General features: G+C 67.2%; 57 protein-coding genes and 1 tRNA gene (1 of these 58 cut by a window edge). 37 read left to right on the top strand and 21 right to left on the bottom strand.

The features are described from left to right. The 7 genes from NYP18_RS12270 to NYP18_RS12240 form a co-directional block, all read left to right on the top strand. Positions 1 to 15 carry the end of a type B 50S ribosomal protein L31 gene (locus NYP18_RS12270; RefSeq protein ID WP_126121965.1) on the top strand. The gene continues 252 nt to the left of window position 1, outside the view, so 15 of the gene's 267 nt are visible here — the last part of the coding sequence; the start codon falls outside the window, past its left edge; the stop codon is at positions 13 to 15. Between the two features lie 15 nt (positions 16 to 30). Beyond that, complete coding sequence (gene rpmF, locus NYP18_RS12265) at positions 31 to 204, top strand: 50S ribosomal protein L32 (protein WP_126121964.1); 174 nt, start codon at positions 31 to 33, stop codon at positions 202 to 204. A 104-nt stretch (positions 205 to 308) separates the two neighbouring features. Continuing rightward, positions 309 to 1,004, top strand: coding sequence for a response regulator transcription factor (locus tag NYP18_RS12260; protein ID WP_259428494.1), 696 nt, complete (start codon positions 309 to 311; stop codon positions 1,002 to 1,004). Then, positions 1,004 to 2,446 carry a HAMP domain-containing sensor histidine kinase gene (locus NYP18_RS12255; protein ID WP_259428493.1) on the top strand — a complete coding sequence of 481 codons (1,443 nt, stop codon included), beginning with the start codon at positions 1,004 to 1,006 and terminating at the stop codon, positions 2,444 to 2,446. The genes NYP18_RS12260 and NYP18_RS12255 overlap by 1 nt, the downstream gene beginning before the upstream one ends. A gap of 83 nt (positions 2,447 to 2,529) precedes the next feature. Then, the gene (locus tag NYP18_RS12250) at positions 2,530 to 3,687 is read left to right on the top strand and encodes a S1C family serine protease (protein ID WP_259428492.1); all 1,158 of its coding nucleotides are present in this window, start codon (positions 2,530 to 2,532) and stop codon (positions 3,685 to 3,687) included. A gap of 39 nt (positions 3,688 to 3,726) precedes the next feature. Continuing rightward, positions 3,727 to 4,314, top strand: coding sequence for a MogA/MoaB family molybdenum cofactor biosynthesis protein (locus NYP18_RS12245; protein WP_259428550.1), 588 nt, complete (start codon positions 3,727 to 3,729; stop codon positions 4,312 to 4,314). A gap of 25 nt (positions 4,315 to 4,339) precedes the next feature. Then, positions 4,340 to 4,516: a hypothetical protein gene (locus NYP18_RS12240; RefSeq protein WP_259428491.1), complete on the top strand. Its 177-nt coding sequence runs from the start codon at positions 4,340 to 4,342 to the stop codon at positions 4,514 to 4,516. A gap of 5 nt (positions 4,517 to 4,521) precedes the next feature. Here NYP18_RS12240 and mscL read toward each other — a convergent pair whose 3' ends face one another. The 3 genes from mscL to NYP18_RS12225 are packed head-to-tail and all read right to left on the bottom strand — an operon-like array spanning position 4,522 to position 6,241. Then, the gene (mscL, locus tag NYP18_RS12235) at positions 4,522 to 4,935 is read right to left on the bottom strand and encodes a large conductance mechanosensitive channel protein MscL (RefSeq protein WP_259428490.1); all 414 of its coding nucleotides are present in this window, start codon (positions 4,933 to 4,935) and stop codon (positions 4,522 to 4,524) included. Between the two features lie 25 nt (positions 4,936 to 4,960). After that, complete coding sequence (locus NYP18_RS12230; protein WP_259428489.1) at positions 4,961 to 5,608, bottom strand: SAF domain-containing protein; 648 nt, start codon at positions 5,606 to 5,608, stop codon at positions 4,961 to 4,963. A gap of 39 nt (positions 5,609 to 5,647) precedes the next feature. Then, the gene (locus tag NYP18_RS12225; protein ID WP_259428488.1) at positions 5,648 to 6,241 is read right to left on the bottom strand and encodes a 5-formyltetrahydrofolate cyclo-ligase; all 594 of its coding nucleotides are present in this window, start codon (positions 6,239 to 6,241) and stop codon (positions 5,648 to 5,650) included. A 37-nt stretch (positions 6,242 to 6,278) separates the two neighbouring features. Between NYP18_RS12225 and NYP18_RS12220 the strand changes: the two genes are divergently transcribed. From NYP18_RS12220 to NYP18_RS12200, 5 genes are all read left to right on the top strand, one after another. After that, a complete protein-coding gene (locus NYP18_RS12220) occupies positions 6,279 to 7,238 on the top strand; it encodes a UTP--glucose-1-phosphate uridylyltransferase (RefSeq protein WP_259428487.1) in 960 nt (319 codons plus the stop codon). Between the two features lie 25 nt (positions 7,239 to 7,263). Then, the gene (gene glp, locus NYP18_RS12215) at positions 7,264 to 8,538 is read left to right on the top strand and encodes a molybdotransferase-like divisome protein Glp (RefSeq protein WP_259428486.1); all 1,275 of its coding nucleotides are present in this window, start codon (positions 7,264 to 7,266) and stop codon (positions 8,536 to 8,538) included. A gap of 7 nt (positions 8,539 to 8,545) precedes the next feature. Beyond that, positions 8,546 to 9,238 (top strand): GNAT family N-acetyltransferase, encoded by a 693-nt coding sequence (locus tag NYP18_RS12210; RefSeq protein ID WP_259428485.1) that lies wholly within the window; start codon positions 8,546 to 8,548, stop codon positions 9,236 to 9,238. 100 nt (positions 9,239 to 9,338) lie between these two features. Then, positions 9,339 to 10,442, top strand: coding sequence for a divisome protein SepX/GlpR (gene sepX / locus NYP18_RS12205; RefSeq protein ID WP_259428484.1), 1,104 nt, complete (start codon positions 9,339 to 9,341; stop codon positions 10,440 to 10,442). A gap of 49 nt (positions 10,443 to 10,491) precedes the next feature. Beyond that, positions 10,492 to 10,564 (top strand) — tRNA-Ala (locus NYP18_RS12200). Here the strand turns inward: NYP18_RS12200 and NYP18_RS12195 are convergent. Beyond that, positions 10,556 to 11,161, bottom strand: a complete 606-nt coding sequence (locus NYP18_RS12195; RefSeq protein WP_259428483.1) for a DNA-3-methyladenine glycosylase I — start codon at positions 11,159 to 11,161, stop codon at positions 10,556 to 10,558. The two genes, NYP18_RS12200 and NYP18_RS12195, sit on opposite strands and share 9 nt — an antisense overlap. A gap of 24 nt (positions 11,162 to 11,185) precedes the next feature. Continuing rightward, positions 11,186 to 11,632, bottom strand: a complete 447-nt coding sequence (locus NYP18_RS12190) for a methylated-DNA--[protein]-cysteine S-methyltransferase (RefSeq protein WP_439648097.1) — start codon at positions 11,630 to 11,632, stop codon at positions 11,186 to 11,188. A gap of 49 nt (positions 11,633 to 11,681) precedes the next feature. Between NYP18_RS12190 and NYP18_RS12185 the strand changes: the two genes are divergently transcribed. After that, complete coding sequence (locus tag NYP18_RS12185) at positions 11,682 to 12,089, top strand: DoxX family protein (protein ID WP_259428481.1); 408 nt, start codon at positions 11,682 to 11,684, stop codon at positions 12,087 to 12,089. Next, entirely contained in the window at positions 12,082 to 12,780 is a 699-nt protein-coding gene (locus NYP18_RS12180) for a zf-HC2 domain-containing protein (protein WP_259428480.1), read from the top strand. The genes NYP18_RS12185 and NYP18_RS12180 overlap by 8 nt, the downstream gene beginning before the upstream one ends. On the opposite strand, the gene pmt is transcribed toward NYP18_RS12180, so the two are convergent. Further along, positions 12,777 to 14,348 (bottom strand): protein O-mannosyltransferase, encoded by a 1,572-nt coding sequence (gene pmt / locus NYP18_RS12175; protein ID WP_439648096.1) that lies wholly within the window; start codon positions 14,346 to 14,348, stop codon positions 12,777 to 12,779. The genes NYP18_RS12180 and pmt overlap by 4 nt on opposite strands. Positions 14,349 to 14,392: 44 nt before the next feature. On the opposite strand from pmt, the gene rsmI reads away from it, so the two are divergent. The 5 genes from rsmI (at position 14,393) to NYP18_RS12150 (ending at position 22,358) form a co-directional block, all read left to right on the top strand. After that, a complete protein-coding gene (gene rsmI, locus NYP18_RS12170) occupies positions 14,393 to 15,241 on the top strand; it encodes a 16S rRNA (cytidine(1402)-2'-O)-methyltransferase (RefSeq protein ID WP_259428479.1) in 849 nt (282 codons plus the stop codon). 168 nt (positions 15,242 to 15,409) lie between these two features. Continuing rightward, a complete protein-coding gene (locus tag NYP18_RS12165) occupies positions 15,410 to 17,179 on the top strand; it encodes a BCCT family transporter (RefSeq protein ID WP_259428478.1) in 1,770 nt (589 codons plus the stop codon). A gap of 10 nt (positions 17,180 to 17,189) precedes the next feature. Beyond that, the gene (gene metG, locus NYP18_RS12160; protein WP_259428477.1) at positions 17,190 to 19,019 is read left to right on the top strand and encodes a methionine--tRNA ligase; all 1,830 of its coding nucleotides are present in this window, start codon (positions 17,190 to 17,192) and stop codon (positions 19,017 to 19,019) included. Between the two features lie 46 nt (positions 19,020 to 19,065). Then, on the top strand, positions 19,066 to 20,262 hold the full coding sequence (locus NYP18_RS12155) for an MFS transporter (protein ID WP_259428476.1): 1,197 nt from the start codon (positions 19,066 to 19,068) through the stop codon (positions 20,260 to 20,262). Between the two features lie 29 nt (positions 20,263 to 20,291). Next, positions 20,292 to 22,358, top strand: coding sequence for a RecQ family ATP-dependent DNA helicase (locus NYP18_RS12150; RefSeq protein ID WP_259428475.1), 2,067 nt, complete (start codon positions 20,292 to 20,294; stop codon positions 22,356 to 22,358). On the opposite strand, the gene NYP18_RS12145 is transcribed toward NYP18_RS12150, so the two are convergent. Next, complete coding sequence (locus NYP18_RS12145) at positions 22,355 to 22,999, bottom strand: cyclase family protein (protein WP_259428474.1); 645 nt, start codon at positions 22,997 to 22,999, stop codon at positions 22,355 to 22,357. The two genes, NYP18_RS12150 and NYP18_RS12145, sit on opposite strands and share 4 nt — an antisense overlap. Positions 23,000 to 23,016: 17 nt before the next feature. On the opposite strand from NYP18_RS12145, the gene NYP18_RS12140 reads away from it, so the two are divergent. The 5 genes from NYP18_RS12140 to NYP18_RS12120 all read left to right on the top strand — a co-directional run bounded on the left by NYP18_RS12140 (position 23,017) and on the right by NYP18_RS12120 (position 27,659). After that, entirely contained in the window at positions 23,017 to 23,859 is an 843-nt protein-coding gene (locus tag NYP18_RS12140) for a TatD family hydrolase (RefSeq protein WP_259428473.1), read from the top strand. 204 nt (positions 23,860 to 24,063) lie between these two features. Further along, positions 24,064 to 25,194 (top strand): resuscitation-promoting factor, encoded by a 1,131-nt coding sequence (locus NYP18_RS12135; protein ID WP_259428471.1) that lies wholly within the window; start codon positions 24,064 to 24,066, stop codon positions 25,192 to 25,194. Positions 25,195 to 25,262: 68 nt separating this feature from the next. Further along, a complete protein-coding gene (locus tag NYP18_RS12130; RefSeq protein WP_259428470.1) occupies positions 25,263 to 25,796 on the top strand; it encodes a type 1 glutamine amidotransferase domain-containing protein in 534 nt (177 codons plus the stop codon). Positions 25,797 to 25,830: 34 nt separating this feature from the next. Beyond that, the gene (gene rsmA / locus NYP18_RS12125; protein WP_259428469.1) at positions 25,831 to 26,706 is read left to right on the top strand and encodes a 16S rRNA (adenine(1518)-N(6)/adenine(1519)-N(6))-dimethyltransferase RsmA; all 876 of its coding nucleotides are present in this window, start codon (positions 25,831 to 25,833) and stop codon (positions 26,704 to 26,706) included. Then, positions 26,703 to 27,659, top strand: coding sequence for a 4-(cytidine 5'-diphospho)-2-C-methyl-D-erythritol kinase (locus NYP18_RS12120; protein ID WP_259428468.1), 957 nt, complete (start codon positions 26,703 to 26,705; stop codon positions 27,657 to 27,659). The genes rsmA and NYP18_RS12120 overlap by 4 nt, the downstream gene beginning before the upstream one ends. 31 nt (positions 27,660 to 27,690) lie before the next feature. On the opposite strand, the gene NYP18_RS12115 is transcribed toward NYP18_RS12120, so the two are convergent. Continuing rightward, positions 27,691 to 29,022: an HNH endonuclease signature motif containing protein gene (locus NYP18_RS12115; protein WP_259428467.1), complete on the bottom strand. Its 1,332-nt coding sequence runs from the start codon at positions 29,020 to 29,022 to the stop codon at positions 27,691 to 27,693. A gap of 156 nt (positions 29,023 to 29,178) precedes the next feature. Here NYP18_RS12115 and NYP18_RS12110 point away from each other — a divergent pair, with 156 nt between their 5' ends. Then, complete coding sequence (locus tag NYP18_RS12110; RefSeq protein ID WP_259428466.1) at positions 29,179 to 30,987, top strand: ABC-F family ATP-binding cassette domain-containing protein; 1,809 nt, start codon at positions 29,179 to 29,181, stop codon at positions 30,985 to 30,987. Here NYP18_RS12110 and NYP18_RS12105 read toward each other — a convergent pair. Next, positions 30,984 to 31,445, bottom strand: a complete 462-nt coding sequence (locus NYP18_RS12105) for a TlpA disulfide reductase family protein (protein ID WP_259428465.1) — start codon at positions 31,443 to 31,445, stop codon at positions 30,984 to 30,986. The genes NYP18_RS12110 and NYP18_RS12105 overlap by 4 nt on opposite strands. A 9-nt stretch (positions 31,446 to 31,454) precedes the next feature. Then, entirely contained in the window at positions 31,455 to 31,793 is a 339-nt protein-coding gene (locus tag NYP18_RS12100) for a hypothetical protein (protein ID WP_259428463.1), read from the bottom strand. A 23-nt stretch (positions 31,794 to 31,816) separates the two neighbouring features. Between NYP18_RS12100 and NYP18_RS12095 the strand changes: the two genes are divergently transcribed. Both NYP18_RS12095 and ppk2 read left to right on the top strand, forming a co-directional pair. After that, a complete protein-coding gene (locus NYP18_RS12095) occupies positions 31,817 to 32,140 on the top strand; it encodes a putative quinol monooxygenase (protein WP_259428462.1) in 324 nt (107 codons plus the stop codon). A gap of 16 nt (positions 32,141 to 32,156) precedes the next feature. After that, positions 32,157 to 33,020, top strand: coding sequence for a polyphosphate kinase 2 (gene ppk2 / locus NYP18_RS12090; protein ID WP_259428461.1), 864 nt, complete (start codon positions 32,157 to 32,159; stop codon positions 33,018 to 33,020). A gap of 1 nt (position 33,021) precedes the next feature. Here ppk2 and NYP18_RS12085 read toward each other — a convergent pair whose 3' ends face one another. Beyond that, on the bottom strand, positions 33,022 to 33,813 hold the full coding sequence (locus tag NYP18_RS12085; protein WP_259428460.1) for an HAD family hydrolase: 792 nt from the start codon (positions 33,811 to 33,813) through the stop codon (positions 33,022 to 33,024). Between the two features lie 33 nt (positions 33,814 to 33,846). Here NYP18_RS12085 and NYP18_RS12080 point away from each other — a divergent pair, with 33 nt between their 5' ends. Further along, positions 33,847 to 34,863 (top strand): 3-hydroxyisobutyryl-CoA hydrolase, encoded by a 1,017-nt coding sequence (locus NYP18_RS12080; protein WP_259428459.1) that lies wholly within the window; start codon positions 33,847 to 33,849, stop codon positions 34,861 to 34,863. Beyond that, positions 34,860 to 35,513 carry a DUF1648 domain-containing protein gene (locus NYP18_RS12075; RefSeq protein WP_259428458.1) on the top strand — a complete coding sequence of 218 codons (654 nt, stop codon included), beginning with the start codon at positions 34,860 to 34,862 and terminating at the stop codon, positions 35,511 to 35,513. The genes NYP18_RS12080 and NYP18_RS12075 overlap by 4 nt, the downstream gene beginning before the upstream one ends. On the opposite strand, the gene NYP18_RS12070 is transcribed toward NYP18_RS12075, so the two are convergent. Both NYP18_RS12070 and glcB read right to left on the bottom strand, forming a co-directional pair. Beyond that, positions 35,510 to 36,598, bottom strand: a complete 1,089-nt coding sequence (locus NYP18_RS12070; protein ID WP_259428457.1) for a DUF6882 domain-containing protein — start codon at positions 36,596 to 36,598, stop codon at positions 35,510 to 35,512. The two genes, NYP18_RS12075 and NYP18_RS12070, sit on opposite strands and share 4 nt — an antisense overlap. Positions 36,599 to 36,626: 28 nt before the next feature. Further along, positions 36,627 to 38,825, bottom strand: coding sequence for a malate synthase G (gene glcB, locus NYP18_RS12065; protein WP_259428456.1), 2,199 nt, complete (start codon positions 38,823 to 38,825; stop codon positions 36,627 to 36,629). A gap of 476 nt (positions 38,826 to 39,301) precedes the next feature. Here glcB and aceA point away from each other — a divergent pair, with 476 nt between their 5' ends. From aceA to NYP18_RS12050, 3 genes are all read left to right on the top strand, one after another. After that, positions 39,302 to 40,597 (top strand): isocitrate lyase, encoded by a 1,296-nt coding sequence (gene aceA / locus NYP18_RS12060; protein ID WP_259428454.1) that lies wholly within the window; start codon positions 39,302 to 39,304, stop codon positions 40,595 to 40,597. Positions 40,598 to 40,712: 115 nt separating this feature from the next. Further along, positions 40,713 to 41,210 carry a ribonuclease E activity regulator RraA gene (rraA, locus tag NYP18_RS12055; protein ID WP_259428453.1) on the top strand — a complete coding sequence of 166 codons (498 nt, stop codon included), beginning with the start codon at positions 40,713 to 40,715 and terminating at the stop codon, positions 41,208 to 41,210. Between the two features lie 50 nt (positions 41,211 to 41,260). After that, positions 41,261 to 41,923 carry a GAP family protein gene (locus tag NYP18_RS12050; RefSeq protein ID WP_259428452.1) on the top strand — a complete coding sequence of 221 codons (663 nt, stop codon included), beginning with the start codon at positions 41,261 to 41,263 and terminating at the stop codon, positions 41,921 to 41,923. Positions 41,924 to 41,925: 2 nt separating this feature from the next. On the opposite strand, the gene NYP18_RS12045 is transcribed toward NYP18_RS12050, so the two are convergent. The 3 genes from NYP18_RS12045 to pth (NYP18_RS12035) form a co-directional block, all read right to left on the bottom strand. Then, complete coding sequence (locus NYP18_RS12045; RefSeq protein WP_259428451.1) at positions 41,926 to 42,279, bottom strand: hypothetical protein; 354 nt, start codon at positions 42,277 to 42,279, stop codon at positions 41,926 to 41,928. Between the two features lies 1 nt (position 42,280). Next, entirely contained in the window at positions 42,281 to 43,915 is a 1,635-nt protein-coding gene (locus NYP18_RS12040) for a peptide chain release factor 3 (RefSeq protein WP_259428450.1), read from the bottom strand. 252 nt (positions 43,916 to 44,167) lie between these two features. Continuing rightward, positions 44,168 to 44,827 (bottom strand): aminoacyl-tRNA hydrolase, encoded by a 660-nt coding sequence (gene pth / locus NYP18_RS12035; RefSeq protein ID WP_439648095.1) that lies wholly within the window; start codon positions 44,825 to 44,827, stop codon positions 44,168 to 44,170. On the opposite strand from pth (NYP18_RS12035), the gene NYP18_RS12030 reads away from it, so the two are divergent. From NYP18_RS12030 to NYP18_RS12020, 3 genes are all read left to right on the top strand, one after another. Continuing rightward, positions 44,826 to 45,740 (top strand): nitronate monooxygenase, encoded by a 915-nt coding sequence (locus NYP18_RS12030; protein WP_259428449.1) that lies wholly within the window; start codon positions 44,826 to 44,828, stop codon positions 45,738 to 45,740. The two genes, pth (NYP18_RS12035) and NYP18_RS12030, sit on opposite strands and share 2 nt — an antisense overlap. Positions 45,741 to 45,803: 63 nt before the next feature. Then, positions 45,804 to 47,267, top strand: coding sequence for a glyceraldehyde-3-phosphate dehydrogenase (locus NYP18_RS12025; protein ID WP_259428448.1), 1,464 nt, complete (start codon positions 45,804 to 45,806; stop codon positions 47,265 to 47,267). A 71-nt stretch (positions 47,268 to 47,338) separates the two neighbouring features. Then, positions 47,339 to 47,557: a hypothetical protein gene (locus NYP18_RS12020; RefSeq protein WP_259428447.1), complete on the top strand. Its 219-nt coding sequence runs from the start codon at positions 47,339 to 47,341 to the stop codon at positions 47,555 to 47,557. Positions 47,558 to 47,620: 63 nt separating this feature from the next. Here NYP18_RS12020 and NYP18_RS12015 read toward each other — a convergent pair whose 3' ends face one another. From NYP18_RS12015 to NYP18_RS12000, 4 genes are all read right to left on the bottom strand, one after another. Next, complete coding sequence (locus NYP18_RS12015) at positions 47,621 to 48,346, bottom strand: maleylpyruvate isomerase family mycothiol-dependent enzyme (protein ID WP_259428446.1); 726 nt, start codon at positions 48,344 to 48,346, stop codon at positions 47,621 to 47,623. After that, positions 48,346 to 49,173, bottom strand: coding sequence for a fumarylacetoacetate hydrolase family protein (locus NYP18_RS12010; protein ID WP_259428445.1), 828 nt, complete (start codon positions 49,171 to 49,173; stop codon positions 48,346 to 48,348). The genes NYP18_RS12015 and NYP18_RS12010 overlap by 1 nt, the downstream gene beginning before the upstream one ends. Before the next feature lie 6 nt (positions 49,174 to 49,179). After that, complete coding sequence (locus tag NYP18_RS12005) at positions 49,180 to 50,301, bottom strand: cupin domain-containing protein (protein ID WP_259428444.1); 1,122 nt, start codon at positions 50,299 to 50,301, stop codon at positions 49,180 to 49,182. Between the two features lie 138 nt (positions 50,302 to 50,439). Then, positions 50,440 to 51,243 carry an IclR family transcriptional regulator gene (locus NYP18_RS12000; RefSeq protein WP_259428443.1) on the bottom strand — a complete coding sequence of 268 codons (804 nt, stop codon included), beginning with the start codon at positions 51,241 to 51,243 and terminating at the stop codon, positions 50,440 to 50,442. Between the two features lie 121 nt (positions 51,244 to 51,364). Between NYP18_RS12000 and NYP18_RS11995 the strand changes: the two genes are divergently transcribed. Together NYP18_RS11995 and NYP18_RS11990 are read left to right on the top strand one after the other, a co-directional pair. Continuing rightward, complete coding sequence (locus NYP18_RS11995; RefSeq protein WP_259428442.1) at positions 51,365 to 52,645, top strand: MFS transporter; 1,281 nt, start codon at positions 51,365 to 51,367, stop codon at positions 52,643 to 52,645. A 36-nt stretch (positions 52,646 to 52,681) separates the two neighbouring features. Then, complete coding sequence (locus tag NYP18_RS11990) at positions 52,682 to 54,061, top strand: FAD-dependent monooxygenase (RefSeq protein ID WP_259428441.1); 1,380 nt, start codon at positions 52,682 to 52,684, stop codon at positions 54,059 to 54,061. Between the two features lie 54 nt (positions 54,062 to 54,115). On the opposite strand, the gene pth (NYP18_RS11985) is transcribed toward NYP18_RS11990, so the two are convergent. Further along, positions 54,116 to 54,661: an aminoacyl-tRNA hydrolase gene (gene pth, locus NYP18_RS11985; RefSeq protein WP_259428440.1), complete on the bottom strand. Its 546-nt coding sequence runs from the start codon at positions 54,659 to 54,661 to the stop codon at positions 54,116 to 54,118. Positions 54,662 to 54,715: the final 54 nt, after the last annotated feature.

Here is a 54,715-nt window from a genome sequence, read left to right as displayed (position 1 = left end):
AAGAAGAAGGCCTAAGGAGGGTTATCAACCATGGCAGTTCAGAAGTTCAAGAAGTCCCGCGCGAACACCCGCTCGCGTCGTAGCCAGTGGAAGGCCGACAATGTCGCCCTCCAGGAGGTCAAGGTCGACGGCCAGACCGTCCGCATCCCGCGTCGTCTGGTCAAGGCCGCGCAGCTCGGTCTCGTTGAGGTTGAGCAGTTCTAGTACCTCCCCCGCGGATGTACCTTCACCGGCCGCCCACCACGTTTGTGGTGGGCGGCCGGTGTTTTAGTACCTGTCGGCGTGCATAATCAGGCCATAATGGATATATGAAAATACTCATAGTGGATGACGAGCAGGCGGTCCGCGAATCACTCAGGCGTTCCCTGATCTTCAACGGCTACGACATCGTGCTCGCGGAGGACGGTCTGGAGGCGGTTGAGGCGATCAGCCGCACCAGACCTGACCTCATCATCCTGGACGTGATGATGCCCAAGATGGACGGGCTCGAGGTCTGCCGGACGCTGCGCAGCTCCGGGTATGACCGGCCCATCCTCATGCTGACCGCCCGCGACGGGGTCAGTGACCGGGTGGCCGGTCTCGATGCGGGCGCCGACGACTACCTGCCCAAGCCCTTCGCGCTCGAGGAGCTGCTGGCCCGGGTGCGTTCCCTGCTGCGCCGTGCCGCGGTGGACAACCCGGCCTCGCAGGAGGACATGACGGAGCTGATCTTCGAGGATCTCCGGCTCAACCCGGACACCCGTGACGTGTACCGCGGTGAACGGCCCATCAGTCTGACCCGCACGGAGTTCTCCCTGCTGCAGCTGCTGATGCGCAATCCCCGCCGCGTTCTGTCGCGGGCGACGATCCTGGAGGAGGTCTGGGGTTATGACTTCCCGACCTCCGGCAATGCCCTGGAGGTCTACATCGGCTACCTGCGGCGTAAGACGGAGGCCGATGGTGAGAGCCGTCTGATCCACACCGTCCGCAGCGTCGGTTACGTCCTGCGGGAGACCGCCCCGTGATGCTGCGCCGTCCAGCCACAGGTGGGGACACCTCCTCCCCGTATGTGGCGGTCGGCGCCCACGAATCCTGGTCGGCGCGTACCCCGCTGCCGTGGCTCCTGGCGCTGCTCACCTTCGCCGTGGTCGCCTTCGCCGTTGGCGCGGTCACCTTCCTGGCCTACTGGTCGGTGTCGTTGAGCATCAACGCCCGCGTGGACCGGGAGCTGGACCGTAAGGCCAACGCCGTCCTGGAGAACCTGGTGGATCCCCTCTACCTGATCAATCTCGAGTGGGAGATCCAGCACTTCAAGGAGTACAGTCCCGGGACCCGTCTGGCGGTGTCCCCGCCGGGCTGGAGTTTTGTCCGGGGGGATGCGATCGCCCTGGACGGCACCTTCCGGGAGACCGCGGAGGGGGTGTCCACCGTGGTCCACGCCGTGGGCGGGGAGCGCGTCCTGGTCAAGTCCGACGGTGTCGGCGGGATGGTCATTCTCGCGCAGGACATGAGTGGCGCGCACGAGCAGATCGCATCGCTGGGTGCGGTGCTGCTGGTCATCGCACTCCTGGGGATTCTGCTGGCGGTCGCCTCGGGGCTGGTGGTGGCCACTGCCGGCCTCAAACCGCTGCAGCGGCTGCAACGGGCGGTGGACCATGTCGCCGACACCGATGAGCTGCGCCCCATCGCTGTCTACGGCAATGACACCCTCGCGCAGCTGACCCGTTCCTTCAACGCGATGCTCGCGACCCTGCAGGAGTCCCGCCGCCGGCAGACAGAGCTGGTGGCGGATGCCGGCCACGAGCTCAAGACCCCGCTGACCTCCATGCGCACCAACATTGAGCTGCTCATGATGCTCAACCGTGAGGGTGCCGCCGGGCGGATCACGGAGCAGGACCACCGTGACCTGGAGCGCGACGTGCTTGCCCAGATGACGGAGATGTCCACGCTGATCGGTGATCTGGTGGAGCTGGCGCGGGAGGACACCCCCGATACCGTGCGGGAAACGGTGGAGCTGGGGGAGGTGATCTGTTCTTCCCTGGAGCGGGTGCGCCGACGCCGCTCCGACGTTGATTTCGAGGTCACGCTGCTTCCCTGGGAGCTCAGCGGAGAGCAGTTCGCACTCAACCGGGCGGTGGTCAACCTGCTCGACAATGCCGCCAAGTGGTCCCCACCCGAGGGGGTGGTGCGGGTGGCGATGAGGCAGCTTGCCGACGACCGCGTCGAACTCACCGTCGCTGATTCCGGTCCGGGTATCCGCCCGGAGGACCGGGAGCGCGTATTCGAGCGTTTCTACCGCTCCCCGGAGACCCGTTCCCAACCGGGTTCAGGGCTGGGGCTCGCGATCGTCAAGCAGACCCTGGAACGCCACGGCGGGGCCATCCGCGTGAGTGAATCGGATGACGGAGGCACAAGGATGGTCGTGGAGCTTCCCGGGCGGCGTTCCACCGGGCATCCGGCGGAGTAGCCTGAAATGGAAGGTCATGCCATCCAGGCAACGTACAGAATTGCGTCAGGCACGGTTCAGAGGGGAAGAGCACAATGGGACCAATGAACGACGACACAACTCCGCAGGCCCCGCAGGGCGGTGGTTACCAGCCGGTGACCTCACCTTATGGGGTACAGGAACCGGAACCGGCGCAGGAGAAACGCCGCGTCGGCCTGGGCACCGCCCTGGCGCTCATGCTCATCGGATCGGTGATCTCCGGGTCCATCGTCGGCATGGTGGTCGCCAACACTGCCGGCGGTTCCGGCGAGATCATCAATTCCCTGCAGCAGCCCAGCGCCCCCGCCCCGGATGCCCCCGACAACGGGGTGGAGCAGGTTGCCGCAGCGGTGCTGCCGACGGTCGTGTCGATCCAGGTGGCCAACCGCGCCGGCGCGGGGGAAGGCTCGGGGTCGATCATCTCCTCCGACGGTTATGTGCTCACCAACCACCATGTCGCCGCGGGGGGAGGCAATGCCTTCATGCAGGTCACTCTCAACGACGGCCGCACCCTGCCTGCCGATTACGTGGCCTCCGATGCGGCGACGGACATCGCGGTGGTGAAGATCCGGGACGTCTCCGGTCTGCCCGTCATCAACTTCGGCAACTCCGGCCAGCTGCAGGTGGGTCAGGAGGTCGTGGCCATCGGTTCCCCCCTCGGTCTGAGCTCCACTGTCACCTACGGCATCGTCTCCGCGCTCAACCGCCCGGTGCGGGCCTCCGACGGGGGTGGGGAGTCCTCCCTCATCGACGCCATCCAGACCGACGCGGCCATCAACCCCGGCAACTCGGGCGGTCCGCTGGTGGACATGAACGGCAACCTCGTGGGAATGAACTCCGTCATCGCCTCGATGAGCTCGGGCGGGGAGGCCGGTTCGATCGGCCTGGGCTTCGCCATTCCATCGAACTTCGCCAAGCGCGTTGCCGACCAGCTCATCGCCACCGGTGAGGCCACTCATCCGATGCTGGGCGTCCAGGTCGCCGCCCGCCGTGACGTCGACGGTGCACTCATCGCCTCCGTGGAGCCGGACAGCCCGGCTGCGGAGGCGGGGCTCAACACCGGGGACGTGGTCACGCGTGTCGACGACCGCATCATCGACCACTCCGACGCACTCGTCGCCGCGATCCGCTCCCAGGACTTCGGTCAGACCGTGACGCTGGAGGTCCGGCAGCAGGATACCGGGCAGAGCAGACAGGTAGAGGTTACGCTGACCTCCGAGTAGATTGGCACATAACAGTCCATGAATATCCCGTACAGCAGGATGGAGACCACTGTGAACACCGCCCCCGAGCCGCGAACATCCGCGCTTCTGGATGTCGTGGAACCCGACGAGGCGTTCCTCATCGCCACTGAGCAGGAGGAGGCCCCCCAGGCCCGTCGTCGGGCACTGGTGGTGCTCATCTCAGACCACGCCCTGGACGCAGGAGAGGACACTGACCGACTGGTCACCGAACTGCTCATCGAGGCCGGTTTCTCGGTCGATGCCGTCGTGTCCGTGCGTTCAAAGAAGTCGCAGATCCGCCAGGCGATCGAGACCGCCGTCGTCGGGGGCGTGGACCTGGTCCTTACCGTCGGCGGCACCGGGGTCGGCCCGCGTGACCGCACCCCGGAGGCAACCCGGGGTGTGCTGGATCAGCTGGTCCCGGGCATCGCCCAGGCGCTGCGCTCCTCGGGCCAGGCCTGCGGCGCGGTGGACGCCTGCACGTCGCGCGGCATCTCCGGGGTGTCGGGTTCCACCGTGGTGGTCAACCTCGCCCCGTCCCGCACCGCGGTACGCGACGGCATGGCCACGCTCACGCCGCTGGTCCACCACCTGATCGACCAGCTGCAGAAGCACACCGTTGAGTAGCGCGCCGCGACAGTCCCGCCGAAGGGTGGTCCGGCCGTCCGACGCCCCGGACATCGACCGGGAGGCGGACCGCGCCGGGGCCGGCTTCTGGAATGCGGGATCGGCCGACGGTGACCGGGAGGTTCTCCTGGACCCGGAGGCTGAGGAGACGGTTCCGCGGGAGGAGTTCCTGCGCCAGGAACGTCCCCCGCACTATTCCTAGGATGGCTACTTCTCCGGCAGGGTCGAGGACCTGAGCAGGTCGCGGATCTCGGTGAGCAGCTCCACATCGGTCGGTGCCGGCTCCTCCTCGTCCTCCTTGACTCCGAGGCGGGCGGACATCAGTTCATTGAGCTTGTTCATCGGGGTGATGATGACGAAGTAGATCACCGCCGCGATGATCAAGAAGTTGATGGCGGCGGTTATCACGGCACCGAAGTCCAGGAAAGTGGAGTCGTTGCCGGGGATGATGGCGAAGCCGAGACCGCTGACATCACTTCCGCCGAGGGCGGCGATGAGTGGGTTGATCAGGTGGTCGGAGAAGGCAGTGACGATGGCGGTGAATGCGCCGCCGATGACCACGGCCACAGCCAGGTCCACGACGTTGCCGCGCATGATGAATTCCTTGAATCCCTGCAGCATGGGAGATCCTTTCAGATCAGTGAAGTTACCCTTCGGATTTTAGGGTGTCGGAGCCATTTTCGTGCGCTGCGGGAGTGAGAACTACGGCCAGGGGAGTGGCGAGTGAGGCGGCCGCCACAGCCCGGGCATCCTCCTCGGGAAAACCGATGAGCAGTGTGCCGGGTGCTTCCCGGCTGTCGGCGAGCACCACCCGGCCGCCGGTGGCGATGACCTCCGTCCCGATCCCGTCTCCACCATGGGTGATGATGCTGACCGTGTCCCCGTGGTGGAGCAGGCCGATGACCTCGGGTTCCGCGGGCCGCACGGGGATGAATGTGCCGATGTCCCCGGGGAAGGCAGCGGCGAGTTCCGGACCGACCAGGCGGCGGGCCGTCACCACCTCCCCCTGCTCCGCGGGGACGGCGAGGACCTGCCCATCGATCTCGGCAGGGTCGACGAGCGCGGTGGCCGGCAGGAGGTGATCGGGGACGGGGACCGGTGAGACGTTGTCAGGTGAGAGCGTTTCCCCGGCTGCCACCGGGCGCGTGAAGACGAGGGCCCGGTCGTCAGTGGCGCCGGCCTGTCGTAGGGCCAGCAGCAGGGCAGCGAGCAGGAGAAGGAAAGCCAGGCAGCGGCGCAGAAGTACGGTACGGCGCCATCCCGGGGTGGTCAGGGTGTTGCGGAGCTGGTTCATACCTCAATTGGACTGCGCGCCGGCCCCGGCGGTTCCCGGTCAGGTGAAGCGACGGATCCCGGTGGGGGTGATGGCCAGATCAACCGGCATGTCATGCTCCTCGACGGGGATGTCCTCGCGGATCTCCCCGTTGTAGAGAAGGACCGCGGTCAGCGGCGGATTTTCGGCGTCGGCGAACTGCGCGAGCGCACGGTCATAGAAACCACCGCCCTTGCCTATCCGGATGCCCTCCGGGTTGACCCCCAACGCCGGCACGACGATGAGGCGGCAGGAGTGCAGGGCGTCCGGACCCAGGCGCTCACCCGTGGGTTCCGCGATACCCATGACCCCCGGTGTGAGGGCCAGCCGTCCCTCGTAGAGTGCCCAGGCGAGCTGCCCGTCGGGCAGGGAGATCGGCAGGAGGAGGGAGGATGCCTCCCCGTGGAGGGCGTCGAGAAGCAGCTTGCCGCCCGGCTCCCCGGCCAGAGGGGAATAAGCGGCGACAGAAGTCTCCGAGGGGGCCAGTGAACGCAGTAGCGCGGCCGCATGCGAGATGATCGCGGCATCCTCGCTTCTGATCGTCTCAGGCGACATGTCTGCGCGGGCCTGCATCATCCGGGCCCGCAGTATCGTCTTCCTATCCCGGATGTCCATGCCCTCAGCCTAACCGCGCGGGGTAGGGTATTGCGTTATGAGCTTGTCATCCTCCGCCCATCCGCATGGTGTGAAGACCGTGATTGTGCCTGCCGCCGGCATGGGTACCCGTTTCCTGCCGGCCACCAAGACCGTGCCCAAAGAGCTGCTCCCGGTCGTGGACACCCCCGGCATCGAGCTGATCGCCGAGGAGGCCAACGCCTTAGGTGCCACCCGTCTGGCGGTGATCGTGGCCCCCAACAAGCAGGAGGTCATGCGGCATTTCGAGCAGTTCCCCAACCTGGTGGAGACCCTGACCGAACGCGGCAAACACGCACAGGTGGAGAAGGTCCAGCGTGCCGGTAAGCTGATGACCCCGGTGGCGGTGGAACAGGCCCAGCCCCTGGGCCTGGGCCATGCGGTGGGACTGGCGGAATCGGTGCTGGATGATGACGAGGACGTCGTGGCGGTGATGCTGCCGGATGATCTGGTGCTGCCGATGGGGGTGGTGGAGAAGATGGCCGCGGTGCGCGCGCAGTTGGGGGGTTCGGTGTTGTGCGCGGTGGAAGTACCCCGGGAGGAGGTCTTCAACTACGGGGTGTTCGACATCAAGGAGATCCCGGCGGACTGTGGGCTGCCGGCGGAGCGGGTGAAGCGTGTGGTGGGGATGGTGGAAAAACCGGATCCGGCGGATGCGCCGTCCACCCTGGTGGCCACGGGCCGGTATCTGCTGGACCGGGGGATTTTTGATGCGTTGCGCCGGATTGAACCGGGTAAGGGTGGGGAGATCCAGCTCACGGATGCGATTGAGTTGATGATCCGGGAGGGGCATCCGGTGCATATCGTGGTGCATGAGGGTAAGCGTCATGATCTGGGTAATCCGGCGGGTTATATTCCGGCGTGTGTGGATTTCGGTTTGTCGCATCCGACGTATGGTCCGGGGTTGAAACGGGCGATCACCGCCATCCTCGCCGAGCATGATGCCGCTGAGGCCGCAGCAGAGCCCGCCAAGAACTGACTTTCCTCACCAGAAGGAGTGCGCAGTGCGTTCCGTTGAACAACAGCTCGCGCTTGTCACCGACGCGGCGGTCACGCCCGAGCCGGTGCGCATCGCCATCGCCGACGCCCTCGGCCTGATGTGCGCCGAAGAGGTGCAGGCCACCCGCGCCCTGCCGGGTTTTCCCCAGGCCGCGATCGACGGTTATGCCGTGCGGGCTGTGGACGTCGGCGGTGAGAAGAGACTCGGCGCCCCGGTCCTCGACCCGGACGCGCCTGTCGAAGTGCTGGAACGTTCACTGCCCGTTGTCGGTGAGGTCGCCGCCGGATCGCAGCAGCCCCTGCGCCTCCAGCCGAAACAGGCCGTGCGGGTTCACACCGGCGCCCCGCTGCCCACCCTCGCTGATGCAGTCCTCCCCCTGGAGTGGACCGACCGGGGACGCCGGCGGGTCACCGCTCACCGGGCCGTACGATCCGGTGAGTTTGTCCGCCGCACAGGTGATGACATCCAGCCCGGGGACGTTGCCGTCACCGCGGGAGCCGTCCTCGGCCCCGCCCAGATCGGGCTGCTGGCCGCAGTGGGCCGCTCCAAGGTGCTGGTCTACCCCCGCCCCCGGATGTCCGTGATCTCCGTAGGCAGGGAACTCGTTGACATCGACCGGGAGCCCGGCCTCGGCCAGGTCTACGACGTCAACTCCTACGCACTGGCCGCCGCCGGTCGGGAGGCGGGGGCCGACGTCCACCGGGTCGGCATCGCGGGTGGGGAACCACGCCGTCTGAAGGAGATCCTCGAGGCGCAGATCCAGCGCAGCGAACTCATCGTCATCTCCGGTGCCGTGGGCGGTTCGGGTTCGGAGATGTTCCGGAAGGTCATCGAGGAACTCGGGGAGATCGACACCTCCCGCGTCGCAGTGCACCCCGGTTCCGTCCAGGGTTTCGGCCTGCTGGGGGAGGAGCGCATTCCCGTGTTCCTCCTGCCGGGCAACCCGGTCTCCGCGCTGGTTACCTTCGAGGTGTTCATCCGCCCGCTCATCCGTATCTCCCTGGGCAAACGCAACATTGCCCGACGGATGGTACGTGCACGCGCACTCAACCACATCGCCTCCCGGGAGGGCCGCCTCGGTTTCATCCGTGCCCGCCTCATGCGGGACGCAGAGACCAGTGACTACCTCGTCGAGGGCATCGGCGCTGCCACGGGTGCGCCCGCCCATCTGCTGGCAGGACTGGCTGAGGCCAACGCCCTGATCCGGGTGCCGGAGGAGGTCACCGAGATCCGGCCCGGTGACATCGTCGACGTCATGTTCCTGGCGCAGGGCAGCTGACGGCGACGTGTTGGACCCCTTCGGTACCGCAGCCCGCTCCTTCCGGGAACCTGTCCGTGGCCCCCGCGACCTGAACCATCCCGGCTGGCCGGAATCCACGCCGACCGTACGTCTCCCGGACGGCGGCAGGCTCCGCCTGCGCCCGCTGACCTCCCGGGATTCGCGTCCCTGGCGGGAACAGCGGCTCCTCGACGAAGCCTTTCTCCGCCCCGTCGAACCCACCGTGCCGGGCGGTTGGGAGGCGGCCCATTCCTCCGCCGCCTGGTGGAACTACTTCACCAGCATGCGGGAGGCCTCCCGCGACGGGCAGGTCATCCCCCTCATCATCGAGTTGGACGGGCGTTTCGCCGGCCAGGTCACCCTGGGCAGCATCCAGCACGGCAGCCTCTCGGACTGCTGGATCGGCTACTGGGTCCACTCCGCCCACATGGGGCGGGGGGTGGCCACCGTCGCGTGCGGGCTGGGCACTGACCATGCCTTCCGGCGCATCGGCCTGCACCGGGTCACCGCCACCTACCTGCCCGATAACCCGGCCTCCGGCAGGGTACTGGCGCTCAACGGTTTCCGTACGGAAGGGTACCTGCGGGCGAACCTGCACATTGACGGCCGGTGGCGTGACCATCATTTCGTTGCCCAGAACGTGGAGGACCATCCCGACACCTGCGTCGATCGACTCCGTCGCATCGGGAGACTCAAGTGACTCAGGCGACTTTTCCCGGCGTGGCAGGAGTGGTTGCTGAAACAGCGCGGATAACCTTGGGGGAAGTTCCCGTCCCCTCCCGGAGGAAGAGGTACACAACGTGTCCGGAAGCCTGATCATCGTTCTGATCATCGTGGTGTGGCTGTTTGTGCTCGCACCTCTTCTTCTGCGTGGCCAGAAGCCGATCCGCAAGGCCGGGGAGGCCTTCGACGACACCCGCGTCATCCACCAGGGTGGCTCCGGGGATCTGTCTGCCCGCCGCCGTCCCCGCCTGGCCGCCACGGATGTCCGCCCGGCCCCCGCCGACGAGGAGGACGAGACCCTCGACTACGAGCTTGTCGACGCCGACGAGGTGCTGCTCGACGACGACCTGCCCACCCGCTCCAGCAAGGGCCTGTTCACCCGTACCGGGGAGCCGGCCGAGATTGTCGACGGGGGAGTGGTCCATGAACTGGCCCCCATCGCGCAGGTGACCGAGATCGAGGAGCAGAAGGCGGTGGCGGCCGCGGAGGAATCCGGTACCACCGTCACCGCGGACTGGGACGAGTGGGACGAGGAGGAGACGACCTACGCCTACGACGACTCCTACACCTCCCCGTCTGATTTCCTCTACCCCGATTCCGCTGAGGCAGGGGAGACGACGGCTGAGGACGTCGAGGATGAGGTGGAGAAGGACGAGCAGCTGAGCGCTGACCTCTCCGACGATGAGCTCTCCGAGGACGAGATCGAATTCGCCGAGCACCGTGCCGCCCGCGGCGGCTGGGACCCGGTCGCCGACGCCGAGTACTCGCTCACCCGCTACCAGCGCCGCCAGCGGACCCTCATCGGTCTGGCCGCGGCTGTCGTGATCACCGCGATCATCGCCTTCGTCATCGGCAGCTGGAGCTGGAGCTGGCTGCTCCCTGCGCTGGCAGTGGTGGTCACCGCTGTGTACCTGACCGCCCTGCGCAGCCAGGTCCGTGAGGAGCAGGCCCTGCGCATGCGCCGCATCCGCCAGCTGCGCCGCGCACGCCTGGGGGTCCGCAGTGCCAACGACGACGAGCTGGATCTTCCGCGGCGTCTGCGCCGGCCGGGTGCCGTCGTCCTCGAGCGTGACGACGAATCCCCCGACTTCGAGCACCTGCCGGTTGCCGACACCCGGGTCGCCCAGCTCCCCGATCGCCAGCGCCACCACGATGACCGCTACAGCCGCCGCGTAGGCTGATTTTTCTGCTCAGGTAACCGGGGAGTAATCTGGGCTGCAGCACCTTCAAGGGGCTATAGCTCAGTTGGTAGAGCGTCGCGTTCGCAACGCGAAGGTCAGGGGTTCGATTCCCCTTAGCTCCACAGTCCGGAGGATCCCCGCCGGTGGGAGCCGAGCAGGTGCGTGTCCACCATGCCCACGGCCTCCATGAGTGCGTAGAGCATGGTGGGGCCGACGAAGCGGAAGCCGGCGGCCTTGAGCTCCCGGGTGAGCGCCTCGGATTCGGGGGAGCGGGAGGCGACCTCTGCGAGGGTACGCGGGCAGGGGGTGTGCGCGGGCTGGTGGGACCAGATGAGCTCGGCGAGACCACCCTGTTCCCGCAGGGCCAGTGTGGCCTGGGCGTTGGTGATCACCGCCCGGATCTTGCGTTCGTTGCGGATGATCTCGGGGTTGGTCAGCAACCGGGCAACATCTTCCTCCCCGAAGACGGCCACCTTTTCGGGGTCGAAGTCTGCGAAGGCCCGGCGGAAACCTTCGCGTTTGCGCAGGACCAGTTCCCAGGACAGGCCCGCCTGGAAGGTCTCCAGGCTGAGGCGTTCGAACAGCCCCTGTTCAGTGCGCACGGGCATGCCCCATTCGGTGTCGTAGTACTCGCGCAGCAGGTCGGTGGTGGCGGCCCAGGCGGGGCGGGCAAGTCCGTCGGAGCCGGTGATCAGGTCGGTGAATTCAGCGTCGGTCATGTCTTATTGGACTGCGTGGCCGGTTCAATGGTTCCCGAGGACCCGTTGTTCGTGTTCCAGCAGCCATTTTTTCGCGTCGAGGCCGCCACGGTAGCCACCGAGAGAACCGTCGGTGCGCAGCACACGGTGGCAGGGGCGGATGATGGGCACCGGGTTGGTGGCGCAGGCGCTGCCCACGGCACGGACAGCCTTCGGGTTGCCGCAGTTGGCGGCGAGTTCGGTGTAGGTGACGGTCTGACCGTAGGGGATGTCCTCGAGGCAGGCCTGGGCGGCGGTGCGGAAACCTCCGTCGGGGAGGTCGAGGGGGATGTCGAAAAGCAGGCGTTCGCCGGCGAAGTACTCGGCGAGCTGGTGGGCGGCGTCGAGAAGCAGCGGCGAGGAGGGGCCGTCCGGTCCGCCGAAGTCGATTCGGGTGAGGCCGGTGTCGCTGGCCGTCAGACTGAGGGGGCCGAGGGGTGAGTCAATGAGCACGGGGACTCCCTTCTCCGGGGGTCGGGGTCTTTCGGGGTAGTCTAATCGCATGGACAAACCGGTTGTGAGGGATGCTGCGCTGCTGTTTCTGCGTATCGTCCTCGGTACCGTGTTCGTCGCCCACGGGTGGGACAAGCTCTTCCTCACCGGGCTGACAGAGACCACCGGCCAGTTCAGTGCGTGGGGTGTGCCGCAGCCGAAGTTCTCGGTCTGGCTGGTCATGGCCACGGAACTGCTGGGCGGTGCGCTGCTGGTGGTGGGGTTGCTCACCACCCTGGTGGCGGGTGTGCTGGCGCTGCTCATGGTGGCGGCGTTGTGGTTCGTGCACGTCGGCGCGGGCTTTTTCACCACCACCGGTGGCGTGGAGTTTCCCGTCGTGATGGTGGCGGCGTTGATGATGATCGTGGTTTTCGGGGCGGGGCGGGCGAGCCTGGACGGGGTGCTGACACGTGATTGACCATGACCAGGTGCAGGCGGCACTCTCCGCGCGTCTCGACGGTGAACCGTCCCCGCTGGACGAGGACATCGTGGACACACATGTGGCCAGCTGCCCCGAGTGCCGGCAGTTCCGGGACGAGGCGGTGGCACTGAGCCGGCGTCTGCGTTTCGCGGAGCCGGTGGACGGGGGCATGACTCCGCCGGATCTGTCGGAGGCCATCCTCGCGGGCGTGGAGCCGGAGTGGCGTCGTACCGCCGGTGCCCGCCAGGTGGGCCTGGTGGTCTCCCGGATCCTGCTGGTCATCGCCGCTGTGCTCTGGGTGGCGTGGGGTGTGCAGCTGCTCGGTGACGCCGGCGGACTCACTCCCGTCAGCAGCGAGGGTGTGGTCTCCCCCGACGCTGAGCCGCGCACCGCCTCACTGCTTGTCGACGCCGCCGCCTTCCGCCTCTCCCTCGCCCTCGGCCTGCTGACCATCGCGTGGAAACCCCGCCTGGTCTCCGGTCTGCTGCCGGTGGTGGCTGCGCTGTGGACGTTCATGTTCGGTTTCGTGGTGCGCGACCTGGTGCTCGACGCTGTCGCCGGCACCCAGCTGCTGGGCCTGGGGCTGCTGCTGTTCACTGCCGTGGGCATGGTGTGGACGTGGCTCAACCACCACGGTTACGTCACGCTGCGTGCCGTGTGGCGGGACCTGGGGGCAGATCCGGTCTAACGCCAGCTGGGCAGCCACATCAGCGACTGATACCAGCCCTCGGGGACGAGGTAGCCGTAGAGGATGGGGGACCAGTAGAGGAACATCGCCACCACCAGGGCGAGGTAGGCGATCACCGCGACCGTGCCCCAGCGGATCCCGCCCCCGGCCAACCGGCGCAGCCACAGCCACCCGACCGGTCTGCCGCGGCCGTGCAGCTGTCCCAGGGTCAGCGCCAGCATCGCGATGATGAAGGGGCTGAGGGCCGTGGCGTAGAAGAAGTACATCTGCCGGTCGTAGCCGACCAGCCAGGGGAGGAAACCGGCGGCGAAGGCGACGACCGGTACGAGGAAGCGGCGGTCCCGGCGGATGACCAGGCACCACAGTGCCCAGGCCAGCACCGGCACCGTCAACCACCAGATCGCCGGGGTTCCGAAGAGGTGGATCATGCGGCGGCAGGTGCCGGCCATGCAGTCGATGTCGGTGGAGGAGTAGTAGAGGATCGGCCGACCCGCCACCAGCCAGGACCAGGGTTTGGAGTCCCAGGGGTGGGAGTGGCCGCCGGAGGTGGTCAGGGAGGCGTGGAAGCCGAGGACCGACTGGTGGTAGTGGACGAAACCCGCGGCCCAGTCGGGCAGGAACCGGGCCCAGGTATCGGCGTCCATGGAGCCGTCGACCTTGGCGTGGCGGTAGACGGCGGTCTCGGAGGCGAACCAGGCGCGCCAGGACCACAGGTAGACCAGCACGGGGACGATGACGATGGCGGCGAAGGCCGGGAAGGCGTCCCGGACCAGCGCGCCGAGCACCGGCCGGGGCACACCGTAGCGCCGCCGCAGCGACAGATCCAGGAATACAGCCAGCAGGCCGAAGAAGGCCATGTAGTACAGGCCCGACCACTTCACACCCAGGGCGAGACCGAGGAGGACACCGGCGGTGAAACGCCACCAGCGGAAACCCAGGCGGGGGCCCAGCGGGGAATCCCCCATGTTCCCTGTGCGCCAGGCCCGGTGGATCCGGCCGCGCATCTGCTCATGGTCGCAGACCAGGGCCAGGGCGGCCGCCACCATGAAGAAGACCTGGAAGATGTCGAGCATGCCGAAACGCGAACTGACCAGCAGCACCCCGTCGAATACGGCCAGCAGGCCGGCGAAGGTGGCCACCTGCCAGGTACCCGCCAGGCGCCGCACCAGCAGCATCGTGACCACGACCGTGGCGGAGCCGAAGAGCGCCACCATGAACCGCCAGCCCAGGGGCGTGTAGCCGAAGACCCACTCGCCGAGCGCGATGAGCTGCTTGGCCACCGGTGGGTGCACCACCAGGCCGTAACCCGGGTTGGACTCGATGCCGCCGATGAGCGGGTTCACGGAGGAGCGCACCATGTCCCAGGCCTGGGGGACGTAGTGCTTCTCGTCGAAGACCGGGGTGCCCGAGGAGGTCGCCGTGGTCAGTCCGACGAAGCGGGTGGCCAGGGCCAGTACAGCGATGAGGAGCGTGCTGAGAGTGTCCGCCCGGGTCCAGGACAGGGGCCGCGGGGTCACCGGCCGTACGCGGGCGGCGAAACGGGGCTGGCTGTCGACGGCGGTACTCACCCGAACGAGTCTAGGTCACGGCCCCAACGCCTAGCATGGCAGACATGGTCCCCGACAACTCCCTGCTGCCGCCCCGCGGTGTGGTGCTCGCCGCCACCCCGCTGGGCAACATCCACGACGCCTCCCCCCGCCTGCGCGCCGCGCTCGCCGGAGCGGATGTGATCGCCGCCGAGGACACCCGCCGGGTGCGCAACCTCGCGACCGCCCTCGGTGTGGAGATCCGCGGGAAGGTGGTGTCCAACTTCGACCACAACGAGCAGGGGCGCGCGCGCCAGCTTCTCGACGCCGCCCGCAGCGGCATCGTCCTCGTGGTCACCGACGCCGGCATGCCGCTGGTCTCCGACCCCGGTTTCTCGCTTGTCGACGCCGCCCACACCGCGGGCGTGCCCGTCACCTGCCTGCCCGGCCCCTCCGCCGTGCCGACGGCCCTGGCCCTGTCCGGCCTGCCGGTGGGCCGTTTCCTCTTCGACGGTTTCGCCCCGCGCAAGGCGGGCCCGCGCCGGGAGTGGCTGGAGTCGCTGCGCACCGAGGAACGCGCGGCGTGTTTCTTCGAGTCCCCGCACCGCCTGGCCGAGACACTGGAGTTGGCTGCGGAGGTGCTCGGCCCGGAGCGCCGCGCGGCGGTGTGCCGGGAGCTGACCAAAACTTACGAGGAGGTCCGCCGGGGCACCCTTCCGGAGCTGGCGGAATGGGCTGCGGAAGGCGTGAAGGGGGAGATCACCGTCGTCATCGAGGGTGGGAGCGCGGCTGAGGTGGACGTCGAGAAGCTGGTGCCCGTGGTGGAGTCCCTGGTGGGCGAGGGCATGCGACTGAAGGATGCCTGCCGGCAGGTCGCCGCCGGGCGGGGGGTGTCCAACCGGGAACTCTACGAGGCGGTCCTGGCCGCCCGTTGAGCTTCCGCAAATATTGTTATGAGGTTGTGAGTTTTCCGGTGATTCAGGTCACCTGACCTGCGTCGGGTCCGGATAACGGTCGCCTAAAGACCCGAGAAGCGCCCGATTACCGGGGGTGGTGCCCCGTTTTCTCCTTGAAACCCGCCCCCGGGCTGGGAAACTTGAGTAATGACCACTACAGACCCGGACAAAGGGCAGCCGGATCCCACTGCCACCGAGGAACTGGCGTCGATGATGTCGGACGCCGATGTCATCGGCGACCAGATTGAGCAGGCCACCGCAGAAAAACCCGCCCGCAGAGAGTACGACGACCCGAAGTTCGACTGGTGGATCATCCTGCCGGCCGCTGCCGTCGTCCTCCTCACCGTCGGCTGGGGTCTGATCGGGCCCGACAGCTTCGCGGGTTTCGCCGCGAACGCACTGACCTTCGTGGTGGAGCAGCTCGGCTGGGCCTTCATCATCTTCGGCACCGTCTTCGTCGCGTTCATGATCATCGTCGGGGTGAGCAAATTCGGCGCCATCCGCCTCGGCGGGGATGATGAGGCGCCGGAGTTCCGCACCGTCTCCTGGATCGCAATGATGTTCGCCGCCGGCATGGGCATCGGCCTGATGTTCTACGGCGCGACCGAGCCGCTGACCTTCTACCGTGACGGTGTGCCCGCCCATGCGCCGCAGGAGGTGGGCACCGCGATGGCGGGCACCCTCTTCCACTGGACCCTGCACCCCTGGGCCATCTACGCGATCGTCGGGCTGGCCATCGCCTACTCTACCTTCCGCCTGCGGCGCCGTCAGCTGATCTCCTCCGCCTTCATCCCCCTCATCGGTGAGAAGCGGGCCCGCGGCGGGCTCGGCCGGTTGATCGACTGTCTGGCGATCATCGCCACCATCTTCGGCACCGCCACCTCCCTCGGCATCGGTGCCCTGCAGATCCGCGCCGGAATCTCCGCCTCCGGGATCATCGACTCGCCCGGCATGTCCACCATCGTGGGCATCGTCGCCGTGCTCACGCTCGCCTTCGTGCTCTCCGCGATCTCGGGCGTGGGCAAGGGCATCCAGTACCTGTCCAACGCGAACATGATCATGGCGGCGGTCCTGGCCATCTTCGTCTTCGTTCTCGGCCCGACCGTCTCGATGCTCAACCTCATGCCCACGTCGATCTCGTCCTATTTCGCCCAGTTCTTCGAGATGGCCGGCCGCACCGCCATGTCCGCCGACGGCACCGCCGGCGAGTGGCTGGGCAGCTGGACCGTCTTCTACTGGGCGTGGTGGATCTCCTGGTCGCCCTTCGTCGGCATGTTCCTGGCCCGGATCTCCCGGGGCCGCACCATCCGGGAGTTCACCATCGGTGTGCTGGTGGTGCCGTCGGTGGTCTCCACGGTGTGGTTCTCCATCTTCGGCGGCACCGCGATCACCCTCGAGCAGGAGGGCCGTTCGATCTGGGGTGACGGCTCCGCCGAATCCCAGCTGTTCAGCCTGCTGCACACCCTGCCCGGCGGCACGATCATGGGTGTGCTCGCCGTGATCCTGCTGGGCACCTTCTTCATCACCTCCGCCGACTCCGCCTCGACGGTGATGGGCACCCTGTCCCAGCACGGCCGCGGTGACGCCACCCCGTGGGTCTCGGCATCGTGGGGCCTGATGACCGCGGCCGTGGGCATGGTCATGCTCACCTCCAGCGAGGACTCCCTGGCCAACCTGCAGTCCATCACCATCGTCGCCGCCAGCCCCTTCCTGGTGATCATCATCCTGCTCATGTTCGCCCTGGTGAAGGATCTGCGCAACGACGTCCTCTACCTCGACCACCGTTCCCAGCTCGACTTCAACTCCCGCCTGTCCCGGGAACGCCGCATCCATGCCGAGCACGTGAAGAAGGAGGAACAGAAGGCGCGCCGGGAGAAGAGACTGACCAAGCGCGGCAGAGCGACACCCATGAAATAAGGTGGAGCACATGACCCAGTCTGTGCTTGTCTCCGTTGCCTGGCCGTATGCGAACGGCCCCCGCCACATCGGACACGTCGCCGGTTTCGGCGTCCCCTCCGATGTCTTCGCCCGCTACCAGCGGATGATCGGCAACGAGGTCCTCATGGTCTCGGGCACGGATGAACACGGCACACCGCTGCTGGTGCAGGCCGACAAGGAGGGCGTGACCGTCAAGGAGCTCGCCGACCGCTACAACCGGCAGATCGTCGAGGACCTCGCCGGGCTCGGCCTGTCCTATGACCTGTTCACCCGCACCACCACCCGCAACCACTACGCCGTGGTCCAGGAGCTGTTCACCGGCCTGTACGAGAACGGCTACATGATCCGGGAGACCACCATGGGGGCGGTCTCCCCGTCGACCGGGCGTACCCTGCCGGACCGCTACATCGAGGGCACCTGTCCGATCTGCAGCGCCGACGGGGCCCGCGGTGACCAGTGCGACAACTGCGGCAACCAGCTCGACCCGGCCGACCTGATCAACCCGGTCTCCAAGGTGAACGGCGAGACCCCCGATTTCGTCGAGACCGAGCACTTCCTCCTTGACCTGCCCTCGCTGGCTGAGGCGCTGGGGGAGTGGCTGAAGGGCCGCGAGGACTGGCGCCCCAATGTGTTGAAGTTCTCCCTCAACCTGCTCGATGACCTGCGCCCGCGCGCCATGACCCGCGACATCGACTGGGGTGTGCCGATTCCGGTGGAGGGCTGGGCGGACAACAACGCCAAGAAGCTCTACGTCTGGTTTGATGCCGTCATCGGCTACCTCTCCGCCTCCATCGAGTGGGCGTGGCGCACCGGCGAGCCGGACGCCTGGAAGCAGTGGTGGCAGGATCCGGCCGCCGCCGGTTACTACTTCATGGGCAAGGACAACATCACCTTCCACTCCCAGATCTGGCCGGCGGAGCTGCTCGGTTACGCGGGTAAGGGCGCCAAGGGCGGCGAGGTGCATAAATACGGCGAGATCAACCTGCCGACCGAGGTCGTCTCCTCCGAGTTCCTCACCATGTCGGGCTCGAAGTTCTCCTCCTCCAAGGGCGTGGTCATCTACGTGAAGGACTTCCTCGCCGAGTTCGGCCCGGACCCGCTGCGTTATTTCATCGCCGTGGCGGGCCCGGAGAACACCGATACGGACTTCACCTGGGAGGAATTCATCCGCCGGGTGAACAACGAGCTGGCCAACGGCTGGGGCAACCTGGTCAACCGCACCGTGTCCATGGCGCACAAGAACTTCGGCGAGGTACCCACCCCGGGCGAGCTCAGCGATGCTGACCTGCGGATCCTGGATCTGGCCGCCGCCACCTTCGATATCGCCGGCGATAACCTGGCGCTGTCGAAGTTCAAGAACGGCATCACCGCCGCCATGCACGTCGTCGGTGAGGCCAACGCCTACATCGCGGAACAGGAGCCGTGGAAGCTGGCCAAGGACGAGTCCCAGCGCGAGCGACTGGCCACCGTGCTGTGGACCGCGCTGCAGGTGGTCTCCGACTGCAATGTGCTGCTCACCCCGTACCTGCCGCACATCGCCCAGCAGGTGCACGAGACCCTCGGCCGCGAGGGGGTGTGGGCCGCGAAGCCGGAGATCCACGAGGTCACCGACGACATGCCCGTTGAGCTGGTCGGTGTCGGTCTGCCCGAGGCGGGACAGAGCTACCCGGTGATCACCGGTGACTACACCACCCAGCAGGCTGTGTGGCAGCGCGTCGACGTCGTGCCGGGCACCCCGCTGGCCAAGCCGGCGCCGCTGATCCAGAAGCTGGAGCCGGAGCTCGCGGAGACCGGCCCGGAGTGGGCGCCCGTCCAGTAAAGGTGTGACGTACTACGCTGGGGGCCTGCCATCCGAGGAGCCCCCAGTGAAGTCGAGATCCACCATCCCCGCCCTGCTGCTGTTTCTGGCGGTGTTCACCGCCGCCTTCAACCTGCGCGCGGGGATCTCCTCGCTCGGCGGGGTGCTCGATGACACCCTCGCCGCCTTCGGTGCCGGCGGTTCCCTCGCCGGGGTCATCACCGCCATCCCCGGCCTGTGCTTCGCGGTCTTCGGACTGCTGGCCGTGCCGCTGGCCCTGCGCCTGGGCCTGAGCCGCACACTGCTGGTGGGCATGGTGTTCGCGCTGGCCGGTCTGGCGGCGCGTCCCTGGGTGGGGGACATCTGGGTGTTCATCGTGCTCACCGCCCTGGTGACCACCGGCATCGCGGTGGCCAACGTGCTGCTGCCGGCGTGGATCAAGAATCACGGCGGCCGCCACATCGTCGCCCTGATGACCGTCTACGGCTCCATCCTCGGTTTCTCCGGCGCGATCGGCCCGCTCTCGACCCTGATCACCGGTGACTTCCGCTGGGCGTTGTTCCTGTGGGCCGTGCCCGCCGTGGTCCAGGTGCTCGTCTGGACAGTGGTGGTCCTGCGCACCGGGAAGGACGTGCCTGAGCAGTCCACCCCGCAGGGTGGGGAGACCACCGACGTCTCCCTCTGGCGTTCCCCTACAGCGGTCTTCCTCATGTTCTTCTTCGGCCTGCAGTCGATGCAGGCCTACATCCAGATGGGCTGGCTGCCCAAGATCTACACCGACCACGGCGTCTCCCCGGCCACCGCCAGCCTGTCGCTCGTCCTCGTCGGTTGCTTCACCGTCCTCGGCGGTCTGGTCATGCCCGTGGTCATCGACCGGATGCGCAGCATAGTGTGGCTGCCGGTGGTGTTCTCGGGGGTCACCGCGGCCGGTTACGTCGGCCTGTGGCTGGCACCGGCGGCCGCCCCGCTGCTGTGGGCGGGTCTGCTGGGCTTCGGTGGTTTCTGCTTCCCGACCGCCATCGCACTGATCCCGGCGCGCAGCCGCGCTCCCATGGTCACCGCCCGGCTCTCCGGCTTCGTGCAGCCGATCGGTTATGTCATCGCCGCGTTGGGCCCCTTCGTGGTGGGTGTGGCGCGGGAGGCGACGGGGGACTGGTCCCTGATCATCCCGGTGCTGGCGGCGCTGTGTGTGCTCATGGCGCTGGTGGGGTACCGGGCGGCGGGTGAGGTCTTCATCGACGACGAACTCGCAGCTCAGCGCTGATGTCGGGGGTGTGGGCTACCGTGGGCCCCATGACCGCAACCAGAGCCAGGGCCGATGAACTTCTCACCGGGATCGCAGGACCGGAAGCACAATTACGCGACGACCAGTGGACCGCGATCGACGCGCTGGTCAACCACCGGCGCCGCATGCTGGTGGTCCAGCGCACAGGCTGGGGTAAGTCGGCGGTGTATTTCATCGCGGCGAAACTGCTCCGGGATTCCGGGGCGGGGGCCTCGCTGATCATCTCGCCGCTGCTGGCGCTCATGCGCAACCAGGTGGCGGCGGCGCAGCGGGCGGGGATCCGGGCGGCCACGCTCAACAGCGCGAACATGACGGAGTGGAGAGAGATCGAGGCGCAGGTCGCCGCCGGTGAGGTGGACGTGCTGCTCATCTCCCCGGAGCGCCTGAACAACCCCGGTTTCCGGGATGAGGTCCTGCCGGCACTGGCGGCCACCGTCGGCATGGTCGTGGTGGATGAGGCGCACTGCATCTCCGACTGGGGGCACGATTTCCGGCCCGATTACCGCCGCATCCGCGACCTGCTGGCCGGTCTGCGCGAGGGGGTGCCCGTCCTGGCCACCACCGCCACTGCGAATGACCGCGTGGTCACCGACGTGCAGACCCAGCTGGGGGCGGACACCGGTGTGCTGCGCGGCGGCCTGGACCGGGAATCGCTGCATCTGGCGGTGGTGCGGCTGCCGGACACCACGGTCCGGCCCGCCTGGCTGGCCACCCACCTCGCGGAGCTGGAGGGCTCCGGCATCATCTACTGCCTCACCGTCGCCGCCGCGGAGGACCTGGCCGAGGCACTGGATGCCGCCGGCTGGAACGTCGCCGCCTACACCGGGCGCACGGAGGCCTGGGAGCGGGAGCGGCTGGAACACGCGTTGATCAACAACGAACTCAAGGCGCTGGTGGCTACCTCGGCGTTGGGGATGGGCTTCGACAAGCCCGACCTGGGTTTTGTCGTCCATGTCGGTGCCCCGGCCTCCCCGGTGTCCTACTACCAGCAGATCGGCCGTGCCGGGCGTGGCACGGAACGCGCCGACGTCATCCTGCTCCCCGGGGTGGAGGACCGGGAGATCTGGGAGTATTTCGCCTCTGTCTCCTTCCCGGAGGAGGCCACCGTCCGCCAGCTGCTCGGCGTGCTCACCGATGAGCCGCAGTCGACGATGAAGCTGGAGGCCCGGGTGGACCTTTCGCGTTCCCGGCTGGAGCAGGTGCTCAAGGTCCTCGACGTGGACGGGGTGGTCCGCCGGGTGCAGGGCGGTTGGACCGGCACGGGGCAGGAGTGGCACTACGACGCCACCCGCTACGCGGGGCTGGCGCAGGCCCGCACGGCGGAGCAGGAGGCCATGCTCGCCTACGAGGCCACCGATTCCTGCCGCATGCTCTTCCTGCGCGGTCAGCTCGACGACGCCACAGCCACCGCACCCTGCGGCCGCTGCGACAACTGCACCGGCCGCCGCTGGGACACTGTCATCGACGAGGCGACCGCCCAGCGCGTGGCGGAGCGTCTCACCGCCCCGGGTGTGCGCCTGAGCCAGCGCCGCCAGTGGCCCACCGGCATCAGCGTGCGCGGCCGGATCCGCGGGGTGGAGCCCGGGCGGGCCCTGGGCCGGCTCAACGACATCGCCCGCGGCCCGGCCCTGAACGCCCTGCTGGCGGACCGGTCGTGGCGGCCCACTACCCCGTGGCAGCAGGACACCTGGCTGCCGCGCATCGTCGCGGTGCTCGCCGACTGGGACTGGGACACCCGCCCGACCACCGTCGTGGCCCTGGGCTCCCATGATCCCGCCGCCACGGAATTCACCGCTGCCCTGGCCGAGGCCGTCGCCGCGGTGGGCCGGATGGCCTGGGCCGGGGTACTGCCGGTGCGTCCCGGAGCGGGAGAGGTCACGGCCCAGAACTCCGCCTACCGGGTCACCGCGCTGCTCGACCACTGGGATTTCAGCGGGATCGTCCCCACGGACGGGCCGGTGCTGCTGGTCACCGATGTGATCGACACCGGCTGGTCGGTCACCGTCGCCGGTTCGGCACTGGCGGAACGTACCGGCCGGCCGGTCCTGCCCTTCGCCCTGGCCAGCCGGGGTTAGGGCAGCGCCGCCAGGGCGCGGGCAGAGAAGGAGGAACCGCCGACAGGCACCGGCCAGGACACCCACATCGTGGCACCTGTCGCCGGAACCTGTTCCAGGTTGGTGAGGAACTCGACCTGCCAGTGGTCGTTCTCCAGCCAGTAGCGCTGCGCCGGGTACTCGTCGCACGCCACCAGCGCGCCGGGGTCGGTGTTGAGGGTGTCGTGGCCGATGGCACGCACCCCGCGCTCGTGCAGCAGCTGCACCGCATCCAGGCCCCAGCCCGGTGTGGCGGGGGAGTTGTGGGCGGTCCAGCCGGTATGCAGCGCCACGAAACCACCCTCCGGCAGCGGCCCGTGGCGGGCCTCCCAGCGGAGGAGGTCGGCGGCGGTGAGGGAGGGGGCGTCGATAAGCGGGACGACCACCAGCGGGAGGATGAGCTCTTCCGGGGCGATGTCGGCGAGGGTGCGCGCACCGGGCAGGGCGTGGCCGGGGGCGTCGACGTGCGTGCCCCAGGGGCCGACGAGATGGTAGTTGAGCACCTGGAAGCTGTCGGGACCGGCCTCCGCCAGCGCCGTGACCGTCATGTCGGGATCGGTGGGGAACTTCGGCTGGCCCGGGCGCATCGGGCGGGTGAGGTCCACCAGGCGGGAGAATTCCATGCCCCTACAATGCAGGCATGTCCAAGAAGAAACCCCGTCCCACGCCCGTGCCTGCCGAGCGGATCCCCGGTCTCGTCGACGCCCACACCCATCTGGCATCGGCCGGGGCGCGGACCCCGGAGGAGGTGGCGGCCCTGGTGGGCCGGGCAGTGGACGCAGGTGTGGAACAGATCTGCACGGTCGGGGACGGGCTCGCCGAGGCGGAACTCGCGCTGCAGGCGGCGCAGCACCACGAGCGGGTCTACGCGGCCTGTGCCATCCATCCGACACGCGCGCACGAGCTCGACGCGGCCGCCCGTGCCCGTCTCACCGAGCTGGTCGCCGACCCGCGCTGCGTGGCGGTGGGGGAGACCGGTCTGGACACCTACTGGATCCGGCATGAGCCGGAGCGCACGGCCCCGCTGGAGATGCAGGAGGAGGCGTTGCGCTGGCACATCGATCTGGCGGTGTCCTCCGGTAAGGCGCTGATGCTGCACAACCGGGAGGCGGACGAGGACCTCATGCGGGTGCTGGCGGATGCCCCGCGGCCGGTGGAGACGATCCTGCACTGCTTCTCCTCCCCGCTGGCGGTGGCCGAAGAAGCCCTGGCGCGCGGTTATGTGCTCAGCTTCGCCGGAAACGTCACGTTCAAGCGGAATGCGGAGCTGCGGGAGGTCGCGCGGATCGCGCCGCGGGGGCAGGTGCTCATCGAGACGGATGCGCCCTACATGACGCCGGAGCCTTTCCGCGGAGCGCGCAATGAGCCGGCCCTGATCGGCCACACGGCGCTGTGTGTGGCCCGGGCCCGGGGGATGGAACCGGAGGAGTTCGCTGCGGAGGTCTCGGAGACCTTCGAGCGGGTCTATTGCCGCGTGGAGTGACCATTCTCACACCTGCGCGGGGTGTGCTCCATGTTCCAGCACTTATGCGAGGGGTTGGGTGACGTGTCCGCGGGTTTCGGCGTGTCGTCGATTCCCTGAATGGCATCCAACTGTTACCGTACTGTGATCAACGAGCGGTAACGGACGGCCCTTCGCCGACCGGGACCCAACGCCTTCCCCGACCGAGATCGAGAACGTAACCCCATGGGAATCAAGAACACTTCACGAATCACGCGGATCAACTCCGGTACCTCCACCGTCAAGCGGCTCGCCACCGGCGGAGTCATGGGTGCCCTGCTCGTCGGCGGTGTCTCCGTCGTCGGTGCACAGAAGGACGTCACCCTCGACATCAACGGTGAGGCCACCGAGCTGACCACCCTGTCCCGCGATGTCGCCGGCGCCCTCGAGGCCGCCGGCGTCACCCTCGGTGAGCATGACCTGGTCTACCCGGCACCGAGTGAGTCCCTGGCCGAGGGAGCGGAGATCACCGTCCGCACCGCCAAGCCCGTCGCCGTGGTCATCGACGGTGAGGCCACCGACATCACCTCCACCGCGCTGACCGTCGAGGACCTCGTCGGCCAGCTCGACGGCCTCACCCCGGCCGCCCGCACCGCCGAGGACGGCGACACCCGCCTCACCGACGGCATGCGCGTGGACATCACCACCCCCAAGATCGTCGCCCTCAACGACGGCGGGAAGGTCGTCTACACCGAGATCGCCGCCTCCACCGTCGGTGAACTCCTCAATGACCGCGGTATCGAACTCGGGGAGCACGACCGCGTCACCCCGGGTCTGGATTCCCCGCTGGCCAAGAACTCCAGGGTCGAGATCGAGCGTGTGACCGTCGCGGAGGAGACCGTCACGGAGTCCTTCGACGCTGAGCCGGAGTACGTCGACGACCCGGAGTCCGCAGAGGGCGCCGAGAAGGTCCTCGTCGAGGGCGCCCCGGGCAGCCGCGAGGTCACCACCCGCATCACCACCGTCAACGGCGTGGAGTCGGAACGGGAGCAGATCAACGAGGTCGAACTCGCCCCCGCCACCCCGGCGAAGATCTCCCGCGGCACCAAGACCGCCCCCTCCGTGGCCGGCGGTTCGGTGTGGGACACCCTCGCCCAGTGCGAGTCCGGCGGTGACTGGTCCATCAACACCGGCAACGGCTACCAGGGCGGCCTGCAGTTCTCGCCCTCCACCTGGGCCGCCTACGGTGGCACCCAGTACGCGGCCACCGCCAACCTGGCGACCCGCGAGCAGCAGATCGCCATCGCGGAGAAGACCCGCGCCGGCCAGGGTTGGGGTGCGTGGCCCGCCTGCACCGCGAAGATGGGTCTGCGCTAACCGCGGAATCTGGTTACCCTCGGGTGGCGGAAGGATATTCAGCCCAACGCATGCGAGAGGTAATCCCCATGTCCCACCTGAACAACATCCGCGTCGCGGTCATCGCCACCGACAACTTCGAGGACTCCGAGCTGACCAGCCCGGTCGAGGCCGTCCGTGAGCACGGTGCCACCGTGACCATCCTGTCCACTGAGGCCGGCACCATCGAGGGCAAGAACGGCACGCAGGTCACCGTCGACGCCACCACCGCCGACGCCGACCCGGCGGAATTCGACGCCCTCATCCTGCCGGGCGGCACCGGCAACGCGGACAAGATCCGCATGGATGAGGCCGCTGTCGACTTCGTGAAGAAGCACGTCGAGGCCAGCAAGCCTGTCGGAGTGATCTGCCACGGCGGTTGGATCCTCACCGACGCCGACGTGCTCTCCGGCCGCACCCTCACCTCCTACCCCTCGCTGAGGACCGACCTGCGCAATGCCGGTGCCACGTGGGTGGATGAGGAGGTCCACGTCGACAACGGCCTGGTCTCCTCCCGCACCCCGAAGGACCTGCCGGCCTTCAACGAGAAGATCCTGGAGCAGTTCGCCGCCGGTGCGCGGTAGCCGGCAACCATCGCGGGTGGTCTAGATTGGTTCCATGACCTCCAGTAACCAGCCCGCCGATCTGCTCGGCCCCGTGGAGATCCGCGCCTTGGCGGAGAAGCTCGACGTCACCCCGACCAAGAAGCTCGGCCAGAACTTCCTGCATGATCCGAACACGGTGCGTCGGATCATCGCGGCCGCGGACCTCGACCCCGCCGACCACGTTGTGGAGGTGGGGCCCGGTCTCGGTTCCCTCACCCTCGGGCTGTTGGACACCGTGGCGAAGGTCACGGCCGTGGAAATCGACCGGCGTCTGGCCGCCGAACTACCCGCCACCGTCGCCAGCCGCGCCCCGCAGTACGCCGACCGGCTGACGGTCGTGCAGAAGGATGCCCTGCGCGTGGTCCCGGAGGACCTGGGGGAGCCCACCGCCCTGGTGGCCAACCTGCCCTACAACGTCTCCGTGCCGGTGCTGCTGCACTTTCTGGCCACCTTCCCGAGCATCCGCCGGGTGCTGGTGATGGTGCAGGCCGAGGTCGCCGACCGCCTCGCCGCGGAATCCGGCTCGAAGATCTACGGCGTGCCCAGCGTCAAGGCGGCCTTCTACGGTGATGTCCGCCGCGCCGGTGCCATCGGCCGCCATGTGTTCTGGCCGGCCCCGAACATCGAGTCCGGCCTGGTCCGCATCGACCTGTTCACCCCCGGGACCGAGCCCTGGCCGGTCAATGAGGAATCCCGGGCCGTGGTCTGGCCGGTTGTCGACGCCGCCTTCGCGCAGCGCCGCAAGACCCTCCGCGCCGCGCTCGCCGGCCACTACGGCTCCGCCGCCGCCGCCGAGGAGGCCCTGCGGGCAGCGGACATCGATCCGCAGCTGCGCGGCGAGAAGCTCACCGTCCACGATTTCGTCCGGTTGGCGGGGCTCACCCCATGAGGCAGATCAGCGCCCGGGCCCACGCCAAGATCAACCTCCATCTCGGGGTGGGAGATCTGCGCGAGGACGGTTACCACGACCTGGTCACCGTCTTCCAGTCCCTCAGCCTGGCGGACACGGTGACGCTCGACATCTCCGCGGAGGAGACGGTGACCTCGGGCAGCATCGTCGGGGCGCTCACCGTCAACGGCCTGGATGCGGCCTCGGTGCCGCGGGATGCGGGGAACCTGGCGTGGCGGGCCGTCGACAAGCTCGTCGACCACTACCGCGTCCAGTTCGGCCTGGAGGAGGCCCCGCGGGTCTACCTCAACATCCACAAGGGCATCCCCACCGCAGGCGGCATGGCCGGCGGCTCCGCGGATGCGGCAGCCGCCCTCGTGGCCACCCACGCCCTGCTCAGCGAGACATACCCCGCCCTGCCCATGGCCACCCTGCTGGAGCTGGCCGCAGAACTGGGCTCCGACGTGCCCTTCACCCTGCGGGGCGGCACCATGCTCGGCACCGGACGCGGTGAGCAGCTGACGCCGATGCTTTCCCGCGGCACCTACCACTGGGCGCTGATCTTCTTCCGGGAGGGGCTGTCCACCCAGACGGTGTTCCAGGAGCTCGACAGGCTGCGTGGTGAGGGATTCTCCTTCGGCCCCTCCCTGCACACGGAGGACCTGGCCCGCGCATTGATGACCGGTGATCCGGAGAAACTTGCCGACACCCTGACCAATGACCTGCAGATCGCCGCCACCATGCTGCGCCGCGACGTCGCCCGCACACTGGATAAGGGCATGCAGGCCGGTGCGCTGGCGGCCATGGTCTCCGGCTCGGGTCCCACTGTCGCCTTCCTGTGTGACTCGCAGCTGCAGGCCCAGGACATCATCGACGACATGATCGCCGACGGCAGCGCCTACTCCGGCTCCACCGCCCAGGGCCCCGGCAAGGGTGCCTACGTCATCGACTGAGTGCGCCGGGTGAGTGCGCCATGGCGCACTCCTACACCTTCCCCTCCCGCGGTTCATCGAAGCTGTCCGGATGGTCCCAGACCTGGAGCAGATGCTCATCGCCGTCAGGGACCGGACCGTCGAAGTAGCGGTCGCCCCACCGGCCCATCGCCTCATCGGTGACCGCCGGTCGCCGCCGCTCGGAGGTGAAGCACTCACCGTCGGGGAATCGGAAACGGATCAGGTCCGGGTCTGCGTCGATGTGCACGGTCATGGTGCCTGCCGCGATCAGCCCGTGGCAGCCTGAGCACAGCGGCAGCAGGTTGGCCAGCTCCGTTACCCCGCCCTCAGCCCAGGGGACGATGTGGTGGAACTCCAGGAAACGGGTGTGGTCGCAGCCCGGTGCCGCGCACTGGTGGCCCCAGGCGGTCAGCAGGGCCTTCTCCTGTGCCCTGGATGCCAGCCGCGTGGAACGGCTGACCTTGAGTGCCAGCCCCTCCCGGGACAGCAGGTGCCAGCGCACCGAACCGTTGAGGACGCTGCGCATCAGCTCACCCGTCTGCCCGCCGTGGTGGCCGGGGAGGAAGGCGCGGTGGTCCTGCGTGTACAGCACATTGACCTCCGCGCCGGGCGCGCGCACGCGGCTGAGCGGATGGCTGCGCACCATATGCACCAGCCCCATGAACGCGGTGAACAGCGTGGTGGACAGCGGTGCCCCGAACCGGGTCTTCCGCGGTTTCTCCTCCTCCGGGGTGCGCGCCTGTTCCACGAGCTTCTCGACGGCCGCCGGATCCGCCAGCTCATCCTCCGCCACCTCGTCGATGTCGATGAGGTGGGCAAGTTCGGAGATCTTCAGGGCGGCCAGGAATTCGGCACCGCGCTCCGGGTCAAGCCGACCCCAGATGCGCACCTCCCCGGTTTCCGGGTCGGTGACCACGGAGATCCGGTTGGCGGTCGGCCGGGAATCGGGCTGGTCTCGTCCGGCGAGGAGCTGGGCCAGCTCCGTGATGGGGTGGGCGCGTGCCAGTCCGATGAGTTCCTCCTCGTTGTCCGGCGTCATGTGGCGCAGCAGCAGGCGGACGACGGAATAGGAGAAGGTGGCGGCGAGGAATTCCTGGGCGAGCCGGGGGAATTTCCGCAGTCCACGTCCGGTCCGGAGGTATTCGTAGGCGGTGCGGCGGGCGATGCTGTGGGTCCGCTGCAGCCAGGCGGCGGTGTTGGGTGCGCCGTGGGCGTCGGCGAGCTCACGGTCGTTGAATTCCGTGAGGGCGATGATGAAGCGGGCCTTGTGGCGGGTGAGCTGGCGGTGGGCATCAGTGATCGTGGTGGTCAGTTCGGCGTCGGACTGTTCGATCAGAGTGGTGATGGCGGTGGGTGCAGTCATCGGGGGACTCTCTGTAGGTCGAATTTATGTTCGATCATCCGCACCGTAACATGCACCCCCGACACAGGATTTTTCTTCGGAAAAAGGCAGCTCAGCGGGGAGTTCCTGAAATATTTCACACCGGGGTGCCGCAGCAGCATAGAATATGCAGTTGATATGGCGAATCTGATTAATCTCGAGAATGTCTCCAAGACCTGGGGACTCAAGACACTCCTCGACGGCGTGAGCCTCGGCGTGCAGACCGGCGACCGCATCGGCGTCGTCGGGCTCAACGGCGGCGGCAAGACCACCCTCCTGGAGGTCCTCACCGGCATCGAGGAGCCCGACTCCGGCCGGGTCTCCCACACCTCCAACCTGCGCATGGCGGTGGTCACCCAGCGCGCGGACCTCGACGATGAGGACACCGTCGCCGACGTCGTCCTCGCCCCACTGGGGCTGCAGACCTTCGAGTGGGCCTCCAACGCGCTCGTGCGTGAGGTCCTCGGTGGTCTCGGCGTCGCGGAGCTGGGTCTGGACACGAAGGTCGGCGGTCTCTCCGGTGGCGAACGCCGACGCGTCAACCTCGCTGTGGCCCTGGTCCGCGACCTTGACCTGGTGGTTCTCGACGAGCCGACCAACCACCTCGACGTCGAGGGTGTGCAGTGGTTGGCGGAGCACCTGATCTCCCGGCGCATGGCGATCGTCGTGGTCACCCACGACCGCTGGTTCCTGGACACCATCGCCACCATGACGTGGGAGGTGCATGACGGCCGCGTCGACATCTACGAGGGCGGCTACAACGACTGGGTCTTCGCCCGGGCGGAGCGTGCCCGGCAGGCTGACGCCATCGAGCAGCGGCGCCAGAACCTCGCCCGCAAGGAACTCGCCTGGCTGCGGCGTGGCGCACCCGCACGCACCTCGAAGCCCCGTTACCGCGTCGAGGCCGCCGAAACGCTCATCGCCGACGTGCCCGCACCGCGTGATTCCGTCGAACTCATGGCCTTCTCCCGGCAGCGGCAGGGCAAGGTGGTCATCGAGCTTGAGAACGCCCGCGTCGAGACCCTGGACGGGCGGATGCTCGTCGACCACCTCACCTGGCGTCTGGCCCCCGGCGAGCGCATCGGCCTCGTCGGTGTCAACGGCTCCGGCAAGACCACGCTCCTGCGTACCCTCGCCGGTGAACATCCGCTGGCCGCCGGCAGGCGCATCGAGGGGCAGACGGTCCGCCTCGGTTGGTTGCGCCAGGAACTCGATGACCTCGACCCCGGGCGCACGCTTCTCGACGCCGTCGAGGACGTCGCCACCTACGTGCAGCTGGGCAAGAAGGAGATGTCCGCCTCCCAGCTCGCCGAGCGCCTGGGTTTCTCCCCGAAGCGCCAGCGCACCCCGGTGGGGGACCTCTCCGGCGGTGAACGCCGCCGCCTGCAGCTGACGCGCGTGCTCATGGCGGAGCCGAACGTCCTGCTCCTCGACGAGCCCACCAACGACCTCGACATCGACACCCTCCAGGAACTGGAGTCCCTCCTCGATTCCTGGCCGGGCACCCTCGTGGTCATCTCCCACGACCGTTACCTCATCGAACGCGTCACAGACACCACCTGGGCACTGTTCGGCGACGGGAATCTCACCAACCTGCCGCGCGGTATCGAGCAGTACCTCGAGATCCGCGGCCAGATGGCGGAGGCGGAGGGCTCGGCCCCGCTCGACCTGGGGGAGAAGGACCGCCCGGCCGTCGAGAAGCAGTCCGGCCTGAGCTCCCAGGAGGAGCGTGAGCTGAAGAAACAGCTCAACGCCCTGGAACGCAAGATGTCGCGTATCGACGACCGCATCGCCACCTTCGAGCAGGAGATGGCCGTGCTCTCCGCCTCGGATGACCCCGACTACGGCAAGATCGCCGACGCCAACGCCGCGCTCAACGAGGCCCGCACCGAACACGAGGAACTCGAGATGGAGTGGCTCGAGGTGGGGGAGCAGCTGGAGGGCTAGTCCTCCGCCAGGAGTGTGCCCAGCCAGATGCCGAGCGCCAGGTCATCGAGCTGGCCGAGCCAGGTCTGGCGCACCCGGCCCTGCCGGTCCACGAGCATGGTGGTGGGGGTGCCCTCCAGCCGCCAACGCCGCATTGTCGTCGGCAGGACCCCGTCGCCGGGCCTGTCGACGGCCACCGGGAAGCTCACCCCGAACTCGGAGAGGAAGACTTCGAGCGCGTCGGGGGTCATGACCTCATGGTGCTCGAAGACGCTGTGGATGCCGATCACCGCGACCTGGTCGCCCTTGACCATCCGGTGCACGCGCTGGGCCTGGGGGATGGCGTGGTTGACGCAGCCCGGGCACAGCATCTGGAAGAACTCGATGAGCACGACCTTCCCCCGCAGGTCCTCCGGGCTCAGCGGCCCGGAGTTGAACCAGTGGCTGACATCGAAGTCCAGGGGCTCATACGTGGCCATGGTCACAGTCTAGCCGGAGATGCCGCCGCTGAGCTCGGGGTCGGGAAGCGGATGCACCATCCAGCCGGACCAGTCACACTTCCGGAAACCGAAGGGCACGGGGAAGGGCAGGTCCCGCAGCACCACGCGCAGGACGATCTCCTCGTCCCACGCGGCGTCGGCGATCATCTGCTCCACCTTCTCGGTGGTCATACCGGGGTCGATGTGGAAGGCCTTGTAGTCGATTCCCTTCGGGCCGACCATGTTGTAGGGCTTCAGGAACAGGCGCAGGAAGGTGGCCACCGGAATCTCCTTGAGGAAGTGACTGTCTTTCCCGCCCATCCAACACCACGACAGAGCGTTTCTCACGCCGGACACCTATCATGGTCCGCATGATCCTGATCAATGTCCGATTCCGCCCGCTTCCCGAGTATGTCGAGAATTTCCGCGAGCTGGTCGAGGAGTTCACCGCCGCCACCCGCGCGGAGCCCGGCTGCATCTTCTTCGACTGGTCCCGCAACACCGATGACCCGGCCGAGTACATCCTCATCGAGGCCTTCCACGATGACGGCGCCGAGGCGCACGTGAAGTCGGAGCACTTCAGGAAGGCCGGGGAGATGTTCCCGGAGATCCTGAGCGAGACCCCGCAGATCATCAACACCCTCATCGAGGGCAAGACCGACTGGGACCGCATGGCCGAATTCCAGGTCGGCTGACGGTACTCTCGGAAGCATGGGCAACAAGGACACCGACAGCACTGACCGCCGCAAGCCACCAGGGAAGCTGAACAAGAAGGCCTACGAGAAGGAACTCAAACGTCTGCAGGCCGAACTGGTAGACATGCAGCAGTGGGTGGTGGAGACAGGTGCCCGTGTCGTCATCATCATGGAGGGCCGTGACGCCGCCGGCAAGGGCTCCGCGATCAAGCGGATCACCCAGTACCTCAATCCGCGCAGCGCACGCATCGAGGCCCTGCCCGCCCCGAACTCCCGGGAGCAGGGGCAGTGGTATTTCCAGCGCTACGTGGAGAAGCTGCCCACCGCCGGTGAGATCGTCATCTTCGACCGTTCCTGGTACAACCGGGCCGGCGTGGAACGGGTGATGGGCTTCTGCACCTCGCAGGAGTACCGCCGGTTCCTGCACCAGGCCCCCATCTTCGAACGGCTCCTGGTGGAGGACGGCATCCTGCTGCGCAAGTACTGGTTCTCGGTCTCCGACGAGGAGCAGGTGGCGCGTTTCCAGTCGCGCCTGGAGGACCCGCTGCGCCGTTGGAAGCTCTCACCGATGGATCTGCAGTCGATCACCCGCTGGGAGGACTACTCGCGGGCGAAGGACGAGATGTTCATCCACACCGACATCCCCTCCGCCCCCTGGTACACGGTGGAGAGCGAGGACAAGAAACGCTCGCGCATCAACGTCATCAGCCATCTGCTGTCGACGATCCCCTACGAGAGGATCGACCGGCCGCTGCCGGAGATCCCGCAGCGCCCGGTCTCGGACAACGGCTATGAGCGCCCGCCGCGTGCCGAGTTCCACTATGTCCCCGACGTGGCGTCCCGGCTCGTGGAGAAGAAGGACCGGAAGAAGAAGCGCTAGCTCACATCCCGAGCATCCCCCGCAGCACGGTGACCACGCCGGCCTCCGTGTTGGGTGGGGCGATGTGGTGTGCGATGGCCCGGATCTCCGGGTGGGCGTTCTCCATCGCGTAGGCCGTGCCGGCGGCCCGCAGCAGCTCCAGATCGTTGAGGTAGTCGCCGAAGGCGAGGATCTCGTGCTTCTCGACGCCCAGTTCCGCCGCCAGCGCGGTCAGCGCCCGGCCCTTGCCAGCCTCGGCAGACATGATGTCGACCCAGTGTGCGCCGGAGACCACGACGTTGGCGTCGGGGGCGGCCCGGCGCAGCGGCGGGTAAGCGTATTCCTCGGCGTCGTGGCTGGTGAAGATCGCCAGCTTGATCACGTCCGCGTCGGCGACATCCAGCAGATCCGGCACCTGCTCCCGGGACACGTAGTACTTCTCCAGCTCGGTCCGGGTCGTCTCGCTGACGGTGGGCAGGTGGTAGGCCACGTCGGGGGTGCACACCACCAGGTCGAGTTCCTCCTCGCCGCAGGCGGTGATGACGGAGCGGACGATGGCGGACTCCAGCAGGGTGGTGGACACGATGCCGCCCTCATGGAACACGCAGGTGCCGTTCTCGGCGATGAAGGTTCCCGGGTCGTGTTCGCCGGGGAACATCGAACGCAGCGTGGCCAGCTGGCGGCCGGAGGCGGGTGCCACGGCGATGCCGCGGGAGCGGGCCTCGGTGAGGACCTCCCAGAAGGTGTCGGGGATGCGGCCCTCGGCGTCAAGAAGCGTGCCGTCCATGTCGAGGGCGATGAGGCGGAACTCCATAAAATATGACCTTCCCGTCGGTAGGCTGTGGGCATGACCACACAGACTGAATCGCCCGTGCTCGTCTCCGTCCGCCACCATACCGGCGTTCTGGAGCTCAACCGTCCCAGGGCGCTCAACAGCCTCAACCCGGAGATGGTGGAGATCATCACCCGCGCGCTGGAGGAATGGCGTGACGACGACTCCGTCACCCAGGTACTCATCACCTCCACCTCCCCGAAGGCCTTCTGCGCCGGTGGCGACGTCCGCCACGTCCGCGAGGAGATCCTCGCCGGGCACGAGAAACGGGCCGACCGGTTCTTCTCGGACGAGTACGCGATGAACCACCTCATCGCCTCCTACCCCAAGCCCTATATCGCGGTGCTCGACGGCATCACCATGGGTGGCGGGCTGGGAGTGTCCGCCCACGGCTCCCACCGCGTGGTCACGGAGCAGGCGTGGGCCTCCATGCCGGAGATGGCCATCGGTTACATCACGGACGTCGGCATCTCCTGGGCCTCCCAGCGCTGGCCGGGCTCCTCACCCGCCCTCGGCGCCTTCATCGGCCTGACCGGTTACCGGCTCACCGCCGCCGACATGGCCTACTGCGGCCTGGCCACCCACATGGTCTCCGACGCGGCTGCCTTCACCGGGGATGTCGTTGACCTCGGCGTCGAGGAGGCGCTGACCACCCACGCGACCGAGGTGCCGGAGGAGTCCCGCCTCGCCGAGTGGCGGGAGAGCATCGAGGAGGTTTTCTCCAATGTGACCTGGGCGGATATCGACGCCGCCCTGGCCACCCACACGGACCAGGACTTCGTCACCGCCGTCCGCGTGCTCATGGCGGGCGGTTCCCCGTCAGCGATTCTCGCCACCACCGAGCTCTACGCCGCCAACCGGGACGCCGCTGACCTGCGCCACGGCCTGGACAACGAGGAACGCCTCGGTGAACTCATCCGCCGCCAGCCCGATTTCCTGGAGGGCGTGCGCGCCGTGCTCGTGGACAAGACCCGTGATCCGCAGTTCGGCCCCGTCCCGGACCCGGGTGTCTACCGCGCCGTGCTGCAGTGAGGGTGTGGGGCTGGTACCTCGGCATCCTTGCGGTGCTGCTGGGCTGCTGGGGATACCTGGTGCTCAACTTCCACCTCGTGCTGGATCCCATGCCCACCCACTTCGGGTTGGACGGGCACCCGGACGGCTGGTCACGCAAGTCACTGGGCACCGCGCTCGGTCTGGCCGGGATGGGGCCGCTGATCCTGCTGGTGGTGGGGGCGGGGGTCAGCGGACTCAATAACGCCACCGCCCGGGACGCGGGGGAACGGCAGCAGCTGTCTGCCCGGTTGATGAGCCCCGTGATCGCCGCCTGGCTGTTTGTCCTGGCCGCCTTCATCGCGATCGGGGTGACCGCCGGTCTGCTCGGCCATCACGGGCCAGTGGTCAGCTGGGGTCTGCTGGGTGGCATCCTCCTGGCCACCGTGGTCATGGCCTGGCGGATGCGCCTGGTCAGCCGCACCGTCGATGCCGCGCATCCGCCGGAGGAGAAGGAGAAGCGCACCCGCTGGGGCTTCTACTTCAACCCCGAGGACCCGGAGACGATGGTTTCCCTGGAGAACGGTTCCTACACCACCCTCAACTTCGCCCGCCCCGGGGCGTGGGGGATTCTGGCCATGCTGCTCGGTCCGGTGATCGTGCTCGTCACGGTGGCGACGCTGGCGGACTAGAGGTCCACGCCCCGCAGCCGGGCATAGGAGGCCCGGGCCCGCTGCGGATCCAGGTCGGCGGCGAGCGGGGCCTGCAGGGTCGCCTGCACGGCGGCGGGGGTGGTCGGGGCGTCGGGGCCGGGGAGGCGCAGCGCGGGGGCGTCGAGAAGCACCACGGCTGTGGTCTCCTCGTTCAAGGGCACGGAGGTATGTGTCCAGAGGCCCAGCACCGGCTTGACCGCATCCCCCAGGCCCAGGCCGCGGGCCCGGTCGAGAGGGAGACGGGGCCGGACAAAGTCGATGATGCCGTTGTCGACGCCGAAACGCCGCAGGTTCTCCGCCGGGCTGGGTGGCAGGTGCGGATCAGCCCACGCCCAGGTCCACGTGTCGGCGGTGACGGCGGCGACGATGAGTGCTACGGCTTCGATCTGCTCGTTGAGCAGGGCCCGGCCCCGCGCGATGTCCAGGCTGACGCGCAGGTCGGGGAGAGTGCCGTCGAGCAGGAGCCGGTGCTCGGCGGCGAAGAAATGGGCGTCGGCACGCACATCCGCCAGGCTCATCCCGCCGGAGACCGCCACCGGGAGATCACCGTCGAAGAGGACTTTCGTGCCGTCGGAGAAATCAAAGCTCTCCGTGCTGGAACGCACCCCCAGGCCGCGGGTGGCGGCGTAGGAGAGGAGGGCCCGGCGGACGTCGAGAAGCGGGTCGAGCCCGGCCAGACCCAGCGTCAGCACGCTACGGATCGGACCGGGCTCAGGCCGGAAACCCACCGCCAGCACCCGCGCACTCCCGCCCGCCGGGGCGAGCAGGACGGGCACGTTGCCGTGGAGGGTGCGGGTCGCGCTGAGCAGCTCATCGGAGGCCGGCTGCGGGGAATGCAGTTCCGGGATGTCCAGCTCGTGGTGCCTGCTCCACTCCCACCGGCCGTCAGTGATCCGGGCGACCTCGGTCGCCGGCAGATCCCGCGCCCCCACGCGGGCCGTGTCACCGGTGAACTCCACCCCTCCCGGACCCACCTCCCGGACCCAGGCGGCGTCGATGTCCGCCTGGGCGAGGGCACCGTCGGTGCGCAGGTCAGTGAGCGAAGTGGGGGCGGGCAGATCCATGGGCCCAGGATAACTTAAGCCCCCGGTCCTACTTGATGCCCTGGCGCTCCTTGAACTCACGGCGCTTGGCGTGCAGGATCGGCTCGGTGTAACCCGAGGGGGATTCCGTGCCCTTGAAGATCAGGTCCTTGGCGGCCTGGAAGGCGATGGAGTAGTCGAAGTCGACGGCCATCGGCAGGTAGGCCGGGTCCCCCTCATTCTGGCGGTCGACGACCTCTGCCATGCGCTTGAGGGATTCGAGAACCTCCTCCTCGGTGACGACACCGTGGACCAGCCAGTTGCACAGCAGCTGGGAGGAGATGCGCAGGGTCGCACGGTCCTCCATGAGGTCGATGTCGTGGATGTCCGGGACCTTGGAGCAGCCGACACCCTGCTCGACCCAGCGGACGACATAGCCCAAGATGGATTGGCAGTTGTTGTCCAGCTCCTCCTTCTTCTCCTCCTCGGACCAGTCGGTGGAGGGGGAGACGGGGACGGTCAGCAGACCGTGGAAGGTGTCCCGGCGGCCCTTCGCCTTGAGCTCGTCCTGGACGGAGAAGACATCGACCTGGTGGTAGTGGGTGGCGTGCAGGGTCGCACCGGTGGGGGAGGGGACCCAGGCGGTGTTCGCACCCTCACGCGGCTGACCGATCTTGGCCTCCAGCATCTCTGCCATCAGCTCGGTCATGGCCCACATGCCCTTGCCGATCTGGGACTTGCCCGACAGACCGCGGGCCAGGCCTGCGTCGACGTTGGAATCCTCGTAGGACTGCTTCCACGGGGCCTTCTGCATGTCGGCCTTGCGGACCATGGCGCCGGCCTGCATGGAGGTGTGGATCTCATCGCCGGTGCGGTCCAGGAAGCCGGTGTTGATGAACGCCAGGCGGTCCGCGACGTTCATGATGCACGCGTCCAGGTTGACGGAGGTGCGGCGCTCCTCGTCCATGACACCGACCTTGAGGGTGTAGCGCGGCAGGCCGAGCAGGTCCTCGACGCGGGCGAACAGGTCGTTGGTGAAGGCGACCTCGTCCGGGCCGTGCTGCTTCGGCTTGACGATGTAGATCGAGCCGGTGCGGGAGTTGCGCAGCGGGTTGCGGACGTCCAGGCCGGGGATGGCGGTGACGGTAGTGACCACAGCATCCATGATGCCCTCGAAGACCTCTTCGCCGTCAACGAGGATCGCCGGGTTCTGCATGAGGTGGCCGACGTTGCGGACAAACAGCAGGGAACGGCCGTGAAGACGGATGTCGGTGCCGTTGCGGCCGATGAAGTTGCGGTCGCGGTTGAGGGTGCGGGTGAAGGTCCGGTCGCCCTTGGCGACCTCCTCCTTCAGCTCACCGGTGTTCAGGCCGAACCAGTTGCGGTAGCCGAGGGTCTTGTCCTCACCGTCAACCGCGGCGATGGAGTCCTCGAAGTCCATGATGGTGGTGATGGCGGACTCGAGGACGATGTCCTTGATGCCGCACTTGTCGTCCTTGCCCACCGGGGTGGACGGGTCGACCTGCAGCTCAATGTGCAGGCCGTTGTTGCGCAGCAGGATGGAGGACGGATCCTCGAGGTCACCGGTGAAGCCGCGGTAGGCGGTCTTGTCCTGCAGGCGGTGCTCCTGGTCGCCGACACGGGCGACCAGGTAGCCGGCGGTGATGTCGTAGCGGTCGACGTCGGCGTGGGAGGCGCCGTCCAGCGGGACAGCCTTGTCCAGGAAGTCCCGGCCCCAGGCGATGACCTTCCTGCCGCGGACCGGGTTGTAGCTCCTGCCCTTCTCGGCACCGTCATCCTCGGGGATGGCGTTGGTGCCGTAGAGGGCGTCGTAGAGGGAACCCCAGCGTGCGTTCGCGGCGTTGAGGGCGAAACGGGCGTTGAGGATCGGGACAACCAGCTGCGGGCCGGCCATGATGGCGATCTCGTCGTCGACGCCGCGGGTACGGATTTCGCCCTCCTCCGGCGCGTCCACCAGGTAACCGATCTCACGCAGGAAGTTCTCGTGCTCAGCCGGGTCAGGCTGGCCGGGGTTGGCGCGGTAGTACTCGTCGAGCTTCTCCTGCAGCTCGTCGCGGCGGGCGAGCAGTTCCTTGTTCCGCGGGGTGAACTCCTTGACGATCCCGGCGAAACCGTTCCAGAACTCGTCGGCGTCGACGCCCACGACCGGGAGGACCTCATTGGCGAGGAAGTCGTGCAGGACCTTGGCAACCTGAAGGCCGGCGACCTCGATGCGTTCGGTGGTGTCCTTCAACTCAGTCTGAGTCATCTGAATGCTCCTTGGCGGGTCTGGGAATCTGAACAAATGCGGAAACACTCGCATACTAGGCGATGCCCCCACCCTAAGTGATTCCAGTCACGGGGTAAATGGTTTCGCGGATTTAGCCGCCCCCTACCCCTGTTATGACATCGGTCTCACCCGTTTGTTCGCATGATTTTGGGGGACTGGCGGGCTGTACCTGCAGTTTTGGTTTCGATTCATTTGCGCAGGCCATGGGGGTGGGAGTCAACCGGGCATTCGACCTCCGGGGGTTGTGGGGTTAACAAAATTAGCAAAAACCCCCGCTACCCCCGCACATAATTTGGACGGCCCCAGCCATTGACGACGCGCACTTTTAAGGGCACTGTGTGAGTCACGCCACCAAGAGCGGATGCAGATCCCGCAGGTGGAACCCTCCTCCATCCCCACGCCGGGCAGCCCCACGGGCTGGCTCGGCGAACAAGACAGGAAAGTGAGTCCTCTCCATGACCACTACCGGCCAGGCACGTACCGCAGCTGAGATCCAGAAGGACTGGGACGAGAACCCCCGCTGGGAAGGCATCACCCGCGACTACACCGCTGAGCAGGTGGAGCAGCTCCAGGGCAACGTCATCGAGGAGCACACCCTCGCCCGCCGCGGCGCCGAGATCCTGTGGGACAAGGTCTCCAAGCGTGACGGCTCCTACATCAACTCCCTCGGTGCCCTCACCGGTAACCAGGCGGTGCAGCAGGTCCGCGCCGGCCTGCAGGCTGTCTACCTCTCGGGCTGGCAGGTCGCAGGTGACGCCAACCTCTCCGGCCACACCTACCCGGACCAGTCCCTGTACCCGGCCAACTCCGTGCCGAACGTCGTCCGTCGCATCAACAACGCTCTGATGCGTGCCGATGAGATCTCCCGCGTCGAGGGTGACACCTCCGTCGAGGACTGGCTGGTCCCGATCGTCGCTGACGGTGAGGCCGGCTTCGGTGGCGCTCTCAACGTCTACGAGCTCCAGAAGGCCATGATCAACGCCGGTGCCGCCGGCACCCACTGGGAGGATCAGCTCGCCTCCGAGAAGAAGTGCGGCCACCTCGGTGGCAAGGTCCTCATCCCGACCCAGCAGCACATCCGCACCCTGACCTCTGCGCGCCTGGCCTCTGACGTCGCCAACACCCCGACCGTCGTCATCGCCCGTACCGACGCCGAGGCCGCCACCCTGATCACCTCCGACGTCGATGAGCGCGACAAGCCGTACATCACCGGCGAGCGCACCGCTGAGGGCTACTACCACGTGAAGAACGGCCTCGAGCCCTGCATCGCACGTGCGAAGTCCTACGCTCCGTACGCAGACATGATCTGGATGGAGACCGGTACCCCGGACCTCGAACTGGCCAAGAAGTTCGCCGACGGCGTCCACGAGGAGTTCCCGGACCAGCTGCTGTCCTACAACTGCTCCCCGTCCTTCAACTGGTCCGCACACCTCGATGCAGACGAGATCGCCAAGTTCCAGAAGGAGCTGGGCGCGATGGGCTTCACCTTCCAGTTCATCACCCTGGCAGGCTTCCACTCCCTGAACTACGGCATGTTCGACCTGGCCCACGGCTACGCCCGCGAGGGTATGCCCGCCTTCGTCGACCTGCAGAACCGCGAGTTCAAGGCCGCCGAGGAGCGTGGCTTCACCGCCGTCAAGCACCAGCGTGAGGTCGGTGCCGGCTACTTCGACACCATCGCCACCACCGTCGACCCGCTGTCCTCCACCACCGCGCTGAAGGGCTCCACCGAGGAAGGCCAGTTCCACTAGGAACCAGCTTCCAGATCGACACCGGTAGCGGCGTGCATCGTGAGTTATTCACGGGCACGCCGCTTTCGTGCTTTCCAGGCACCGCCCCCACACCTCCAGAAAGGCAATCCCACGTATGGCCACCTTCATTCCCACCGCCGACCTTGTCGACATCATCGGTGAGGACGTCCGCTCCTGCGACACCCAGTTCCGGGACTTCGGCGGCGTCACCGAATTCTGCGGCCCCATCACCACGATCCGCTGCTTCCAGGACAATGGCCTGGTCAAGCAGACGCTGAACATCCCCAACCCGGGCGGCGTGCTCGTCGTCGACGGGGAGAGCTCCCTCCACACCGCACTCATGGGGGATCTCATCGCCGGCGCCGGCGTGGCGAACGGCTGGGCCGGTGTGGTCATCCTCGGGGCGATCCGCGATTCCGCGGTCATCCGCACCCTGGAGATCGGCACCAAGGCGCTCGGCACCAACCCCCGGAAATCCGCCAAGGATGCCGCGGGGGAGAAGGACGTCACCCTCTCCTTCGGCGGGGTCGACTTCGTGCCGGGGCACATCCTGTATGCCGACGCCGACGGTATCGTCGTGGCCGAGGAACCGGTCCCGGTCCCGGCTGCGTAGAATCGTCGGGAACCCCCACCCGTCAGCTCTCCCCGGAAAGGGCGGCATCTTTGTTCCAGGCCGTGTCCTTCGCGCTGTTGGATTCCCTCAACGCGCTGCTCATCGGTGTCATCGTCGCCCTGGGCGTGATGCTGCCACGCACCGGTCGCTACCGGCGCATCGTCACCCTGCTCATCGCGGGTGACTGGCTCGGGGTGCTCCTCCTCGCCCTGGTCACCCTGCTCATCTTCGACGGGCTGGGTGACCTGGTGCAGCAGGCACTGGAATCGCCGGTCTTCGGCATCCTGCTCATCGTCACCGGTGTGATCACGCTGGTACTCACGGCCCGCAACTCCGAAAATGGTGATTCGGCCCTGGTCAGGAAGCTGCTGGAGCCGTTACAGACGCCGTCGGCAAAGACCGTCGGGGTGGGATTCCTGTTGGGCGTCATCCAGTCAGCCACGTCGTTCCCCTTTTTCTTCGGGCTGGGTTATCTCTCCACCAGCGGTTACGGCCCGGCGGTGCGCTACATTGGACTGTTCTTCTACGCCAGCCTGGCGCTTAGCCTGCCCGCCATCTCCGCGTTCTTCGTCGGGATGGTCCGCGCCTACCCCTACAGCCTTTTCGGCCGCGCCTTCGAGTACATGCGCACCCGTCAGGAGCTCATGGTCAAACTCGCCGGTTATGTGGTGGCGGTCGCGCTCACAGTCTTCGGTATTTCTGCGCTGCTGTAGCGCTATTCCACGATGAAGGCCACGTTGAGCCCGGCGAGTTCATAGCCACCCGGCTCCGCCTGCAGCGTCGAGGTGATCTCGGCGGCCACGTCACGGGTGACCGGGATGATCCAGCCGCGTTTCGGGTCGTGGGCGGGCACCAGCCGGGAATCCTTCACCGGGACCAGCACCACGCGCTTGTCCGCCGCGGACAGGGCGGTGGGGGAGCTGAGGGCATCGTGAAGCAGAGGCACATCGGCTACACCCAGGGTGATGATCACCAGGGACTCGGCCGTGTGCACCTGCAGGTGCCCGAGCGCGACCTCGGTGAGGTGCGCGGGGACGTCGACAAGCTTCTTCCGGCGGAACAGCGCCATGTCAGTCGTCCGCCACCAGCGGGTCCATCGTCAGGTGCGGCAGCTCGCGCTCGATGAAGGCGAGCTTCCACTTGTCGCCGAACAGGGCGATGAGCTCGCCGTCGGTACGCGTGAACACCTCCACGCCACGCTGACGGCCAAGCTCAGCGGCCGATTCAGCATCGGTACGCCGCGCCACGGAGTAGGGCACCGGCTCGGTGATCGTCTCCACGTTGTACTCCAGTTCCATGCGGGCCTGCATGACCTCGAACTGCATGGGGCCGACCGCGGCCATGACCGGGTTCGCCTCGCCGCGGACGTCGTTGCGCAGGATCTGCACCACGCCCTCGGAATCCAGCTGCTCGAGCGCCTTGCGGAACTGCTTGTACTTGCCCAGCGACTTCGCCCGCAGCGTACGGAAGTGCTCGGGGGCGAACTGCGGCATCGGCGGGAACTGGACCCTGCGGCCCGCGTAGATCGTGTCACCCGGGGCCAGGGAACCGGCGTTGACCAGGCCGACGATATCGCCCGGGAAGGCGGTTTCCACGGTGGCGCGGGTGCGGCCGAAGACGGTCAGCGCGTATTTGGTGGAGAAACTACGACCCGACTGGGCATGCGTGACCTGCATGCCACGGTCGAACTCGCCGGAGACCACCCGCATGAAGGCCAGGGTGTCGCGGTGGTTGCGGTCCATGCCCGCCTGCACCTTGAACACCACGCCGGAGAACTCGTCGTCCAGCTCGCGGACCTCATCCATCGCGCTTGTCGACGCCGCCACCGCCGCCGGATCGCTCGCCCGCTCGTGCGGGGCGGGCGCGATGGCGCACAGGGTGTCCAGGATCTGGTGCACGCCGAAGTTGAGCATCGCGGAAGCGAAGATCAACGGGGAAGTCACGCACTGCTCGAAGAGGCCCTGGTCGTGGACTGCACCATCGGCGGCCAGCAGCTCGGCCTCCTCGACGGCGGTCTCCCAGACCTCCTCCTCACGTGCGGCGGCGTCATCGGGGGAGTAGAACTCCTCCGGGGCGATGGTGGAACCACCGGCGGTGCGGGTGAAGTGGATGTACTCCTCAACCTCACCCTCCTCGCTGACGCGCGCGAGGCCCCGGAAGTCACCGGCCTCACCCACCGGCCAGAACAGCGGGGTGGGCTGCAGCTCGATCTCGCGGACGATCTCGTCGACCAGCTCCAGCGGCTCCCGGCCGACACGGTCCCACTTGTTGATCACGGTGATGATCGGCAACCCACGTGCCTTGCACACGCGGAAGAGCTTGAGGGTCTGCGGCTCGAGGCCCTTCGCGGCGTCGATGAGCATGACGGCAGCGTCAACGGCCGTGAGCACACGGTAGGTGTCCTCCGAGAAGTCCGCGTGACCCGGGGTGTCCACCAGGTTGATCATGTACGGCTCACCCGCGTGTCCCTCGGGCGCGTACTCGAACTGCAGGGCGGAGGAGGCGATGGAGATGCCGCGGTCCTTCTCCATCTCCATCCAGTCGGAGACGGTGGCCTTGCGGCCGGCCTTGCCGTGTGTGGCACCCGCCTCGGAGATGATGTGCGCGTGCAGGGCCAGCGCCTCCGTCAGGGTGGACTTACCGGCATCCGGGTGCGCGATGACGGCGAATGTGCGGCGGCGGGCCGCTTCGGCAGTGGTGCTCATAATGAATACAGCGTAGCCGCTGCCGTACCCCCGGGTCACACCGGAGGCGGCAGCGGCTGGGCGGGGATCAGCTAGTCGTCGAAGAGGTCGTCCCAGTCATCCCAGTCGATCCGGGAGGAGAGTCCGAAGAGGGACAGCAGAGCCTGGAAGTTCATGACGGCATCCTTGTCTGTGGAGGGAGTGTCCGGTTTTCCGGCACACCCCCATCACACCTCCCGCAGATGAAACCACCATGAAACAGGGATGAGGATTCTAACGGGCGTGGATCTCGTTCTGCGTTTTGTCCAGTCCCTGCTCCACGAGCATCCGGGTGGCTTCGGCGGCCGTGGCCACCGCGGCGTCCAGCTCTGCACCGCCCTCGACGGGAGAGAGCACGTAATCCGGCACCGCCATACCCTTCGGCGGACGGGAGATACCGATGCGCACCCGCAGGTAATTGCGCGTGCCCAGCAGTTCGGAACAGGACTTCAGGCCGTTGTGGCCGTTCTCGTTGCCCCCGAGTTTCACCCGCACCGTCCCCGTGGGCAGATCGAGCTCGTCGTGGATGACGATGATCCGCTGCGCCGGCACCCCGAGTTGCTGCGCCAGCGGGGCCACCGCCTCGCCGGAGAGGTTCATGAAGGTTGTGGAACGCAGCACCAGCACATCCTGCTCGCCGAGGCGCAGCTGCGCGGCCAGCGCCTTCACCCCGGGTACCGGTTCCAGCAGGTCACCGTCCGCCGCCAGCAGGTCGTCGACCGCCATGTAGCCGACGTTGTGGCGCGTTGAGGCGTATTTCGGTCCCGGATTGCCCAGGCCGAGGATGATCCAGTCGGCCCTGAGATCCCGCTGTGCGGGAGCCGCGGCGGGGGTCGATTTCTTGCGGCGGAACAGATCGAGGAGCTTGAACACGTCCGTTAGTGTCTCACACATGGATATCCCGCAGATCATCATCGCGCCGATGGCCGGTGGCCCCTCAACACCCCGACTGGTCAACGCCGCCGCAGCAGCAGGCTCGCTGGGTTTCCTCGCCACCGGTGGCGCACCCGCCGCTGTCCTGCGTGCCCAGCTGGCGGAGGTCACCGGCCCCTACGGCGTCAACCTGTTCACCCGCCAGGCTCCCTTCACCTCGCTCGCCGACGTCGAACGCATCGCCGCCGGACGCCCCCTCCCCGAGGTGGACCTCAGCAACGGCTTCGACGCGAAATTCGCCGCGCTTCTCGACGCCCCGCACCCGCCCGCCGTCGTCTCCGCGACCTTCGGCCCTTTCAGTCGGGCGGAGATCGAGGCACTGCATGCCCGGGGTATCGCCGCCTGGATCACGGTGACCAACCCGGAGGACGCGCGCACCGCCGCGAAACTGGGGGCCGATGCGCTGGTGGTCCAGGGGCCGGAGGCCGGCGGACACCGCTCAACCTGGACAGTGGCGGAGGATCCTGACCAGCGGCCGCTGCCTGAGCTGGTGCGTGCCATCGACGTGAACCTCCCCCTGGTCGCCGCCGGGGGTGTCCGCAACCGTGCCGATGCCGCCGCCATGCTGGCACTGCCCGGGGTGGTCGCCGTGGCCTGCGGCTCCGCCTTCCTCCTCACCGAGGAAGCCGGCACCTCCGCAGCCAACCGTGAGCTGCTCCGGGCGGGCGGGACCTCCGTGGCCAGCCGGGCCTTCAGCGGACGCGTGGCCCGTGGCCTGACGACCGACTACACGCGGCAGCACCCGGACATGCCACCGGTCTACCCCTACCTGCGGCCATTAACGCTGGAGCAGCCCTACTGTCTGGTGGGGGAGGGTGTCGAGAAGCTCACCGAAGGCACCGTAGCCGAGCTTCTATCACGTCTGATGGTATGAATAAAAGTTTTCAGGCTAGAGTCAAGGGGAAGTTTCCCCCTTACACCCGGAGGTAGAACCGCAGTGACCGCCAACGCGCAGCCTGAGCAGAACCATCAGATCGACTGGAACGAGAAAGTCGCTCTAGCTCAGGAGATGCTGCCGCTGATCAGCCAACTGCACCGCAACAACGATGTGGTCGTCTCCATCTTCGGACGACTCCTCGTCGGCGTGAAGGACACCGACATCATCAAGTCGCACCGTTACGCCCGTCGCGTCACAGACCGTGAGCTCCCGCTCACCCAGACCCTGCCCATCCTGCGCGAGCTCGTCGACATGAACCTCGGCACCGCCTCGCTTGACATCGGCCGCCTGGCCACCGGCTTCGAGAAGTCCGGCGGCACCGACCTGCGCGCCTACCTCGATGAGGAGCTCGCCGAGGTCGTCGGCACCCACAGCAAGACCGAGCCCACCGACGTCGTCCTCTACGGCTTCGGCCGCATCGGCCGTCTCCTGGCCCGCATCCTCATCGCCCGCGAGGCCACCTACGGCGGTGTCCGCCTGCGCGCCGTCGTGGTACGCAAGAACAGCGACAACGACCTCGTCAAGCGCGCCTCCCTCCTGCGCCGCGACTCCGTGCACGGCGCCTTCGACGGCACCATCACCGTCGACGAGGAGAACGACATCATCTGGGCCAACGGAACCAGGATCCAGGTGATCTACTCCAACTCCCCGGCCGAGGTCGACTACACCGCCTACGGCATCAACGACGCCATCGTCGTGGACAACACCGGCCGCTGGCGCGACCGCGAGGGCCTGTCCCAGCACCTCGAGTCCAAGGGTGTGTCCCGCGTCGTGCTCACCGCGCCGGGCAAGGGCGACCTGATCAACGTCGTCTACGGAATCAACCAGGCCATGATCGGCGACGAGAAGATCGTCACCGCCGCCTCCTGCACCACCAACGGCATCACCCCGGTGCTCAAGGTCATCAACGACCGCTACGGCGTCGTCCACGGCCATGTCGAGACCGTCCACTCCTTCACCAACGACCAGAACCTCATCGACAACTTCCACAAGGGTTCCCGTCGTGGCCGCGCCGCCGGCCTGAACATGGTGCTCACCGAGACCGGTGCCGCCAAGGCCGTCGCCAAGGCCCTGCCGGAGTTCGAGGGCAAGCTCACCGGAAACGCCATCCGCGTCCCCACCCCGAACGTCTCCATGGCGGTGCTCAACCTGACCCTGGAGAACGAGGTCGACCGGGACGAGGTCAACAACTTCCTCCGCAAGGTCTCGCTGCACTCCAACCTGCGCCAGCAGATCAGCTACATCCACTCCCCGGAGGTCGTCTCCACAGACTTCGTCGGCTCCACCCACGCCGGCATCGTCGACGGTCTGGCCACCATCGCCAGCGGCAAGCACCTCGTGCTCTACGTCTGGTACGACAACGAGTTCGGCTACTCCAACCAGGTGGTCCGTATCGTCGAGGAGCTCGCCGGCGCCCGCCCGGAGATCTACCCGCGCCGCCTTGAGGCTGTCGCACTGAAGTAGTTCCGGTCACGAAGCGGTGAAGAAATCCCGGCGGATGGCGTGGCAGCCACCGCCGGGATTACGCTTTGTACATGGGCAAGAAAAAATCGGCCAAGCACAGGAACAAGAAGGACAACAAGAAGCACCAGGCCGTCAGCGCTGCAGGATGGAAGACCAAGAAGAAGTGCTGCCGCTCCAACCCGCGCTGCAAAAAATGCCCTGTCGTCTACACCCGGCTGCTCAAGGCCGGCGCCTTCGAGGGGGATACGGCGGAACTGAAACAAAAACTCAAGGACGCCCGCCGCTGGTGAGAACGTATAAAACCGCCCGGCCTCCGTGAAGGGGACCGGGCGGTTTCGCTGTTGCCGGGGTCTCTACAGCCAGCGGGGAGGTGCGGGCACCTCGCCCTGCGGGCTGGTCACGCCCTGGGCACCGCGGCCGGCGGCCCAGCGGGTCAGACCCGGCAGGGAGCCGTGGATCTCCACGGTGTTGTCACCAGGGGAGACCTCGATGCGCTCACCGGAGTCGGTGTTGACGAGGACCAGGCCCTCACCGGCACCGCCGCCCCGCCACTTGCCGGCGATCTCCGGCAGGAGGGTGGCCAGGATGACCTCCGGGATGTCGCTGAAACCAGCGTTGACACCCAGGTCGACGGCGTGCAGCCAGACCTCGCGGGTACGCATCCACAGGGTCTCCGACGCCGGGACCGTGCGGCCCTGGGCCGTCTTGACCTCTGCCTGCCACGCGGCGTCGCCGGCGTCGCGCCAGGCGACGTCGAGACGCACGAGGGTGTGGTCGTGCAGGTTGCGGATGGCGTCCGGGAGGAGGGTGGCGCCGAAGGCGATCTCCTGGTTGCGGGCCTGCGGGGAGGAGTACATGGGCTTCTCCTCGCCCGTCTCCGCCCACTCCATGAGGTTGCAGAGTGCGGCGGCGTTGTAGGCCACATGAGCGGCCAGGTGTGCCACGGTCCAGCCCGGGAGCAGAGTGTCGCGGCCGAAATCGGCGTTGTCGATGAGCGCCAGCTGGCCCGAGTAGTGGGCGGTGCCACGGCGGGTCAGGCTGAGGCGCTCCTCAATGGACAGATCGTGGAAGGAGTTCATTACTCGAACACCGTCTTGTTGGCGACGTAGCCCAGGCCCTCGATCTCGACCTTGACGACGTCGCCGTCGCCGATGTAGGTCTTCGGGTTGCGGGCGTGGCCGACGCCGCCCGGGGTGCCGGTGACGATGACGTCGCCGGCATCCAGCGGGTAGATGTGGGAGATGTACTCGATCAGCTGAGCCGGGTTGAACACCAGGTCATCGGTCGGGGTGGTCTGCATCTTCTCGTCGCCGCGGTAGGTGGCCAGCTCGCCACCGAACTCGAAGGAGTCGGCGGTGGTCATCCACGGACCGAAGCCGGCGCTCTTCTCGAAGGACTTGCCCTGGTGCCACTGCAGGGTGCGGTACTGGTAGTCACGCATGGTGTAGTCGTTCATGACGGCGTAACCGGCGATGTAATCAGCGGCGTCGGCCTCCTTGACGCGACGTGCGCGCTTGCCGATGATGACGGCCAGCTCGCCTTCCCAGTCCAGCTCGGCGTTGGCGTACTCCGGGACGAGGACATCGTCGAACGGTCCGGTCAGCGCGTCCGGGTACTTGACGAAGAGGGTCGGGTGGGTCGGCAGGTCGCGGCCCATCTCCTTGATGTGGTTGGCGTAGTTCAGGCCGACGCACACGATCTTCTTCGGGGCCGGGACGACGGCCTCGAGGTCGGCCTGCTCGAAGGTGACCTCTTCGCCGGCGGCCTTCTCAGCCACCTCGCGCCAGTTGTCCTCCTGCAGCAGGTCGCCGACGTTGGCGAAACCGTCGATCTTCACGGCGGTGTTGTCGGACTCGACGCGGGCGGCAAAGGTGCCCTGGGTGGAGCGGATGGTTGCAAGACGCATGTTGGTTTAGATTCCTTCCGGAGTGTAGGTACGAGCGAGGTCCAGCTTCTCGAAGATCGGGTGATCAGAGAAGCAGAAGAGATCGACACCGTCGGTGCCGGCCTCCAGGGACCACAGCTTCCAGGACGGGATGTTCACGACGTCGCCGTGGTTCATCTCGAAGGTCTGGTCACCGACCTTGATAGTGGCAGATCCTTCGAAAACCTGGAAAACGCGGTTGCCGACCTCCTTGATCGGAGTGGTCGAGGCACCCGGGCGCAGGCGGTGGAACTCAGCGCGGATGGTCGACATGACGTCGCCACCGGTGGTCGGGTTGGTGTAGCGGATGGCTGCGTGACCCGGGCCGACGACGCCGGGGAAGCCTGCGTCCTCGAGGGAGAGCTGGTCGTTGAGGGCGGCGTCGGTGTGCTCCCAGGCGTAACGGCCGATGGTGGAGGAGGTGGTGGCACCCGGGAAAGCAACCGGGCGCAGGCCCGGGTGGGCCCACAGGCGCTCGGAGCGGGAGTAGTCCGGGGTGGACTCGTCGGTGAGCTTCTCGGAGCCGTACTCGAAGAAGCCGGTGTCCATCTGGTACGCGAAGGGGATGTCCAGGCCGTCCAGCCAGGCCATCGGCTCGGTGGCGATGTTGTGGTGGCCGTGGAAGTTCCAGCCCGGGGTGAGCAGGAAGTCGCCGCGCTTCATCGGGACCGCGTCACCGTTGACGACGGTCCAGACGCCCTCGCCCTCGATGACGAAGCGGAAGGCGTTCTGGGAGTGGCGGTGCTCCGGGGCGTTCTCACCCGGTGCCAGGTACTGGATGGCCGCCCACAGGGTGGGGGCGATGTAGGTCGGGCCACCCAGGCCCGGGTTGGCCAGGCCGATGGCGCGGCGCTCGCCGCCACGGCCGACGGGGACGAGCTCACCGGAGCGGCGGGCGAGCTTGATCAGCTCGGACCAGTCCCAGCGGTGGGCGACAGCCTGCGGGTCCGGCTCGTTCGGCATGAGTCCGCCGATCTGGTTCCACAGCGGCTTCATCTGGAGATCGTCCATCTTGGCGTACATGTCGTTGAGCTCGGCCTGCTCCTCCGGAGTGGGCTCGGGGGCGACGAAGTCAACGTGCTTGTTCGAGTAGTCGGTGCTCTCGCTCATGCTTGAACCTCCTGCATCAAATGGTGCACTCGGCAGAGGCCGGGTGCAGGGGTGGTTGTGAGGTCAAACATATGCGTCGGAAAAGTGTGACTCAAAGATATTCCGTACCGCGGAAAAAGTTTCAGGGGGTAATTTTTTCTACCCCTTGAGGGGCAGCGGAGTCGTCCGCACCTCCTCCAGGCGGAAGTTCAGGTCCCGCGCATGTTTCATCAGAACTTCAGCGCAACGGCGGTGGACGTTCCGGAATCGTCCGGTCGGCGTGGCCACCGAAACCGCCCCCAGCACGTCACCGAGGTCATTGCGCAGGCAGGCGGCCACGGCGGAGACATCGTGCTCGTAGAGACCGTGGTTGAGGGAGAAGCCGCGGCTGCGGATTCTGTGCAGCTGCCTGCGCAGACTCTCGAATTCGGCGTCGGGGAGGGAGGGGTAGAGGGCGCGCAGTTCCGCTGCGGACCGCTCGGCGAGCATCACCAGGCCGCCCGCATTCTGCTCTGCGGGCATGACCTGGCCGCGCCGGCTGCCGACCCGGACCGGGTGGCTGCCCTCCACGGTGTGGAGGAAATGCACCTTATTGCCCACCAGGACCATGAGATGGGTGGTCTCCCCGGTCTCCGCGGCAATCGCCGTCAGGTGTGCCGAACAGGCGGAGATCAGCTCGTTGCCCACGCCCGGCTGCAGGCTGGAGGAGAGCAGTGCGGGGCCGGGGAGGTAGGTGCGGGACTCGCTGCGGGTGGCGAAGCCGCGGTAGACGAGCATCGCCATGGAGCGGTGGACGGTGGAGGGGCTGACCTTCAGCTGCTCGGCGGCCGCGGAGATGGCCAGGGTGCCCTGGTCCCGGAGCATGAGGATCAGCGTGAGGGACAGGTCCACCGACTGGAGGAATTCCCTCGGGGGTGGGCCATGGGTGGGAGCGGGGTTCATCGTCATATCGCCTTCCGTCATGTGGAATAACTTTGATTGTAACTCCCATCACGCGGATGATGTCCCTATGGCTCCTATCTCCCAAGACCCGCAGAGCGGGCAAATCACTGCTGGAACGGCGGGTGACACAGACGCACCTGCCATGGGCGGCAACAACCGTGGCCTGACTATCCTCGGAATCAGTGGCAAGAGGCTGGCCGCTGTCCTCATCGGTTGGTTCTTCGTTGTCTTCGACGGATACGACCTCATCGTCTACGGCACGGTCCAGACTGAGCTGATGGAGGAGTGGGATCTGAACTCGGCCACGGCCGGCACCATCGGTTCCACCGCCTTCCTGGGCATGGTCATCGGTGCGGTCTGGGTCGGCAGGCTCTCCGACCGGGTCGGCCGCAAATTCGCGGTCATCGGTTCCGTCATCATTCTGTCTGTGTTCACGCTGCTGTGTGCCTTCGCCATCAACCCGTGGATGTTCGGTGGGTTCCGTCTCCTGGCCGGTATCGGTCTCGGCGGACTCGTGCCCTCCGTCAACGCCATGACCTCCGACCTCGTCCCGCGCCGCTACATGTCCGCGTGGGCGACCGTCATGATGTCCGGTGTTCCGCTGGGCGGCTCCATCGCCGCTGTCCTGGCCCAGTTCATTGTCCCGTCCCACGAGGACTGGGGCTGGCGCTTCATGTTCCTCCTGGCACTGATCCCGATCGTCATCGGTCTGCCGATCGCCATGAAGGTCATTCCCTCCGACCAGGCGATCCGTGATGACCACGCCGCCCGTGAGGGAGCTGACGAGCCGGCGGGTTTCAAGGATCTGCTGGTGGGCAAGTACATGATGATCTCCATCTGGTTCGCCCTGGCCACCTTCGTCACCCTCCTGGCCTGGTACGGCCTGGGCACCTGGCTGCCGCGTCTCATGCAGCAGGCGGGCTATGATTTCGGCGCGGCCCTGAACTTCACCCTCGCCCTCAACCTCGGTGCCATCCTCGGTTCCGTGGTCACCGCCTGGGCGGGTGTGCGCTTCGGTCCGTTGAAGTCGGGTGCGGTCGCCGCCGGTGTCGCCGGTGTCGCACTGCTGCTCCTGCTGTCTGAGCCGGGCATCGTGGCCGTGTACCTCATCCTGGTGCTCGCCGGTGTGGGCACCCACGGCACGCAGATCCTCATCATCGCCGCAGTGGCCAACTTCTACCCGCACAACCTGCGCGGTACGGCCCTGGGCTGGGCACTGGGCGTCGGACGTATCGGCGCGGTCGTGGCACCGCAGCTGGCCGGCCTGCTGCTCAACTGGAACCTGGGTGTCGGCTCGAACTTCATCCTCTTCGGCGCCTCTGCGCTGCTGTCCTCGGTGTCGCTGATCGTCCTGTTCTTCATCCACCGCCGGATGGAGAACCCGACGACCAGGGTCATCAACATGCCCGCGGACAACCGTTAGTCTCTTCCCCACATTTCCGTTGAAAGGAAGTCTCCTATGTCTGAAAACATCCTGACCGCCTCCGAGGACCTCAAGGGCCAGAAGATCATCATCTCCGGTGGAGGTATCGGTGGTGCCGCCGGCGCACTCGCGCTCTCCCTGCGCGGTGCCGACGTCACGCTCTACGAGCGTGCCCCCGAGTTCAAGGAGGTCGGGGCCGGCCTGCAGATCGGTCCGCACGGCGTCAAGATGCTGGAGAAGTGGGGCCTGAAGGAGCGTGTCTTCGAGTCCGGTTACCTCCCGGAGCGCATGCAGTTCCGCGACGCCATCACCACCGAGCCGATCCTGACCATGAACTTCGACGATGATTTCGAGAAGCACTACGGCGGCAAGTACCTGGTCATCCACCGCTCGGACCTGCTGTCCATCCTCGTGGAGGCCGCCCAGGAGGCCGGCGCCACCCTGCACAATGACGTGCAGGTCCTGGGGGCGGACACCCGTGAGGACGGCGTCACCGTGCACATCGAGCACCGCACGGAGGAACGCAAGGAGGATGTCGAGGGCGACATGCTCATCGCCTTCGACGGTACCCACTCCGTCTTCCGCAAGGAGATCGTCCAGGACGATCCGGTTCCGTCCGCCTACGTCGCCTACCGCGGCACCTCCGAGCTGCCCAGCGACCCGGAGATGAAGGACCTCAAGGACGTCGTCGGCTACATCGGCCCGCGGGTCCACTTCATCCAGTACCCGCTGCGCCACGGCGAGCTGCTCAACCAGGTGGCTGTCTTCCAGTCCCCGCGCTACCTCGAGGCTCTGACCGACGGCACCGCGGTCCCCGAGGACTGGGGCAACAACGAGGAGTTCAAGAACGCCTTCGGCCACACCAACGAGTTCGTCCAGGGCCGTCTCGGTTCCATGTGGCTGGACACCTGGTGGCAGATGGCCGACCGTGAGCCGCTGGAGAACTGGGTCGTCTCCGACCGCATCATCGTCATGGGCGATGCCGCGCACCCGCCGCTGCAGTACCTGGCCTCCGGCGCCGTCATGGCCATGGAGGATGCCGAGTGCCTCGCGCTCTACGCCTCCCAGGCCGCCGCGAAGGGCGAGCTCAACTGGGGTGAGGTCCTCCGCGAGGTCTCCGGTGAGCGCGCACCGCGTTGTGCACGCATCCAGACCATCGGCCGTTTCTGGGGCGAGCTGTGGCACGTCGACGGCGTTTCCCGTCTCATCCGCAACGAAACCTTCCGCAACGCCGAGCGTTCCGGCTGGTACCGCTACGCCGACTGGCTGTGGGACTACGACGCCGAGCGTCGCGAGTACCTGCAGGACCCGTCGAAGGGCGAGCTGCCGGTTGAGCTGCAGGAGTGGGAGTACAACATCCACAAGGTCATCGCCCAGCGCGAGGCCGGTGTGGTAGCAGAAGAGCTGACCATCTAGCCACCCGCTTATCGACGCCCCGTTCTCAACCGAGAACGGGGCGTTCCGCGTTCTCTACAGGCTGCGTTCCAGCTCATCGGCCGCATCAGAGCAGATGAAGATCAGCTCCCCGGCCTCCTGCCGGTTGAAGGGCTTGAGCACATAGGCGGCCGGGTCCATCCGACCGGGCGGGCGGCCGATGCCGATGGACAGCCGCTGGTACTCCTTCGTGCCCAGCGATTTCGTCACCGACTTCAGTCCGTTGTGCCCGTGGTCGCCGCCGCCGGTGCGCAGGCGGATCTGCCCGAAGTCGAGCTCGAGCTCGTCATGGACGACGACGATGTCGGCTGGGGCGATCTTGAAGAAGGTCGCCAGCGCCTTGACCGGTCCGCCAGAGACGTTCATGTAGCTGCGGGTCCGCGCCAGGATGAGCCGGCGTCCGCGGTGGCGGACCTCGGCGATCTCGGTGTTGGTGCGCTTGTGCACCGCGAAGCTGGCGGGGACGGGGGAGATGCGGGAGGCGAGTTCGTCGAGAAGCAGCCATCCGATGTTGTGGCGGGTGTCGGCGTATTTGGCGCCCGGGTTACCCAGCCCGACGATGAGAAGTGGGGAATCAGTCACGGGACCTAATAGTACTTCGTTAGCTCTTGTGGTGGGGTGCCCACAGGAGTAGAT

Origin of the sequence: Corynebacterium lemuris (assembly GCF_024919295.1) — a bacterium.
GTDB classification, from domain to species: Bacteria; Actinomycetota; Actinomycetes; order Mycobacteriales; family Mycobacteriaceae; genus Corynebacterium; species Corynebacterium lemuris.
This window is presented reverse-complemented; position numbering and strand designations above follow the sequence as displayed.

Excerpts from the sequence above, each read along its gene's own strand:
- NYP18_RS12080 (WP_259428459.1), top strand. The coding sequence starts at position 33,847 with ATGACCACACAGACTGAATCGCCCGTGCTCGTCTCCGTCCGCCACCAT.
- NYP18_RS12110 (WP_259428466.1), top strand. The coding sequence starts at position 29,179 with ATGGCGAATCTGATTAATCTCGAGAATGTCTCCAAGACCTGGGGACTC.
- aceA (WP_259428454.1), top strand. The coding sequence starts at position 39,302 with ATGACCACTACCGGCCAGGCACGTACCGCAGCTGAGATCCAGAAGGAC.
- rsmA (WP_259428469.1), top strand. The coding sequence starts at position 25,831 with ATGACCTCCAGTAACCAGCCCGCCGATCTGCTCGGCCCCGTGGAGATC.
- NYP18_RS11995 (WP_259428442.1), top strand. The coding sequence starts at position 51,365 with ATGGGCGGCAACAACCGTGGCCTGACTATCCTCGGAATCAGTGGCAAG.
- glcB (WP_259428456.1), bottom strand. The coding sequence starts at position 38,825 with ATGACTCAGACTGAGTTGAAGGACACCACCGAACGCATCGAGGTCGCC.
- metG (WP_259428477.1), top strand. The coding sequence starts at position 17,190 with ATGACCCAGTCTGTGCTTGTCTCCGTTGCCTGGCCGTATGCGAACGGC.
- NYP18_RS12150 (WP_259428475.1), top strand. The coding sequence starts at position 20,292 with ATGACCGCAACCAGAGCCAGGGCCGATGAACTTCTCACCGGGATCGCA.
- NYP18_RS12000 (WP_259428443.1), bottom strand. The coding sequence starts at position 51,243 with ATGACGGAAGGCGATATGACGATGAACCCCGCTCCCACCCATGGCCCA.
- NYP18_RS12225 (WP_259428488.1), bottom strand. The coding sequence starts at position 6,241 with ATGGACATCCGGGATAGGAAGACGATACTGCGGGCCCGGATGATGCAG.
- NYP18_RS12120 (WP_259428468.1), top strand. The coding sequence starts at position 26,703 with ATGAGGCAGATCAGCGCCCGGGCCCACGCCAAGATCAACCTCCATCTC.
- NYP18_RS12250 (WP_259428492.1), top strand. The coding sequence starts at position 2,530 with ATGAACGACGACACAACTCCGCAGGCCCCGCAGGGCGGTGGTTACCAG.
- NYP18_RS12030 (WP_259428449.1), top strand. The coding sequence starts at position 44,826 with ATGGATATCCCGCAGATCATCATCGCGCCGATGGCCGGTGGCCCCTCA.
- pth (WP_439648095.1), bottom strand. The coding sequence starts at position 44,827 with ATGTGTGAGACACTAACGGACGTGTTCAAGCTCCTCGATCTGTTCCGC.
- rsmI (WP_259428479.1), top strand. The coding sequence starts at position 14,393 with ATGGTCCCCGACAACTCCCTGCTGCCGCCCCGCGGTGTGGTGCTCGCC.
- NYP18_RS12015 (WP_259428446.1), bottom strand. The coding sequence starts at position 48,346 with ATGAACTCCTTCCACGATCTGTCCATTGAGGAGCGCCTCAGCCTGACC.
- NYP18_RS12245 (WP_259428550.1), top strand. The coding sequence starts at position 3,727 with ATGGAGACCACTGTGAACACCGCCCCCGAGCCGCGAACATCCGCGCTT.
- ppk2 (WP_259428461.1), top strand. The coding sequence starts at position 32,157 with ATGGGCAACAAGGACACCGACAGCACTGACCGCCGCAAGCCACCAGGG.
- NYP18_RS12040 (WP_259428450.1), bottom strand. The coding sequence starts at position 43,915 with ATGAGCACCACTGCCGAAGCGGCCCGCCGCCGCACATTCGCCGTCATC.
- NYP18_RS12140 (WP_259428473.1), top strand. The coding sequence starts at position 23,017 with ATGTCCAAGAAGAAACCCCGTCCCACGCCCGTGCCTGCCGAGCGGATC.
- NYP18_RS12130 (WP_259428470.1), top strand. The coding sequence starts at position 25,263 with ATGTCCCACCTGAACAACATCCGCGTCGCGGTCATCGCCACCGACAAC.
- NYP18_RS12005 (WP_259428444.1), bottom strand. The coding sequence starts at position 50,301 with ATGAGCGAGAGCACCGACTACTCGAACAAGCACGTTGACTTCGTCGCC.
- rraA (WP_259428453.1), top strand. The coding sequence starts at position 40,713 with ATGGCCACCTTCATTCCCACCGCCGACCTTGTCGACATCATCGGTGAG.
- NYP18_RS12105 (WP_259428465.1), bottom strand. The coding sequence starts at position 31,445 with ATGGCCACGTATGAGCCCCTGGACTTCGATGTCAGCCACTGGTTCAAC.
- NYP18_RS12230 (WP_259428489.1), bottom strand. The coding sequence starts at position 5,608 with ATGAACCAGCTCCGCAACACCCTGACCACCCCGGGATGGCGCCGTACC.
- NYP18_RS12070 (WP_259428457.1), bottom strand. The coding sequence starts at position 36,598 with ATGGATCTGCCCGCCCCCACTTCGCTCACTGACCTGCGCACCGACGGT.
- NYP18_RS11990 (WP_259428441.1), top strand. The coding sequence starts at position 52,682 with ATGTCTGAAAACATCCTGACCGCCTCCGAGGACCTCAAGGGCCAGAAG.
- NYP18_RS12085 (WP_259428460.1), bottom strand. The coding sequence starts at position 33,813 with ATGGAGTTCCGCCTCATCGCCCTCGACATGGACGGCACGCTTCTTGAC.
- rpmF (WP_126121964.1), top strand. The coding sequence starts at position 31 with ATGGCAGTTCAGAAGTTCAAGAAGTCCCGCGCGAACACCCGCTCGCGT.
- NYP18_RS12220 (WP_259428487.1), top strand. The coding sequence starts at position 6,279 with ATGAGCTTGTCATCCTCCGCCCATCCGCATGGTGTGAAGACCGTGATT.
- NYP18_RS12165 (WP_259428478.1), top strand. The coding sequence starts at position 15,410 with ATGACCACTACAGACCCGGACAAAGGGCAGCCGGATCCCACTGCCACC.
- NYP18_RS12115 (WP_259428467.1), bottom strand. The coding sequence starts at position 29,022 with ATGACTGCACCCACCGCCATCACCACTCTGATCGAACAGTCCGACGCC.
- NYP18_RS12020 (WP_259428447.1), top strand. The coding sequence starts at position 47,339 with ATGGGCAAGAAAAAATCGGCCAAGCACAGGAACAAGAAGGACAACAAG.
- NYP18_RS12260 (WP_259428494.1), top strand. The coding sequence starts at position 309 with ATGAAAATACTCATAGTGGATGACGAGCAGGCGGTCCGCGAATCACTC.
- NYP18_RS12145 (WP_259428474.1), bottom strand. The coding sequence starts at position 22,999 with ATGGAATTCTCCCGCCTGGTGGACCTCACCCGCCCGATGCGCCCGGGC.
- NYP18_RS12045 (WP_259428451.1), bottom strand. The coding sequence starts at position 42,279 with ATGGCGCTGTTCCGCCGGAAGAAGCTTGTCGACGTCCCCGCGCACCTC.
- NYP18_RS12010 (WP_259428445.1), bottom strand. The coding sequence starts at position 49,173 with ATGCGTCTTGCAACCATCCGCTCCACCCAGGGCACCTTTGCCGCCCGC.
- mscL (WP_259428490.1), bottom strand. The coding sequence starts at position 4,935 with ATGCTGCAGGGATTCAAGGAATTCATCATGCGCGGCAACGTCGTGGAC.
- NYP18_RS12195 (WP_259428483.1), bottom strand. The coding sequence starts at position 11,161 with ATGACCGACGCTGAATTCACCGACCTGATCACCGGCTCCGACGGACTT.
- NYP18_RS12135 (WP_259428471.1), top strand. The coding sequence starts at position 24,064 with ATGGGAATCAAGAACACTTCACGAATCACGCGGATCAACTCCGGTACC.
- NYP18_RS12095 (WP_259428462.1), top strand. The coding sequence starts at position 31,817 with ATGATCCTGATCAATGTCCGATTCCGCCCGCTTCCCGAGTATGTCGAG.
- NYP18_RS12255 (WP_259428493.1), top strand. The coding sequence starts at position 1,004 with ATGCTGCGCCGTCCAGCCACAGGTGGGGACACCTCCTCCCCGTATGTG.
- NYP18_RS12185 (WP_259428481.1), top strand. The coding sequence starts at position 11,682 with ATGGACAAACCGGTTGTGAGGGATGCTGCGCTGCTGTTTCTGCGTATC.